The sequence below is a fragment of the Pontibacter sp. GD7 genome (genome assembly GCF_058216375.1).
Map to the genome: position 1 here is coordinate 1 of NZ_JBYZMP010000016.1, position 57,671 is coordinate 57,671.

Annotated in this window: 49 protein-coding genes and 2 tRNA genes (1 of these 51 running past the window's edge); 27 read left to right on the top strand and 24 right to left on the bottom strand. The window is 47.6% G+C overall.

Features of this window, described 5'->3' with window-relative positions:
- Nucleotides 1-249 precede the first annotated feature (249 nt).
- The 3 genes from AC4BAP_RS17960 to AC4BAP_RS17970 form a co-directional block, all read right to left on the bottom strand.
- The gene (locus AC4BAP_RS17960; RefSeq protein ID WP_490584062.1) at nt 250-1,071 is read right to left on the bottom strand and encodes an aminotransferase class IV; all 822 of its coding nucleotides are present in this window, start codon (nt 1,069-1,071) and stop codon (nt 250-252) included.
- 288 nt (nt 1,072-1,359) lie between these two features.
- The gene (dprA, locus tag AC4BAP_RS17965; RefSeq protein ID WP_490584063.1) at nt 1,360-2,481 is read right to left on the bottom strand and encodes a DNA-processing protein DprA; all 1,122 of its coding nucleotides are present in this window, start codon (nt 2,479-2,481) and stop codon (nt 1,360-1,362) included.
- 23 nt (nt 2,482-2,504) lie between these two features.
- Nucleotides 2,505-2,852: a MerR family transcriptional regulator gene (locus tag AC4BAP_RS17970; protein ID WP_490584064.1), complete on the bottom strand. Its 348-nt coding sequence runs from the start codon at nt 2,850-2,852 to the stop codon at nt 2,505-2,507.
- A 201-nt stretch (nt 2,853-3,053) separates the two neighbouring features.
- Here AC4BAP_RS17970 and alaS point away from each other — a divergent pair, with 201 nt between their 5' ends.
- The 3 genes from alaS (at nt 3,054) to AC4BAP_RS17985 (ending at nt 8,352) form a co-directional block, all read left to right on the top strand.
- A complete protein-coding gene (alaS, locus tag AC4BAP_RS17975) occupies nt 3,054-5,687 on the top strand; it encodes an alanine--tRNA ligase (RefSeq protein ID WP_490584065.1) in 2,634 nt (877 codons plus the stop codon).
- Between the two features lie 84 nt (nt 5,688-5,771).
- On the top strand, nt 5,772-7,229 hold the full coding sequence (gene gatB, locus AC4BAP_RS17980; RefSeq protein WP_490584066.1) for an Asp-tRNA(Asn)/Glu-tRNA(Gln) amidotransferase subunit GatB: 1,458 nt from the start codon (nt 5,772-5,774) through the stop codon (nt 7,227-7,229).
- A 10-nt stretch (nt 7,230-7,239) separates the two neighbouring features.
- Nucleotides 7,240-8,352, top strand: a complete 1,113-nt coding sequence (locus tag AC4BAP_RS17985) for a redoxin domain-containing protein (RefSeq protein WP_490584067.1) — start codon at nt 7,240-7,242, stop codon at nt 8,350-8,352.
- A gap of 182 nt (nt 8,353-8,534) precedes the next feature.
- On the opposite strand, the gene AC4BAP_RS17990 is transcribed toward AC4BAP_RS17985, so the two are convergent.
- From AC4BAP_RS17990 to AC4BAP_RS18000, 3 genes are all read right to left on the bottom strand, one after another.
- A complete protein-coding gene (locus AC4BAP_RS17990) occupies nt 8,535-9,179 on the bottom strand; it encodes a hypothetical protein (RefSeq protein ID WP_490584068.1) in 645 nt (214 codons plus the stop codon).
- A 9-nt stretch (nt 9,180-9,188) separates the two neighbouring features.
- Nucleotides 9,189-9,722, bottom strand: a complete 534-nt coding sequence (locus tag AC4BAP_RS17995; RefSeq protein ID WP_490584069.1) for an acyl-CoA thioesterase — start codon at nt 9,720-9,722, stop codon at nt 9,189-9,191.
- 100 nt (nt 9,723-9,822) lie between these two features.
- On the bottom strand, nt 9,823-10,485 hold the full coding sequence (locus AC4BAP_RS18000) for a protein-L-isoaspartate(D-aspartate) O-methyltransferase (protein WP_490584070.1): 663 nt from the start codon (nt 10,483-10,485) through the stop codon (nt 9,823-9,825).
- A 180-nt stretch (nt 10,486-10,665) separates the two neighbouring features.
- On the opposite strand from AC4BAP_RS18000, the gene AC4BAP_RS18005 reads away from it, so the two are divergent.
- The gene (locus tag AC4BAP_RS18005; protein ID WP_490584071.1) at nt 10,666-11,253 is read left to right on the top strand and encodes a riboflavin synthase; all 588 of its coding nucleotides are present in this window, start codon (nt 10,666-10,668) and stop codon (nt 11,251-11,253) included.
- Between the two features lie 585 nt (nt 11,254-11,838).
- Here the strand turns inward: AC4BAP_RS18005 and AC4BAP_RS18010 are convergent.
- The 4 genes from AC4BAP_RS18010 to hemF are packed head-to-tail and all read right to left on the bottom strand — an operon-like array spanning nt 11,839 to nt 16,680.
- A complete protein-coding gene (locus tag AC4BAP_RS18010) occupies nt 11,839-12,771 on the bottom strand; it encodes a DUF4249 family protein (protein ID WP_490584072.1) in 933 nt (310 codons plus the stop codon).
- 1 nt (nt 12,772) lies between these two features.
- Nucleotides 12,773-15,151: a TonB-dependent receptor gene (locus AC4BAP_RS18015; RefSeq protein ID WP_490584073.1), complete on the bottom strand. Its 2,379-nt coding sequence runs from the start codon at nt 15,149-15,151 to the stop codon at nt 12,773-12,775.
- Nucleotides 15,152-15,201: 50 nt separating this feature from the next.
- Nucleotides 15,202-15,774, bottom strand: a complete 573-nt coding sequence (locus tag AC4BAP_RS18020; RefSeq protein WP_490584074.1) for a phosphatase PAP2 family protein — start codon at nt 15,772-15,774, stop codon at nt 15,202-15,204.
- Between the two features lie 6 nt (nt 15,775-15,780).
- A complete protein-coding gene (hemF, locus tag AC4BAP_RS18025; RefSeq protein ID WP_490584075.1) occupies nt 15,781-16,680 on the bottom strand; it encodes an oxygen-dependent coproporphyrinogen oxidase in 900 nt (299 codons plus the stop codon).
- Nucleotides 16,681-16,935: 255 nt separating this feature from the next.
- Here hemF and AC4BAP_RS18030 point away from each other — a divergent pair, with 255 nt between their 5' ends.
- Nucleotides 16,936-19,014, top strand: coding sequence for an alpha-ketoacid dehydrogenase subunit alpha/beta (locus AC4BAP_RS18030; protein WP_490584076.1), 2,079 nt, complete (start codon nt 16,936-16,938; stop codon nt 19,012-19,014).
- A 240-nt stretch (nt 19,015-19,254) separates the two neighbouring features.
- Here the strand turns inward: AC4BAP_RS18030 and tamL are convergent, their stop codons facing one another.
- Complete coding sequence (gene tamL, locus AC4BAP_RS18035; protein ID WP_490584077.1) at nt 19,255-21,657, bottom strand: translocation and assembly module lipoprotein TamL; 2,403 nt, start codon at nt 21,655-21,657, stop codon at nt 19,255-19,257.
- A 29-nt stretch (nt 21,658-21,686) separates the two neighbouring features.
- Here tamL and AC4BAP_RS18040 point away from each other — a divergent pair, with 29 nt between their 5' ends.
- Nucleotides 21,687-22,457 (top strand): TrmH family RNA methyltransferase, encoded by a 771-nt coding sequence (locus AC4BAP_RS18040; protein ID WP_490584078.1) that lies wholly within the window; start codon nt 21,687-21,689, stop codon nt 22,455-22,457.
- 430 nt (nt 22,458-22,887) lie between these two features.
- Here the strand turns inward: AC4BAP_RS18040 and AC4BAP_RS18045 are convergent, their stop codons facing one another.
- From AC4BAP_RS18045 to AC4BAP_RS18060, 4 genes are all read right to left on the bottom strand, one after another.
- Complete coding sequence (locus AC4BAP_RS18045; RefSeq protein WP_490584079.1) at nt 22,888-24,018, bottom strand: outer membrane beta-barrel protein; 1,131 nt, start codon at nt 24,016-24,018, stop codon at nt 22,888-22,890.
- Between the two features lie 12 nt (nt 24,019-24,030).
- On the bottom strand, nt 24,031-24,897 hold the full coding sequence (locus tag AC4BAP_RS18050) for a hypothetical protein (RefSeq protein WP_490584080.1): 867 nt from the start codon (nt 24,895-24,897) through the stop codon (nt 24,031-24,033).
- 15 nt (nt 24,898-24,912) lie between these two features.
- Nucleotides 24,913-25,446: an RNA polymerase sigma factor gene (locus AC4BAP_RS18055; protein ID WP_490584081.1), complete on the bottom strand. Its 534-nt coding sequence runs from the start codon at nt 25,444-25,446 to the stop codon at nt 24,913-24,915.
- Between the two features lie 251 nt (nt 25,447-25,697).
- A complete protein-coding gene (locus AC4BAP_RS18060) occupies nt 25,698-26,414 on the bottom strand; it encodes an arylesterase (protein WP_490584130.1) in 717 nt (238 codons plus the stop codon).
- A gap of 140 nt (nt 26,415-26,554) precedes the next feature.
- On the opposite strand from AC4BAP_RS18060, the gene AC4BAP_RS18065 reads away from it, so the two are divergent.
- From AC4BAP_RS18065 to AC4BAP_RS18075, 3 genes are all read left to right on the top strand, one after another.
- Entirely contained in the window at nt 26,555-27,253 is a 699-nt protein-coding gene (locus tag AC4BAP_RS18065; protein ID WP_490584082.1) for an ABC transporter ATP-binding protein, read from the top strand.
- A 95-nt stretch (nt 27,254-27,348) separates the two neighbouring features.
- On the top strand, nt 27,349-29,913 hold the full coding sequence (locus AC4BAP_RS18070) for an ABC transporter permease (RefSeq protein ID WP_490584083.1): 2,565 nt from the start codon (nt 27,349-27,351) through the stop codon (nt 29,911-29,913).
- Nucleotides 29,914-30,053: 140 nt separating this feature from the next.
- Nucleotides 30,054-30,881, top strand: a complete 828-nt coding sequence (locus tag AC4BAP_RS18075) for an SDR family NAD(P)-dependent oxidoreductase (RefSeq protein WP_490584084.1) — start codon at nt 30,054-30,056, stop codon at nt 30,879-30,881.
- A 157-nt stretch (nt 30,882-31,038) separates the two neighbouring features.
- On the opposite strand, the gene AC4BAP_RS18080 is transcribed toward AC4BAP_RS18075, so the two are convergent.
- From AC4BAP_RS18080 to AC4BAP_RS18090, 3 genes are all read right to left on the bottom strand, one after another.
- Nucleotides 31,039-31,401 carry a CoA-binding protein gene (locus tag AC4BAP_RS18080; RefSeq protein ID WP_490584085.1) on the bottom strand — a complete coding sequence of 121 codons (363 nt, stop codon included), beginning with the start codon at nt 31,399-31,401 and terminating at the stop codon, nt 31,039-31,041.
- A gap of 106 nt (nt 31,402-31,507) precedes the next feature.
- The gene (locus AC4BAP_RS18085; protein WP_490584086.1) at nt 31,508-33,088 is read right to left on the bottom strand and encodes an NAD(P)/FAD-dependent oxidoreductase; all 1,581 of its coding nucleotides are present in this window, start codon (nt 33,086-33,088) and stop codon (nt 31,508-31,510) included.
- A 196-nt stretch (nt 33,089-33,284) separates the two neighbouring features.
- Nucleotides 33,285-34,250 (bottom strand): tryptophan 2,3-dioxygenase family protein, encoded by a 966-nt coding sequence (locus tag AC4BAP_RS18090; RefSeq protein WP_490584087.1) that lies wholly within the window; start codon nt 34,248-34,250, stop codon nt 33,285-33,287.
- 282 nt (nt 34,251-34,532) lie between these two features.
- On the opposite strand from AC4BAP_RS18090, the gene sdaAB reads away from it, so the two are divergent.
- Genes sdaAB through AC4BAP_RS18110 form a run of 4 tightly spaced genes read left to right on the top strand, consistent with a single transcriptional unit; the run spans nt 34,533 to nt 39,079 of the window.
- A complete protein-coding gene (sdaAB, locus tag AC4BAP_RS18095) occupies nt 34,533-35,210 on the top strand; it encodes an L-serine ammonia-lyase, iron-sulfur-dependent subunit beta (protein WP_490584088.1) in 678 nt (225 codons plus the stop codon).
- 15 nt (nt 35,211-35,225) lie between these two features.
- A complete protein-coding gene (locus tag AC4BAP_RS18100) occupies nt 35,226-36,683 on the top strand; it encodes a TolC family protein (protein WP_490584089.1) in 1,458 nt (485 codons plus the stop codon).
- Nucleotides 36,684-36,689: 6 nt separating this feature from the next.
- On the top strand, nt 36,690-38,075 hold the full coding sequence (locus tag AC4BAP_RS18105; RefSeq protein WP_490584090.1) for an efflux RND transporter periplasmic adaptor subunit: 1,386 nt from the start codon (nt 36,690-36,692) through the stop codon (nt 38,073-38,075).
- A gap of 14 nt (nt 38,076-38,089) precedes the next feature.
- Nucleotides 38,090-39,079: an NAD(P)H-dependent glycerol-3-phosphate dehydrogenase gene (locus AC4BAP_RS18110; protein ID WP_490584091.1), complete on the top strand. Its 990-nt coding sequence runs from the start codon at nt 38,090-38,092 to the stop codon at nt 39,077-39,079.
- Between the two features lie 40 nt (nt 39,080-39,119).
- On the opposite strand, the gene AC4BAP_RS18115 is transcribed toward AC4BAP_RS18110, so the two are convergent.
- Entirely contained in the window at nt 39,120-39,626 is a 507-nt protein-coding gene (locus AC4BAP_RS18115) for a hypothetical protein (protein WP_490584092.1), read from the bottom strand.
- 147 nt (nt 39,627-39,773) lie between these two features.
- Between AC4BAP_RS18115 and AC4BAP_RS18120 the strand changes: the two genes are divergently transcribed.
- From AC4BAP_RS18120 to AC4BAP_RS18140, 5 genes are all read left to right on the top strand, one after another.
- On the top strand, nt 39,774-40,778 hold the full coding sequence (locus AC4BAP_RS18120; protein ID WP_490584093.1) for an acyltransferase family protein: 1,005 nt from the start codon (nt 39,774-39,776) through the stop codon (nt 40,776-40,778).
- A 220-nt stretch (nt 40,779-40,998) separates the two neighbouring features.
- The gene (locus AC4BAP_RS18125) at nt 40,999-41,325 is read left to right on the top strand and encodes a hypothetical protein (RefSeq protein WP_490584094.1); all 327 of its coding nucleotides are present in this window, start codon (nt 40,999-41,001) and stop codon (nt 41,323-41,325) included.
- 98 nt (nt 41,326-41,423) lie between these two features.
- A complete protein-coding gene (locus tag AC4BAP_RS18130) occupies nt 41,424-41,936 on the top strand; it encodes a hypothetical protein (RefSeq protein WP_490584095.1) in 513 nt (170 codons plus the stop codon).
- Between the two features lie 99 nt (nt 41,937-42,035).
- The gene (locus AC4BAP_RS18135; protein WP_490584096.1) at nt 42,036-42,431 is read left to right on the top strand and encodes a (deoxy)nucleoside triphosphate pyrophosphohydrolase; all 396 of its coding nucleotides are present in this window, start codon (nt 42,036-42,038) and stop codon (nt 42,429-42,431) included.
- Between the two features lie 47 nt (nt 42,432-42,478).
- On the top strand, nt 42,479-43,867 hold the full coding sequence (locus AC4BAP_RS18140) for a methyltransferase RsmF C-terminal domain-like protein (protein ID WP_490584097.1): 1,389 nt from the start codon (nt 42,479-42,481) through the stop codon (nt 43,865-43,867).
- A gap of 604 nt (nt 43,868-44,471) precedes the next feature.
- On the opposite strand, the gene AC4BAP_RS18145 is transcribed toward AC4BAP_RS18140, so the two are convergent.
- From AC4BAP_RS18145 to pdxH, 4 genes are all read right to left on the bottom strand, one after another.
- The gene (locus tag AC4BAP_RS18145; protein ID WP_490584098.1) at nt 44,472-45,656 is read right to left on the bottom strand and encodes a class I SAM-dependent rRNA methyltransferase; all 1,185 of its coding nucleotides are present in this window, start codon (nt 45,654-45,656) and stop codon (nt 44,472-44,474) included.
- A gap of 643 nt (nt 45,657-46,299) precedes the next feature.
- Complete coding sequence (locus tag AC4BAP_RS18150; protein ID WP_490584099.1) at nt 46,300-46,884, bottom strand: Maf family nucleotide pyrophosphatase; 585 nt, start codon at nt 46,882-46,884, stop codon at nt 46,300-46,302.
- Nucleotides 46,850-48,148: a DUF1015 domain-containing protein gene (locus AC4BAP_RS18155; protein WP_490584100.1), complete on the bottom strand. Its 1,299-nt coding sequence runs from the start codon at nt 48,146-48,148 to the stop codon at nt 46,850-46,852. The genes AC4BAP_RS18150 and AC4BAP_RS18155 overlap by 35 nt, the downstream gene beginning before the upstream one ends.
- 45 nt (nt 48,149-48,193) lie before the next feature.
- A complete protein-coding gene (pdxH, locus tag AC4BAP_RS18160; protein ID WP_490584101.1) occupies nt 48,194-48,844 on the bottom strand; it encodes a pyridoxamine 5'-phosphate oxidase in 651 nt (216 codons plus the stop codon).
- A gap of 237 nt (nt 48,845-49,081) precedes the next feature.
- On the opposite strand from pdxH, the gene AC4BAP_RS18165 reads away from it, so the two are divergent.
- The 5 genes from AC4BAP_RS18165 to AC4BAP_RS18185 all read left to right on the top strand — a co-directional run bounded on the left by AC4BAP_RS18165 (nt 49,082) and on the right by AC4BAP_RS18185 (nt 53,437).
- Entirely contained in the window at nt 49,082-49,651 is a 570-nt protein-coding gene (locus AC4BAP_RS18165; RefSeq protein WP_490584102.1) for a YqgE/AlgH family protein, read from the top strand.
- A 33-nt stretch (nt 49,652-49,684) separates the two neighbouring features.
- Nucleotides 49,685-51,811, top strand: a complete 2,127-nt coding sequence (locus AC4BAP_RS18170) for a DUF349 domain-containing protein (protein ID WP_490584103.1) — start codon at nt 49,685-49,687, stop codon at nt 51,809-51,811.
- Between the two features lie 127 nt (nt 51,812-51,938).
- A tRNA-Thr gene (locus AC4BAP_RS18175) sits at nt 51,939-52,011 on the top strand.
- Nucleotides 52,012-52,069: 58 nt separating this feature from the next.
- Nucleotides 52,070-52,142: transfer RNA gene (locus tag AC4BAP_RS18180), tRNA-Thr, on the top strand.
- 128 nt (nt 52,143-52,270) lie between these two features.
- A complete protein-coding gene (locus AC4BAP_RS18185) occupies nt 52,271-53,437 on the top strand; it encodes a hypothetical protein (protein WP_490584104.1) in 1,167 nt (388 codons plus the stop codon).
- On the opposite strand, the gene AC4BAP_RS18190 is transcribed toward AC4BAP_RS18185, so the two are convergent.
- Nucleotides 53,434-54,471 (bottom strand): ion channel, encoded by a 1,038-nt coding sequence (locus tag AC4BAP_RS18190; protein WP_490584105.1) that lies wholly within the window; start codon nt 54,469-54,471, stop codon nt 53,434-53,436. The genes AC4BAP_RS18185 and AC4BAP_RS18190 overlap by 4 nt on opposite strands.
- Before the next feature lie 135 nt (nt 54,472-54,606).
- Between AC4BAP_RS18190 and AC4BAP_RS18195 the strand changes: the two genes are divergently transcribed.
- The 4 genes from AC4BAP_RS18195 to gyrA form a co-directional block, all read left to right on the top strand.
- A complete protein-coding gene (locus tag AC4BAP_RS18195) occupies nt 54,607-55,623 on the top strand; it encodes a metal-dependent hydrolase (RefSeq protein WP_490584106.1) in 1,017 nt (338 codons plus the stop codon).
- 44 nt (nt 55,624-55,667) lie between these two features.
- Nucleotides 55,668-56,435, top strand: coding sequence for an SDR family oxidoreductase (locus AC4BAP_RS18200; RefSeq protein ID WP_490584107.1), 768 nt, complete (start codon nt 55,668-55,670; stop codon nt 56,433-56,435).
- A 123-nt stretch (nt 56,436-56,558) separates the two neighbouring features.
- Complete coding sequence (locus tag AC4BAP_RS18205) at nt 56,559-56,798, top strand: hypothetical protein (RefSeq protein WP_490584108.1); 240 nt, start codon at nt 56,559-56,561, stop codon at nt 56,796-56,798.
- Between the two features lie 82 nt (nt 56,799-56,880).
- Nucleotides 56,881-57,671, top strand: partial view of a DNA gyrase subunit A gene (gyrA, locus tag AC4BAP_RS18210; protein WP_490584109.1) — the 5' portion only. Its footprint extends 1,747 nt past the window's final position; the window shows 791 of its 2,538 coding nt (coding positions 1-791); its start codon is at nt 56,881-56,883; its stop codon lies beyond the right edge, outside the window.

The following is a 57,671-nucleotide window of genomic DNA, read 5'->3' on the forward strand; positions in this document are numbered from 1 at the left end:
ACAGGAAAGCGGTGCAGGAACACTCCCACGCCGCTTTACCGCATCCGATTGGCACTGGCCAACCTCTTCGACGAACTTAGCTATTACTCTAGGTTAAAAAGTTCGGGATGATTCATGTTTGAAGGGGGTAGGGGGATGATAATCGTTTGTCAAATCCCCTCCTCTGCATTAGCCTAAACGGAGAGTTTTGAGCTAGCGAGAAAGTTCCTGAATGAAGAAAATCTGGCTATTTTGTACCCAGCCTTCTTTTTATACTTCAGAAAATAAATCTCTGTGAAGCTGATGTAAGAAAGCCTCGTCCTGCTGAAGTGGCTCTCCATTTATGCTTTCTATACTTTTGATACCGGTTACATTGGCAGCAAACACTATATGTGCATCATGAAGCCTTTGCGGAGAAAAGTAAGCCTCATGCACCTTCATATGGTTTTTTCTGCACCACCGGAGTAAGTTTCTTCGGGCAATGCCGTTTACGCAACCCGTATCGAGGGCTGGAGTAAAAAGCTTATTGTCCATCATCCAAAAGAGATTGGAAGATATTAGCTCTGAAACTATACCTTGTGCATTCAACAATAGCATATCGTCGAAACCAGTTTGCTTTTTCTCCAGGCCGGCCAAAGTATAAATCTGGGCATTTGGTCCTTTAAAATGGGAGAAAGGCGAACAGATGGTGCGTATATTTTGGCAAATACCTATACTTATACTATCGGGGTGCAGGGGAGTAGCAGGCTGTACAGTTGCAAGCCAATCTATCAGGTTTGTCTCTGGAGTATACAACCCAGCACCAGCACGCCATACTTTAAACTTAAGTCGGCCATGTTCTAAGGCACTATTTTCATCGGCCAATTGTAAAAGCCGCTGCTCAAATGCCGGTTCGCAAAAGTATGCTGGTAACTCCAATTGCAGCGCATGGGCTGCTTCCTGCATGCGGTCTAAATGGTCCGGCCAAAACCGTAACCTGCCGTTTACAACCATCACCGTCTCAAAGAAACCATCACCATACTGAAAAGCACGGTTAGTTATAGGCAAACACAGTTCCTGCTCAGGTATAAACTGGCCGTTGTAAAGCAACATCTTCTTTAGTTAAGAGTTATGAGTTTAAAGTTAAGAGTACTTATTGTTAATTGTTAATTGGAAATTGTTATTTCTTATTTGTAGTCTGATTAGGGCTTAATAAAATCAGCACAGCTTGCCCTTGCTGCATATTATCACCAGCAAGTACTATAGCCAACACCGATTAATCATTGGTGAAAAACACCAACAATGGCGGGGAGTACTTATTGATAATTGATAATTGCTGATTGTTAACCCACAGAAATATAGAAGAGAAAACAACCACTCATAACTTTTAACTCATAACTCTTAACTAATTAGAGCGAATTTCTTCCCTGGTTTGGCTTTAACCATTCCTTTAAACTCGAGGCCTAAGAGTACGGAGGCCAGCATACTTACCGGGATCTGGGATTTCCAGCTGAGGTTATCCATGTGCTCTTCGCCGTTTTGTTGCAGCACTTGTAGCACTTTAATTTCGTCCTCGTTAAACTCGGCTGGGTCAAATGTCTTGGATCTCGATTTTTTTGTGGCAGCTTCATCTTCCAGGTCCCAGTTAAGCAACTCAACCAAATCCTGCACCGAAGTATAAGCCACTGCTTTGAGTGATTTGATGAGGTAATTGGTGCCTTCTGAAACCGGGGAAGTGATGTTGCCCGGCACGGCCATTACTTCTTTGTCATAGCCATGGGCCAGGTCTGCGGTAATGAGGGTGCCGCTTTTTAGGGCAGCCTCTACTACAATGGTGCAATCCGACATACCGGCAATGATACGGTTACGGGCCGGAAAACGTGGGGCATCGGGTTTTGTGCCAAAGGTATTTTCGGTAAGCAAGCCACCTTGCTCCAGCATACGCTCTGCATACTTGCGGTGTACGGCAGGATATACGATATCTGGTCCGCTGGCCATTACGCCAACCGTTGGCAAACCAGCCTGCAGGGCTGCCCTGTGTGCAACAACATCTACGCCATATGCCAGTCCGCTCACGATAAGGGCATTATATGGCTTCAGGTTTTCGATGATCTTCTCGGTTACAGATGTGCCATAACTGGTTATCTGTCTGGTGCCTACAATGCTGATGATGCGACGCTGGTTCAGGTTGCCGTTACCTTTGAAGAATAAAAGGGTAGGGGCATCGGCGATTTGCTTGAGCCTGTCGGGGTACTTTGGCGAAGTATAAAATAGAAGCTGCACATCCTGTTCTTCAGCCTGCCTTACAATCTCCTCTGCCTGATATAGCGCATGTTTTGCGCCCTCCTGTATGTTTTTCAGAAGTACATTGCCTATGCCCGGCACTTTGCTGAGCTTGGCGGCATTGGCCTCAAACACCGCTTTCGGCGAGCCACAATAGCTCACCAACTGCCGTGTTAGCTGGGCGCCAACACCGGGCAGCTTTGTCAGGGCTACTTCGTATAAATTTTGCTCCTCTACCATACGGTAAAGTGCTTACGTAGCTTTTAGGCTTTGGTATTCAGCTGATCCTTAATGCCCACCAAAAAAGCCTTCACCTTCTCCAGCGACTCAATGATCTCGATCTTATCCTTGGTCTGCACGGACTTATTTTTCAGTACCTCCTTGGCGCCTTGTATGGTATAACCACGCTCTTTTACCAGGTGGTAGATGGTGCGCAGCGTTTCGATATCCTGCTTGGTGTACTGGCGGTTGCCTTTCTTGTTCTTCTTGGGGTTAAGTTGCTCAAACTCAGTTTCCCAGAAACGTATTAGCGAGGCAGCCACATCAAACATTTCGGCAACTTCGCCGATGGTGTAGTACTGCTTTTCTATTTCTCTTTCTTTATATGGCATGGTTGTGCTTCGGTTAAAGTATAGCAGCTGTGTATTTTTCGGACAGATGCTACGGTTTAAGGCTAAAATATGCTACTTTTGCCTCTAATAAGCTTTTTGAGCCTCACCAAACAGGGGTGATTCTCTAAGGCAAAATTTCTATATTTTTTGTTATTAAACAACAAGTATAGCCATAAGTATCTAAAGGCTTAATAATCATACATGAACTCAGCTGAGATTAGACAAAAGTTCCTGGATTTCTTCGCTTCGAAGCAGCACCAGATCGTGCCTTCGGCCCCAATCGTGGTAAAAGACGACCCAACCCTGATGTTTATCAACTCGGGTATGGCGCCGTTTAAAGATTACTTTCTGGGCAATAAACCTGCACCAAATAAACGAATCGCTGATACCCAAAAATGCCTACGCGTAAGCGGCAAGCACAACGACCTGGAGGAAGTAGGTTACGACACATACCACCACACCATGTTCGAGATGCTGGGCAACTGGTCGTTTGGCGATTACTTTAAAAAGGAGGCGCTGGAGTGGTCTTGGGAACTGCTGACGGAAGTATACAAGCTGCCCAAAGACAGACTATACGTTTCAGTTTTCCAGGGCGATGATTCTGAAAACCTGCCAATGGACCAGGATGCCTTTAACATTTGGAAATCTATGATCGCTGAGGATCGTATCCTGATGGGCTCCAAGAAAGACAACTTCTGGGAGATGGGTGATACCGGCCCGTGCGGTCCTTGCTCGGAGATACACGTTGACTTACGTACGGATGAGGAACGCGCTCAAGTAGACGGTAAGACTTTAGTGAACAACGACCACCCACAGGTCGTTGAGATCTGGAATAACGTGTTTATGGAGTTTAACCGCCTGGCTGATGGCTCTCTGGTAAAACTGCCTGCACAGCACGTGGATACCGGTATGGGCTTCGAGCGTTTGTGTATGGCTATCCAGGGCAAGCGTTCTAACTATGACACCGATGTTTTCCAGCCGCTTATCCAGTATGTTGCCAAAGAGGCTGGCGTAACCTATGGCGAAAACGAGAAAACAGACATTGCGATTCGTGTAATATCTGACCACATTCGTGCCATTGCCTTCACCATTGCCGATGGACAGCTGCCGTCCAACAACAAAGCTGGTTATGTGATCCGTCGCATTCTGCGTCGTGCGGTGCGTTATGGCTTTACTTTCCTTGATTTTAAAAAGCCTTTCCTTTACAAACTGGCCGAAGTTCTGGCTGATCAAACGGCACATATCTTCCCGGAGCTAAAGCAGCAGCTAAGCTTTGTACAGCGTGTGATCGAGGAGGAAGAGAATGCTTTCCTAAGAACGCTTGAGAACGGTCTGAAGCGTCTGGATGTCTTAGAGGAAAGCTTTAAGCAGAACAACAACACCATCGATGGCAAAACCGCCTTCGAACTCTACGATACCTTCGGTTTCCCGCTGGACCTTACCGCCCTGATTGCCCGTGAAAAAGGCTTTACAGTTGATGAGGCTGGCTTTGGTGTAGAGATGGAGCAGCAGAAGAACCGCTCTCGCAATGCCTCTGCCACAGAACAAAGTGACTGGGTTATACTTCAGCCAGACGTGGTAAACGAGTTCATCGGTTACGACTGCGATACTTCAGCTTCGCACATCGTGCGTTACCGTCAAGTAAAGGCTAAGAATAAGAACGAGTACCACATTGTGCTGGACAAAACACCTTTCTATGCCGAGAGTGGCGGACAGGTAGGTGATACCGGTTACCTTATCTCTGAGTCAGAGCAAATTGAGGTACTGGACACAAAGAAAGAGAACGACCTTATACTTCATATCACTTCTAAGCTACCTCAAAATGTAGAGGCTAATTTTAGAGCTGAGATTGATTCTGAGCGTCGTAACTTAATTCGTAAAAACCACTCTGCTACACACTTACTGCATGCAGCCTTAAGGTCTGCTTTAGGTGACCACGTGCAACAGCGCGGCTCACTGGTTAACGAGAAACTATTGCGTTTCGACTTCTCACACTTTGCGAAAGTAGAGGAGGCAGAGCTTCGCCAGATTGAGCACATGGTAAACGAGCGTGTTCGCCAGTCTATTCCACTGGATGAAAGCCGTAACGTGCCTATTGAGGAAGCGAAGAAGATGGGTGCCATGGCCCTGTTCGGTGAGAAGTATGGCGACTTTGTGCGTGTAATTTCTTTCGGAGAAGACCACTCAGTAGAACTTTGCGGTGGTACACACGTGCTGAACACAGGTAATATCGGTTACTTTAAGATCGTGTCTGAAAGTTCTGTGGCAGCGGGTGTTCGTCGTATAGAGGCTATTACCGGTGCAGCAGCGGAAGATTACATGCAGCAGCAGGTAAACGAGCTGAACGCTGTACGCGAGGTAATGAACACGCAGAGCAATGTTTCGGGTGCCGTACAGAAGCTGCAGGATGATTATAAAGCTCTTCAGAAGCAGCTGGAGCAGTATGAACTAAAGCAATTGGGTAGCCTGAAAGATACGCTGGCGCAAAATGCACAGCAGCTGAACGGCATCAACTTAGTAGCGGAGAAGATAGAGGTTAGCTCATCGGATTATTTGAAGAAACTTGCTTTCGACATGCGTCAGGTGGTAGATAATCTGGTGTTGGTGCTTGCTGCTGAGATAGACGGTAAGCCACAGATCGCGGTAATGCTTTCGGATAACCTGGTTGCTGAAAAGAATATGAATGCCAGCCAGATGGTACGCGAACTTGCCAAGGAAATACAAGGTGGTGGCGGTGGTCAGCCGTTCTATGCAACTGCTGGTGGTAAGAATACAGCTGGCCTTGCAGCAGTACCTGGTAAGGCGGTAGAATTAGTTAAATCAATGACGAATTAATAATGATTAATCAATAATGAATGGTGACTAATGGGAAATGCACATTAATTACTCATTAGTCACTATTCATTAATCATTAATACAATGGATAAAGCAATAAGAGATAAATACCAGGCGATTATCGGTCTGGAAGTGCACGCGCAGCTTTTAACGGAGAGCAAAGCATACTCTTCAGACTCTACTGAGTATGGCATGATGCCGAACACGAACCTAAGTGCCATTACCCTTGGCCACCCAGGTACGCTGCCACGCGTTAACAAAAAAGTTGTGGAGATGGCTGTGAAGATGGGCATTGCTACTAAAAGTGAGATAACCCGATACAACATCTACGCTCGCAAAAACTACTTCTACCCAGACCTTCCGAAAGGCTACCAGATCACACAAGACAAAACGCCTATCTGTACTGCCGGTCATATCATGATTAAAGATGCAGAGGGTAACGATAAGCGCATTGGCATCACCCGCATCCACATGGAGGAAGATGCCGGTAAATCGATGCACTTGCCTGGTGAGATTGAAACATTGGTAGACTTTAACCGTGCCGGTGTACCGCTTATCGAGATCGTATCTGAACCAGACATTCGTGACTCTGTAGAGGCATATAACTACCTGATGGAAGTGAAGCGCCTGGTGAAGTACCTTGACATCTGCGACGGTAACATGGAAGAAGGCTCGCTTCGTTGCGATGCCAACATCTCGGTGATGCTAAAGGATTCTCCGCTTTGGGGTACCAAGGTAGAGGTGAAAAACATGAACTCGTTCCGTAACGTGCAGCGTGCCATTGAGCACGAGATTGAGCGCCAGATTATGGTGCTGGAGAACGGCGGAAAGGTAGACGGAGAAACGCGTAACTTTGATGCCAACACAGGCACTACCACGGCTATGCGTTCCAAGGAAACCATGAACGATTACCGTTACTTCCCGGAGCCGGATCTGCAACCGCTTGTAATTGAGCACGAGTGGTTGGAGACTGTGAAGGCTTCTATGCCGAGCCTGCCACAAGAGCTTTACAACCGTTTTGTAAATGAGCTGGGCTTGCCAGAGTATGATGCCGCTGTATTGACCGATGCCAAAGAGATTGCTTTATACTTTGAGGAGCTCTGCAAAGAGACTACTAACTACAAAGCAGCCTCTAACTGGATGATGGGTCCTGTGAAGTCATACTTAAATGAGTTGCAGTTGCATATCAACGACTTCCCGCTTGCACCGGAGCAGATTGCGCAACTTATCACGCTGGTAGATGAAAATAAGGTAAGCCACTCGATTGCCGCCAAACAGATTTTCCCGTACATGCTGGAGCACCCAGATGCTACTGCACTAAAGGTAGCCGAAGAGCAAAACTTATTGCAGGAGTCGAATACCGACGAGCTTGCCCAGATCGTTAATGAAGTACTGGCTGCAAACCCAGCCAAAGTAGAGGAGTATAAGGCAGGTAAGAAGTCTCTGGTGGGTATGTTTATGGGTGAGATCATGAAGAAGACGAAAGGGAAAGCGGACCCTAAGCTGGCCAACCAATTGTTACAAGCAGGACTAAACGCATAAACTCAAATCTATGAAATTGAAAAAGTTCGTATTTGCCGCATCTGCCGCTGTGCTTCTGGCAGCTTGCCAGGGCAAAGAGTCTACCTCCAACGAGGCTGGTGGCTATGTAATCCAGGGTAAGTTTGAAAATGCTGCAGCCGGCCCGGTATACCTCTATGAGCTGGGTGAACAGCAATTTATACCACGCGATACAGCCCAGATCGACAAAGACGGTACTTTCAAATTTGAAGGAAGTGTGGAAGAGCCAACCTTTTACCGTATTGCCCTAGATCAGCAAAACGGTGTAATGGTGGTGCTGGATAGCGGTAAAATTAAGTTAAACGCCGACGCCAAAGACCTGAATGGTACGGTGCAGATAGAAGGCTCTGAAGAATCAGTGCTTTTCCAGAAGCTGAACAAGCTGGTGAATGAGAACCGCATGAAGCAGATGGAAATGGAGCAGCGCTTTAACCAGGCTATGCAAAACGGCAACGAGGAAGAAGCTGAGAAAATACGTCAGGAGTACCAGGCAATGCAAAAGGAAACAAAGAATTTCCTGGCGCAGCACCCGGCTTCCATCGTGTCTGCCTTCGGTACGGCAAGCCTTATTGACCCTGTAAACGATTTTGCTTTTGCCGACAGTATGGCTAACCTGTACACGCAAAACATCCCGAACTCTCAGTACACCAAGAGGCTGAATGATCGTCTGAAGCCACTTCGTTCTACGGCTATTGGCCAGACGGCGCCGGACATCTCGCTACCTACACCTGATGGTGGCACCAAGTCGCTTTCGTCGCTTAGAGGCAAGTATGTTTTGATTGACTTCTGGGCAAGCTGGTGCGGACCATGCCGCGTAGAGAACCCGAACGTGGTAAAAATGTACAACAAGTATAAAGGCAAAGGCTTCGAGATATTTGGCGTGTCGCTTGACCAGAACAGAGACAAATGGCTGGCTGCCATTGAAAAAGACAAGCTAACCTGGCCGCATGTTTCTGACCTGAAAGGGTGGGAGAGCAGCGCCGCGCATCTTTACAACGTTACAGCCATCCCACAAACAGTTTTGGTAGACCCGCAAGGTAAGATAATTGCTAAAGGACTAAGAGGAGATGCACTGGAAGAGAAATTAGCCAGCCTTCTGAAATAATGCTGATAAACCAAGTATAAAAAGAGAGCGGCCCTTCTGATGTGAAAGGCCGCTCTCTTTTTTAATTCTATTCAGTAGATAAAGTTGTTTATCGATCCGGTATGTTAAAGAAAGACGCAAAGTATTGCGTCTCTGCAAAACAGTTTAACTACTCACCGCTAAATCATTAAAATCAACCTTAATCACCGGTTAAAGACCTTTTGCAGTGCCCCCCACAGTAGCTTTTTATGCTCTACATCATGCTCCAGCATAGCCAAAGCCTGCGAGAATAGTACCGGCACATTACCAACTAATACCGGGTTGTATAGCGTGAACTTTTCGTGTGGTAGATCGGTGTCGAGACGGCTGGCAAAGCTGATGATGTAGTTCACTTCCAGTTCCTGCTGCATGTCCTCGAACCTGGCAATGGCTCCAGAAACGTTATTCAGATAGGCAACATCAGTTGGCTTTAACCCTATAGCCCCCAAAATCTTGTTCAGAAACTCCAGCTGCGGCAACTTTGTAAACTCCTCTTCTGGCAGGGTAACAAGTATAACTACCCCTTTCTGGTTTTCACCAAGCGTTTTATACTTTGCAGGCTTGTCTGTTTGCGCAGTAGCTGGAAGCTTGGGCAGGCTAGGGGTAGGCTTCGGTTTCTGCTGGGCTGTTGGCACCGGTGCTTCTGTTTGCACAGCAGGAATTTCACTTGCAGGTGTTTCAGCCTGCTTCGTAGTTTCCTGTTCTGGCTCAGGATGCACAGGCATATCCCCGTCAACCAGGTAAATGGTTTCGGGAATAAAGTTCTTCAAAAACTCACCGCTAAGCTGGTCTGCCTGTAATCCTGCCATACTTTAAAACTACCCTTGTGCCTCTTCTTTGATGTCGAATATAGAACGAAGCTCATTTGCCTCGCTTGGTTGCATACGTCCGGCAAGTACCAAACGCAACTGACGGCGACGCAATGCACCATCATAAAGCCTGATCTCTTCTTCTGTTTCAGGTATCGCTTCCGGAACATCAATCGGGTTGCCCAGCTGGTCAACGGCCACAAAGGTGAAGAAGGCCTGGTTTGATTTTACTTTTTTACCGCTTGGGATATCCTCTGCATACACTACAATGTGTACTTCCATAGAGGAGTTGAAGGCGCGTGTCACTTTTGCCTCAAGTGTAACCACGTTACCTAATTTTATACTTTCAGAGAAAGAAACGTTATCTACAGATGCCGTAACCACAATGCGGTTAGAGTGCTTCTGCGCAGCGATCGCTGATACAATGTCCATCCAGTGCATCATGCGGCCACCCATCAGGTTATGCAATGTATTGGTATCGTTTGGCAATACCAGTTCCGTCATGATAACGTAAGAATCCTGTACTTTTTTCTGTTTACGCATTTTACTTATGCCTTAATTGTTGGCACAAAGATACGCTTCTGCAGGCAAAGCATAAAATATACTTTGTTAAGTATAGGTGATGAAAAGGAAACTACGTTACTTAAAAACGCTCCGACTCCCAACCGGATTTACCCAGCAAAGGCACAAATTTGAAGCTGGAGAATTCCTCTTTTGTAAATTCGTTTTCCTCTACGCGTGTTATGCGCAGCATTTTCTGGCTGCTTTCGCTGCCAACCGGTATCACTAAACAACCACCTATGGTCAGCTGCTGCACTAGCGCTTTGGGCACGCCGGGCGCACCTGCTGTTACAATTATCTTATCATAAGGCGCGTGCTGTGGCAAGCCTAAAGAGCCATCGCCGTGGAAAGCATGCGGCTGTAAGCCATACTTTTTAAAGAAGAGTTGCGCTTTTTCATACAAGGCGCGGTTATACTCGATGGTATACACATGCGGGGTAATTTGCAAAAGCACCGTGCATTGGTAACCAGAGCCGGTTCCGATCTCCAATACCTTATCGCCGGGTCTTAGCTGCAGAAGTTCTGTCTGGAAAGCCACTGTATAAGGCTGGGAAATGGTCTGTCCTTCACCAATCGGGAAGGCTTTGTCCTGATAGGCCTGCTCCAGAAAAGCCTTTTCAAAGAAAAAGTGGCGCGGAACAGCCTCAATAGCAGCTAAAACACGTTCATCGCGTATGCCTTTTTCGCGCAACTGGTTTATTAAAGCACGGCGCATGCCACGGTGTCTGTAAGAGTCTGTCTGCATTGGGTTAATATTAGTAGCCTTGGTTGATAATTCCACTCTCAACTTATACTTACTCAAAGGCAATTAATAAGTTATTTGCGAAAATAAGCAACCAAAGTATAAAACGTACATCAAAATAGCTTAAAATCCTGCTCAAAGTATAGAAAGCTTGTAAATTTGAACTTCACAAACACGCAAACCATGTTTACAGGAATAATAGAGGCATTAGGCCAGGTAACCGATATACGCCAGGAAGACACGAATAAACACTTTACGCTTACCTGCCCTTTCACAAATGAGTTGAAGATTGACCAGAGTCTTGCCCACAACGGTGTTTGCCTTACTGTGGTAAGTATAAATGAAGATGTTTATACGGTAACTGCCATCGATGAGACCCTGAAAAAGACCAACCTGAACAACCTGAAGGCTGGTGATAAAGTGAACCTGGAACGCTGCATGCAGGCCAATGGTCGTTTCGACGGACACGTGGTGCAGGGCCACGTAGACCAGACGGGTATTTGCGAATCGGTGGTGGATGAGAATGGCAGCTGGATCTTCACTTTCAGCTACGATGCCAGTCTGGGTAATGTAACCGTAGAGAAAGGCTCAATTTGTGTGAATGGTATTAGCCTGACGGTCTTCAACTCAAAAGAAAATTCCTTTTCGGTTGCCATTATACCTTATACACACGAGCATACCAACTTGCATACTGTTAAACCCGGTGATGTCGTGAATCTCGAGTTTGATATCATTGGGAAGTATGTTGCCAGGTTGTTGGGGAAAAATTAATTTTGAATGAGTGGGTGAGTGCATGAGTGAATTTTTTGCAGTTCCTATTAAAACCACCTCTGCGAATTTACCTCACCCCAACCATTTCTTAAGAACAGGGGAGGGAGTTTTCAGTAAACGATTGACACACCCCTACCCCTCTCAAGAGGGGAATCTCGGCCGTTACAGAAGGGAAGTATAAGTTTCATGGCTTACAGCGTTCCACGGACAGGTCGCGACCTGTCCCTACAAATCTGATTTCAACTATTTCTCCAGCTGCAAAAGTTGCTTACGAAGAAGTGTCCATCCCAGCCTTTGGGTGGGGGAAGGGGCCCTCGATAAAGAGCGCCTTGTAGCTGTTGCGGTGCCGAACGGAGTGAGGTAGCCGGAGCAGAGCTAAAGAGGGCCCCTTCCCCCGGCAGCTTCAGGTACACCGCGTGATGCCCGAAGGCGAGGCCACGCGGCCTTGAGCGCACCAAAGTAAACTATAAAACTGTAGACTATTAAGACTGAGGATAATTAGCAGCTAGATAAGAAGACAGAATAACAATTGCGCTAACTGTCAACCCCTCAGCTTTGGCTAAAACCTGCTTCTGACCCTTTCACTCACTCAATCACAATACCATGATACGTAACCCCATAGCCCCCCCAAATGCCCAGGCCGCCCTTAATATTTGACCGTGTCGTATTTGGCGAACCAATAGGGCTGCCGTTGCTGTTTTGCTCGCTTTCCAGGGTGCTCCAAAAACGGAAATGAGCCAGGTCAATGGCAGCCCATCTTACAATCACGGTATCGCCTTTCCCAAAGTACCCATAAAGGTCGCGGTTGATTTCTTTTTGGCCGCGTGGCTCGCCTCTGTCTAACGGAAAAGAGATAGAGCTTCCGTTTATAAGCTCATCGTTAAACACAGAACCGAGTAAACCCGGGTAAAATGGTTCGCTGTTTCGCTTTGTAAAATAACGCACACTATTTCCCAGGGTGTCCGGATCGGTATACTTATACATGAGCACCCGAAGGCTGTCCTCCTGAGGGTCCGGGTGAGGCGCTGTCCAGAGGGAATCAATAGGATTGATATTCGGTATTGTGGTAACAGCCGTTAAAACTTTACCCTCATGGCTGATCCTGAGCCTGTAGCTTTTTCCTAACTCGCCTTTTAATTCAGTGGTGGTGTAAATGTAAAATGGAAATCCGCTGCTACCGTTTAATAGTTTTTCAGAAATGCCAAACTGTATTGCAAGTTGCTCTTTAAGCTCCTTTGAAAAAGCCGCTGAAGGCAGTTCCTGCAAGGTATATGTTTTATCGCCAGTACTTACGGTTACTTGCGCATTATGCACAAAGGCATTCTCTAAAGTGGCTGCAGATACATCGGCAAAAACAGGCACGGAACGGGTTAATACCACAATCGGATGGGTGCCCTGCTCAATATGGCCTTCCACTACCAACTGCGGCTCACCTTCCGGTATGTCCAGTGTCAAGTTCTCTTCGCAGCCGCTAAGCCCCAGCAGTATGAGCAAAAGTATAACAGGTAGATGCTTCATGTTATTTCCAGCTGAAATTCCAGGTTACCGATGGCAATGGAAACGGAATGATCGATACTTTTTTGGCCTGCAGCTTGATCTCTTCGCTGTAGGCTAATCCTTCGTTGTCTATGAAGTATAAAAACGGGTTACGGCGACCATACACGTTGTAAATCGAAAAAGTAAAGCTGTTCCGGATATTCTTGATCTTGCCTGCCTCCAGGGTAGCAGCCAGGTCCAGGCGGTGTGTTGGCTCCATCCGGAAACTGTTTCTGTCGCCGTACTGGTACACCACGTTTCCTTCAATAAAATACCTGCGCGATGGCAGTGTGGTAGCCTGACCTGTGCCGTACACAAAAGAGCCGCCAAAGGTCCATTTATCATTGAGTTTATAGTTGGCCACTACCGAAAGATCATGGCGCCTGTCGAATCGGGCAGGGAAGGTTTCGCCATCATTCAGATCCGGGAAAGTGCGTGTTGTCCGTGATAAAGTATACCCTATCCATCCCTGCAGATTCCCGAAATTCTTTCTCAGAAATAACTCCACGCCATATGACTGCCCCGATCCGCTAACAAACTCGTATTCCAGATCGCGGTTACTGGGGCCAGGAACAAAACCCTCCCGGTACTCCAGTTGGTTCTCCATGTCTTTGTAATATACTTCAACAGAGCCCTCAAACTGGTTGTCCAGCATACTTCTGAAATAACCCAAAGCATACTGCGTTGCCAACTGCGGTCTTACAATGGCAGAACTAGGCACCCACACATCCAGCGGCAATGTAGTATAGGCATTCGAAACCAGGTGCAGGTATTGTGCGGAACGAGTAAAAGCGGCTTTTAAAGAAGACTTGCTGTTGATGGAGTAACGCAAGCCCACCCGTGGCTCCAGGTTATGGAACGACTTTACCGTTTCATTGTCGCGGAAATTGGTGGAATCGGTAACCTGTTCGTTCTGGTTAAACCGGTACAGGCTAAAGGGACCGACCTGAGTAAAATAACTGCTTCTCAAACCAAGGTTCAGTAAAAGTTTATCCGTCAGGTTCCAGTCATCGGAGATATACAGCGCAGTTTCGTGGGCATACTTTGGCCTGATGCGGTTTGTGAAGAAAGCATCACCATCTACGCCTTCTGCTTCGCCGGTACGCGGCCTTAAAGTATGATAAGTATACTGCAAACCATACTGCAGGTGATGTCTTACGTTGGGCGTATAATCAAAATCCAGGTTGAAACTGTAATCCCGGACGCCTGTTTCGAGCACAGTAGTATAACCACCGTATTCCCAGGTAAATTCAAAATTATAGTTACTGAGCAATGCCGTGGCGTCCATAAATAATTTATCGCTGAAGAGATGGTTCCAACGGGCTGTGGCACTGGCATTTCCCCAATAAAAGTCTGAAGTGAAGCGTCCGTCTGATAAGTTTAGCGTGCCTTTGTCGCGGCCATAGTAGCCACTCAGGTAGAGCCTGTCTTTATCTGATAAAGTATAAGTTAGTTTACCGTTCAGGTCATAGAAAAAGTATGGCACGCCGCCCTGCTCTGTGTTTTTCAGGAATGGGTCTGTGAGTACATCTATATATGTCCTGCGTCCTGAAAGTATAAACGAGGCTTTTTCTTTGGCAATCGGGCCTTGCACGGTAAGGCGGGAGGCGATCAATCCGATTCCGCCGTCGGCGCTAAAATCTGTCATGCTGCCGTCTTTCATCTCCACATCCAGCACCGACGACAACCTGCCGCCATACTTTGCCGGCATGCTGCCTTTAATTAAAGTGGTGTTTTCGATTGCGTCGCTGTTGAATACAGAGAAGAAATTGAGCAGGTGACCGGGATTGTAGATCGTGGCCTTATCCAGCATGACCAGGTTTTGGTCGGGACCACCACCACGCACGTAAAACCCCGTGTTCCCTTCGCCACCAGACTGCACGCCAGGCATGAGTTGTATGGTCTTCAGAATATCGATCTCACCAAACAATACCGGAAGTGTTTTAATGGTCTCCAGTGGAATATCCAACTGGCCCATGGCAGTGCCTTGCGTGATAGGTGGCTGACGGTTGGTTACAATCTCCACCTCTTGTACGCCTATACTTTTGGGCTTCAATTCTATATCCAGCTGCCTGTTGCGGTTAAGCGATACGGTTCTTTCCAGGTCGTCATAACCTAAATAACGAATAACAAGAGTATATGAGCCAGGAGGAGCCGTAAGGGTATACATGCCACTAACATCCGTGACAGTGCCGTTTTCGTGCCTTTCTTTCAGAAACAGCGTGGCACCGGCAAGGGCATCGCCAGACTGCGCATCTGAAATATGGCCGGAAAGCGTAAAGGCTTGCTGCGCAACAATTGTGTTACCAGTTGCAAAAAAAAGACAGCAAAAAAGTATAAAAGTATAGCGTAATGTGCGCAAAATACGTGCTTTGATTTACCACAATGGAAACAGGGCTGTGTGGTAAAAGTTTAACGCACAAAAGATGGGTATTTGTTCAGAAGTATAGTATAACCAAGTGAGCAAACATAAGCCAGAAAAGAGCCTAAAAGGGCCCCGCCAATCACATCGCCGGGGTAATGCACACCCAGGTAAATGCGGCTGTACGACACAACCACTGCCCATACAATAAGCACCACCTTAAAAACTGCGTATCTGTCGGAAAGTATAAGATTAAAGAAAACTGCCAGTGCAAAGCTGTTGGCAGCATGCGACGACATAAAGCCAAACTGCCCACCGCAACCTTCCACGATGTTTACAAATTCCGAAAGCGAGGCGTCGTGGCAGGGGCGCAGCCTGGCAAAGTATGGCTTAAAAATGCCAGAGGCAATAAAATCTGATAAGCCAATGGCGATCAGCACCATGACCAACATCAGAATGCTCTGCCTCCGGTAGCGCCACACCAGGTATACTATCAACCCCAGGTAAAAAGGTATCCAAACCAGCTTCTCCGAAACAAACACCATTATGTTGTTCCAGAACGGGCTTTGCATGTCGTTCAGGTATAGAAATAGCTCTTTATCCAGTTGCTCGAGTGTCTCCATCCAGGTTTACTGCACGTGCAGCCAGTCAATGTCTTTTTTAAGGTAAGCCTGCGTTTTTTCTTCGGCGCTGCCAGGCTCAGGTATAAAATTATAATGCCAGGAGGCATGCGTAGGCAAGCTCATCAAAATAGACTCTATTCTGCCTTTGGTCAACAAACCGAACTTAGTGCCACGGTCATACACCAGGTTAAACTCCACATAGCGGCCACGGCGTATAAGTTGCCACTGCTTTTCACGCTCACCGTAAGGCAAGCCGCGGTTCTGGTTGATGATAGAAGTATAGTATGGGATAAAAGCATAGGCCACGTCCTGTACAAAGGCAAAGCGGTCTTCAAGACTGATCTCATCGGTAGCCATCAGCCTGTCGAAGAAAATGCCGCCAACGCCACGTGTCTCTTCACGGTGCTCGTTGTAGAAGTAATCGTCGGCCCACTTTTTAAACTCCGGATAGTAACTCGGGTGATGTTTGTCGCACACAGCTTTCATTTGTTCATGAAACGAACGCGCCTGCGCCAGGTCAAGGTAAATAGGGGTGAGGTCGATGCCACCACCAAACCATGCCTGTCCGTTGCCGGCCTCAAAATAGCGCACGTTCATGTGTGTGATGGGCACCATAGGGCTGTGCGGGTGCATTACCACTGAAACGCCAGTAGCAAAATAAGCAGGGTCGGGCATCTGCAGCATTTTCAGAAACTGAGGCGAAAGTTCGCCCTGCACAGCAGAAAAGTTAACGCCTCCTTTTTCCAGCACATTGCCATTCTCGATCACACGGGAAATACCACCGCCGCCGCCTTCGTGCTGCCACTCATCGGCATTAAACGTGGCTCCACCGTCGCACTCTTCGAGGGCCTGGCAAAGGTCTTTCTGAAACTGGCGCATAAACGCCTCTACTTTATCTCGAAACATACTAGAAGGACTTAAGATGTAAGACACAAGACAAAGGACATCCAAAAAAATTTATCAGTATTTATTATTCTGAATAGATGGTCGAATTAAAATCTGAACATGAACACAAAAAAAGTCTTGTGTCTTGTGTCCGATATCTTGTGTCTTTAAAACGCAGTTGCAAAATTACCGATAATTGCCATAGTACCGAAGCTATGCGCAGGATTTTAGAAAAAGGACTGAAATTCGTATTTTCGGGCAAAAGATTCGCATCATATGTCAAAAGATACCCTGGAAGCAACTAAGCTGGATATTGATCTGCTTAAAAAAGCTTACCGACTCATGATTACTGCCAAGACCATGGCAGACACCTATGAAGAAAATAAAGCCATCTGCAGCAAGTATGTACACAGTACCTCGCGCGGACACGAAGCCATACAGTTAGCTGCCGCTTTTCAGTTGCAGCCGTATGATTACGCCTCGCTGTACTACCGCGACGATTCTATTTTGCTGGGTATGGGCTTACAGCCTTATGAACTAATGCTGCAGCTGATGGCGAAAGCCGATGACCCGTTCTCGGGAGGTCGAACATACTATGGCCACCCATCATTAAAACGCGAAGGTTTCCCGACCATTCCGCACCAAAGCTCTGCCACTGGCATGCAGGCCATACCGGCTACTGGCATGGCGCATGGCATTGCTTACCTGGAAGGGCAGGGGCTGCTCAATGCCGATGAGAAGCCGGTAGTACTGTGCTCGCTTGGTGATGGTTCGGTTACAGAAGGCGAGGTGGCTGAAGCGTTCCAGATGGCTGTGCTCAAGAATTTACCTATTGTGTACCTGGTACAGGATAACGACTGGGGCATTTCGGCCACGGGCAAGGAAATGCGCGCCATGGATGCCTACGAGTATGCGGCTGGTTTTAAAGGGATGGAGCGCCTGCGCGTGAACGGTTCTGATTTCGAAGAGTCGTATGAGGGGATGAAGGTTGCCTTTGAATATGCCCGTAAAGTACGCCGACCTATACTAGTGCATGCTAAAGTGCCTTTGTTGGGGCATCATACTTCTGGTGTGCGCCGTGAGTGGTACCGTGGCGACAACCTGAACCAACACGCCGTAGATGATCCGATTCCAAAATTGCGCCATGCACTGCTTAATGCTGATCTTACTCAGGAAGATATTGACCAACTGGAGCAGGAGGCTGTGGCTTGCGTAGCCGCTGATTATCACAAAGCATTAGAGGCGCCAAACCCGGAGCCGGCTACGTTTGACCAGCACGAGTTTGCACCAACGCCGGTAACCGAGGAAAAAGGCGAAAGAGCACCAGCCGGCGCAGATAAAGCAATCATGGTGGATGCCGCTCTCCATGCTGTGGATGATATTCTTCGTACTTACCCTGAAGCCTTATTTTACGGCCAGGACGTAGGCGGCGAATTGGGTGGTGTGTTCCGTGAGGCGGCCTTGCTTGCTAAAAAGTATGGCGATGCCCGCGTATTCAACACCCCGATACAGGAAGCATACATTGTAGGCTCTACGGCGGGTATGTCGGCGGTTGGTGCCAAAGCTATTGTTGAGATCCAGTTTGCCGATTATATCTGGCCAGGTATAAATCAATTGGTGGAAGAGCTTTCCAAAAGCTGCTACCTGAGCAACGGCAAGTTCCCGATACAGTCAGTTATCCGTGTACCAATAGGTGCATATGGCGGTGGCGGTCCTTACCACTCTGGAAGTATAGAGTCCACGCTTCTGAACATCAGAGGTATAAAAGTGGTATTCCCGAGCAATGCTGCGGATATGAAAGGCCTGATGAAGGCTGCTTTCCTGGATCCGAACCCGGTGGTGATGCTAGAGCATAAAGGTATATACTGGTCTAAGGTTCCGGGCACCGAGGATGCCAAAACAGTTGAGCCGGATGAAAACTACATACTGCCGCTTGGCAAAGCCAACATTGTGCAGCACGCCGACGAGAAAGAAATGCGTATGGGCAACAGCTTAACTGTCATTACCTATGGCATGGGTGTTTACTGGGCTAAAACGGCAGCAAAGCAGTTCCCGGGCAGCATCGAGATCGTAGACCTGCGCACGCTTAACCCACTAGACTACGATACTGTAAAAGCATCTGTAGAGCGTCATGGCAAGGCTTTGGTTCTAACAGAAGAGCCACTCATGAACTCCTTCGCAGAGTCGCTGGCAGGCCGCCTATCCAAAGACTGCTTCCAGAAGCTGGATGCCCCAATCTATACTTTAGGAGCCGCAAATCTACCGGCGATTCCGCTTAATGTGGAGCTGGAGAAGATGATGCTCCCTAACCCGGAAAAGGTTGCAGCAAAGCTTGAGGAGTTGCTGAATTATTAGGTCTTAACCGCAGATTAATGGGGATTTTATGGATTAAGTAAGATTTCTCTCAATAACGTAAAAATGAGAAAGCCAGCAAATTATGCTGGCTTTCTCATTTTTGTTTAATGCTTCTTAATAAAGCTCTTCAATGTCTTTATCCCGAGATTGTACTTATGAGATTCGACAAAGCTTGTACGAAATCCTTCCAGTCCATAAAATCCCCATTAATTTGTGGTCTAATCACCATTAATCACCGGTCTAGAAAGGATAACCGATACCGATGTTCAGGGATGTCTGGTTGTTGCGGGTGAAGATCTGGGAGAACTTGAAGTTATCCAGTACAAATCGTTGGCCGCCAACTTCGGCGGGGTCTATTACTTTGGTGGCGATGTCGAAGCGAAGTACTACCACCGACAGGTCGAAGCGAATGCCGAAGCCTGTGCCAACAGCCAGTTCCTTGTAGAAACGCCCAAACTCAAAATTAGCACCCGGCTTAGAGGGGTCTTTCTTTAACTCCCAAACGTTACCGGCATCCACAAATACGGCCCCGTTGATAAAACTGAAAAGATTGAAGCGATACTCCGCACTGCCTTCCAGTAATACCTCGCCGGGCTGTTCCGCATTAAAATTGCGCGTAACAATGGTGTCGCCTTCCACAACTGTTTGTGACGTTGTAACATAAGAGCCCAAGCCAAGCCTACGCGACTGCCAAGCCCTTACACTGGTGGCACCGCCTGCAAAAAAGTGCTTGTCGTATGGCAATACATTGGAATCTAAAATTGGCTTTGCCACACCCGTATTGATGCGATAGGCAAAAAGACGCTTGCCACCAAGCGGAATATAACGGCGGTAATCCGGGTTGATGCGGGCGTACTGGAATGTGCGCAGGTCCCCGAGGTTCAGGTCAAGACCAAGCTCCTGCGTCAGACCTCCTAACTCCACACTCGTCCTGAAGTACCTAGCGTTTCTGGTCTGAGCAAAATCGTTGGTATTGTAAATAAAGTTGAATGACATGAATGAGAGCAAGGCACTCTCAAAACTCTCTGCCAAAGACCTGCTGTTACTGAAACGCTCCAGGAACCTGATAAAAGTAGAATCGACGCGGCTAACCTGTATGATGTTGAAGTTTACCGGCGAGAAAGTATACTGCATCACAGGAGGCATAGACGGGTTGCGGTAACGCTGCCAGATGTAATCCAGGCCCAACTGGTAATTAAGGCGCTTGTACTCGGTTCTGTCTTCTGAAGACAAGCCTGTGAAAAGCCTGGTTCTCGGATTAAGGTCGGAGAGGAGGCTTTTGTTTGTAAAAGGCACAAGTATAACCGGAAACGTTAACGACACATTGCCGCCATATTCCTTGATCATAACAGTTTCGCCATCCGACTCCGGGTCAAGCGAGATCTGTCCTTCCAGGCCGCCATAAACCCCGATGTCCAGGTTCTCGGCTCCACCAAAAATATTGCGCACCCGTAACCGCACGCTGGTAAAAGGCCCCGGCTTTCGCTCTGTAAAGTTTATACCTACCTCGGTTGTCTCCTGAAATTTTTTGGCAGGCACGGCATTAATAAAGGCGTTGAGTTGGTACACAGAATCGGTAGGGGATATTACCTTATTGTACAGCACATTGTTAAACTGGAACACATCCAGGTTAGAAAGCTTACGTTGTGTGGTGGTAGTTTGTAACTGGCTGTAAGGCAGACCAGGTGCTATATCAATTTTCTGGTTCAGGATCTCCGGGGAATAACGGTGCCGGTAAGCCAGGTAATTAATGCCGTTATACTTTATCGTATCGCGCGGTATGCCAAAGCGGTCCACGTCCGATTTAAAGTATACGTTTTTAATTCGATAAACCTTGTGCTGCTGTCCGTTTTCCGGGTTCTGAATAATAGTGTTTACCTGGGCAAAATTGCCTGCCGTCGTGGTGTCTATCTCGAAGTTGATATAGGCTCGGGCAAAATCATAATAGCCCCGGTTACGCAGCAGGTTATAAAGTCTGTCACGCTCACTGGTGAGTACATCCTCGTCGTAAATGTCGCCCAGTTTCAACAAAGACCTGTCGGTGTTCCTGAGCACAATTCGCTTTATGGCAGTATCCGGAATGGTATAGGTAAATTCCGAGTACCGGTAAGGTGTATTTTCGTTGATGTTTAGGGTGATATAAACAAGTTTGTCACGCTTCACCTCTTTGGTGTAGCTTACCTCGCTGTTAAAATACCCGTTGGAGTTCAGGAAGATCTCTATCTGATCAACGGTGCGCTGCATCTGTACAGAATCATAAATGGCAGGGGGCTCACCGATCTGCATCAGGAAATTACCTTCTTTCAGCTTTGTCTCCAGGCGTTCGATCTTGTTCTCATACTTGTTCCGGATCTTTACAATTTCGGTTGTATCGGTGCCGGCTTCCTTAATTTTAAGGGCGCGTTTTGCCTCCAGTTCTTTAATATTTTCCTGTATCTCCGGCGGATCGTAAAATTTTTTGCCAAAATTATAAAGGGCCAGGTAAGGGGCCGAGCCAAGCACCAGGCGGTTCGGTTCCTGCCTGTAAAGGCTCTGAATTGCAGTGGGATCCACGTTGTCCAGGCCCTTAGGTTTTATACTTACCAGCAGCTGTTCCTTCTCGCCGAGGTAGCGTGTAGGCACACAGCTTGCAAAAAGAAGCATTGTAAATACAAGGGCGTATATGTATACTCGTGATATCAAACGTCTATCCGGCTATGTTCTCGAAAGCAGTTGTAAAATACGTTAAATCCCTGCAAGTAAAAAAATACCGCAGCCAACACCAAGCCTTTGTAGTGGAGGGCGCAAAAAGTGCGCTGGAGTTACTGCAGTCCGACTTCGACATACAGTACCTGTTTGTAACGGAGTCTTTCCAGAAAGAAAATGCCTCTTTGCTATCCAAAAGTATAAAGTATGAGGTAGTTACAGAAAAAGAACTGGTGGCGGCAGGCACTTTCTCCAGTAATAACGCGGCCCTTGCAGTGGCAAGTATGCGCAATGTGCCACCCTTAACCCTGCAGCCACATGATTTTGTTGTTGCCCTCGACGATATACGTGACCCTGGCAACCTGGGTACTATTATCCGGATCGCGGATTGGTATGGCATAGAAAACGTAGTATGCTCCGAAACATGCGCCGATTTTTACAACCCCAAGGTTATCTCTTCCACCATGGGATCCTTTACCAGGATCAAGGTGCATTACCTGAACCTTGAAGACTGGCTGGCGCAGCACCACGACAAGTATAAAATTTACGGGGCTTCACTTGCAGGCGAAAATCTGCACCGCATGCAGTTAAAGCCGGAGGGCATTTTAATACTAGGCAACGAGGCCAACGGCATACGCCCCGAGGTTGCCAGACAGGTAAACCAACTGATAAAGATACCAGCCTTCGGTAAAGCAGAGTCGCTAAATGTGGCCACGGCCACGGCCATTATCATCGATAACTTTAAGCGTAACGCATAAAAGTAGAAAGACAAAAGATTATTTGACAAAGGACCGCTTGATAAAGAAGCTGTTTAGAGTTTTGATCAAAAGTACAAAACCACCATTGGTGGAGTTTTTCACCAGCAATTAAAAGTCACTGGCTATTATACTTGCTGGTGATAACACGCAGCAAGGGCAGGCAGTGTGGATTTTAGTAAACTCTAAACAGGCTCAAAGAAAGTTACCTGTAGATAACAAGTATAAAATTCTGGTTGTACTTGAGGAACCCCAGCATGGTATAACAAAAAGAGGAGCCACTGAAGCTCCTCTTTTTTCTCACCTTATTCACAAACATTTTATACTGCTAAAAGAAATCACCTTTATACTTCAGGTACATTTTTTTCAGGTCTGAAGCACTGCTAAGGTATACCTCTTTTGATCTTTTATCAGCCGGTCTTTTGTCCAAATGCTAGTTCAGCAATCTTAGACCAAAGCTGATCACATTAGCCTGCGGACCACGGTTGTCTTTGAACACATCGTTCATATTATACTTCACGAACAGGTTCAGGTTTCCGTATCCGATGATTCCCTCCAGACCATACTGAAAATCGCTCAGGTTGAAGTTATCACGGGTTTTGTCTTTCTCTGTTTTACCGTCTTCCTCATACTTTAGTTTTGTGTGGCTGCCTAAACGGTATCCGGCAAAACCACCTGCGCCGATCACAAAACCGTCTTTCCCGTTCTCACGCTTAAATTTCAGCATCGGCATGATCGGCACATTCACAGAGGAGTAGGTTAGTTTAGATTTCTCGAAGTTGCGCTCAGCATCCTCTGTAAAAACAGTCACTTTATTAATGTCCCTAACCACAATGTCATCATCAAACATAAAGTTGTTGAAGGCGAACTCGAAACCTGATACGATGTAGAACGGACTCTTACGACCACCGATCTGGTTGTTCAGGTGCAGGTTAAGGCTTACATACCTTGAGCCAAGCGTTTTCAGGTCGGGAACCTGCGTGTCGTCTGTGTCAACTAGGCTGTTGTAGCCCAGGTCGATGTCGAAGTTGAACTTGGTAGGCTTGTAATGCATTTCTTTGTGCACCTTGCGGGTACTGTCGCGCTGGGCCTTGTCAGGTATGTTCACGTTCACTTTCGTGTCATCGCCGTCTTCTTCCACTTCCACGTCAATCTTAAAGGATTTGTTGATGCGGATCTCGTGGCGTTCTTTTTTTACCTCGCCGGTTTTCTTGTCCTGCTCCTGCACGGTTACTGTTATGTGCTCCGATTTTCCATCAGCAGACTTTGCGGTGTTGAACGTAACGGTCATGTCTTTCTTGCCGCCAGTGGTGTTTTCCATTTTATCTACCTGGTCAACATACTTGTTCAGTTCGCGCATCAGAGAGTCCAGGCTGTAGTTCTGGAAGGCTTTCAGCTGCTCTATGTTCTGGAGTTGAAGTATAAGCTTAGCTCCGTTGGCCATCTTCACTACAATGGTGTCCTGCTCTGAAGTGAGGCGTTGTTTTACGGTAAGGCCGCCTTTGGCAGACACACCGGTGACTGTGGCCATGATGATGGCCATGATTAGTAGTACTCGTTTCATGGTTTTTGTAGGTTAGAGATTAATTACTTTAGATAATTTCTGTTTCCCGATCTGAGTTTCCAGCGCCACTCTGTCGGCTTTGATACCAAGGGCTGCCAGTTCTACCTGCTCGCCGTTGGCCAGATTGCGAGCCTGCTTAAAAATGTTCTTAGCAAGCCTGGCTTTCTTCTCAAAACCACTCTCATCCGCCGCTTCCTCAGTTGCTGTGGCAGGGGTTGCAGCGCGTTTTATAATGATCTCAACAGGCTTGGCATTCAGATCTGCGCTGGCTGCCATGGCAGCAGAGGCAATGGGTTTGGCTATTGAGGCCTCCGTTTCAATTGCCGCTGGTTTTTCAGCTGTCGGGGTGTTACTGGCGATGGCCTGCTGCACATCTGCCTTCGGTTTTACTTCTGCTGCCACTACGCGGGCTGTTTTTGTTTGCTGTACAGCTTTTGTTGTTGCCTTTGCAATAGTGGCAGGTTTATCAACCGTTTCTGTAATCTTAGATGCAGGGGTTGCATCGTCGGTTGCCTGGGGTTCAGAAATTTTTTCAGTTTTTGTTTCGGCCTGTGCTATGGTCTCTGTTGCTGGCACGGTAGAGATCGGTGTTTCCTGCAGTACAGGTTTTTCCTGCTGCACCAGCGCATCGCTTACCTCCGGCGTAGACTTGATGTTATAGAAAACAACGCCCACTGTAAGCAACAGCGAAAGCGTGGCCGCCACAGACGAGTAGATCCACATAAAACTGCGTTTCTCTTCCTCTTTCTCAGGTTTTATATGGTGAGGCAGCTCAGCTTCCATTCTGTCCTGAAGCCTGTTCCAGAGGTAGGCGGGAGGAGTGGGAGAGGTGTTGCCCAAACGCTCCTTAAATATTTTGTCTATTTCTTCTGGTCTCATGGTATCCTCCTTTTTTTAAACGGCTATGGCGTTTTGTCCTTCCAGTCTGCGCTGCAGCATGGCCCTTGCCTTGCTCAACTGGGACTTGGAAGTACCCTCGTTTATACCTAGCATGTCAGCTATTTCTTTGTGTGAGTATCCTTCTATGGCGTACAGGTTAAAAACAGCCCTGTAACCGGCAGGCAGTGTGTGCAGCAGCTCCATCAGTTCGCCTTCCGCCAGGTCGTGGTCAGCGCCTGTTGTTCCGGCCACCTGCACATGGCTGTCTTCGATGGCAAGGTGCAGGGGCTCTTTTTTGCGTAAAAATGCAAGGGCCTCGTTTACCATAATGCGGCGCACCCAGCCTTCAAAACTGCCTTTTGCCTCAAAGCGATCAACGTTCTGGTAGATTTTCATAAACCCGTTCAACAAAGCCTCTTCCGCATCCATGTCGTTTTTAAGGTAACGCAGGCACACGCCGTACATCTTGGCAGCATACTGCTCATACAACACTTTCTGTGCTTTACTGTCAGCCTTACGGCATCCCGCTATTAACTCCGCTTCAGACACGTTGTGTAATGGTTTATCAAATAATACAGTTTGTTATACTTTGATTTGAGGGTTTTTTACCGCCCTTTAACCAATAGATGTAAGATACCATACCAGGGGTTGCCTGGGCTGGTATAAATTTCGCGATATTTTTCCCTATAGCCAATCTGTTAGTCACAAAGTATTGGTATTCAGCTATAAATAATATATAAATCGTTTCCGCATCCTGACATAAAAAAAGCCACAAGGCTTAATTCCTGCGGCTTTTCTTTCTAAATCTTTTCTGGTTTTCTGAGGATCTCCTCCATCACGGACCATACGTTGCGTGCCAGAATTTTCTGGCCTTCTTCAGTGGGGTGTATGCCGTCGCCCTGGTTTAGCTCAGGATTCCCGGCCACGCCTTCCAGTAAAAACGGGATCAGGGCAACGTTTTCTTCCTTAGCCAGGTCGGCGTATACTTTCTGAAAGGCTGCCGTGTATCTTTGGCCCATACTTGGCGGCATCTGCATTCCGGCAAGTATAATTTCTGCCTCCGGATTCTTTTCACGCACTTTTTGTATGATCGCCTGCAGGTTTTTATAGGTCTCATCGGGGTCAATGCCGCGCAGGCCATCGTTGGCACCTAATTCCAGCACAAATACATCAACAGGTTGTTTAAGAAGCCAATTGATACGGCTTTTGCCACCGGCAGAAGTCTCACCGCTTACACCGGCATTTATTACTTTGTAAGGCAGGTTTAATGAGTCTATCTTTTGCTGGATCAGCGCCGGGAATGCCTGGTCAGGTTCCAGGCCATACCCGGCGGTCAGGCTGTTGCCGAAAAACAGGATGGTCCTGGTTCTTTCGGCCTTTTCCACCCCGGTTGGGGCCTCCACAGTACCGTTTGCTTTTTCTTCAGTATCGAGCGTAGTGGATCTGTCGGCTTCGCTGCAACCATACACGCTGATACAGGCGGCGGAAATAAGTATGAAAAAATAGCGTTTTAGCATCATTTATAAGCTTTGTTTCTTAAATTTATACTTGGCTGTACTGTAAACATTAACACAGCCTGCTGGTTTAGCAATTTTAAGCAACTAGTACTATCATACGCATTGCCGTAAACGTACACACTACCTAAACAACAACCAACGTGTCTGTTATACTTGAAATTAACGATCTTGAGAAAACCTATTACAGTGGACATCATCCGCTCACTGTGCTGCAAGGTATAAATTTTTCGCTACAGGCCGGCGATACCTGTGCCATTGTTGGCCCCTCCGGCAGCGGCAAAACAACATTGCTGGGACTCTGCGCCGGCCTCGACAGGGCCTCTTCCGGTTCTGTTATACTTAACGGTATAAAATTAGATGACCTTTCAGAAGATGAACGCGCTCATGTCCGCAATCAGTATGTGGGCTTTATATTCCAGAACTTTCAACTGATACCTACCTTAACTGCGCTTGAGAACGTGATGGTGCCCCTGGAGCTGCGCGGAGAGCGCAATGTGCACCGGCAGGCCATGGACCTGCTTTCCCGCGTAGGGCTTGCTGAACGCCACGACCATTACCCGACCCAGTTATCTGGCGGCGAGCAGCAGCGCGTGTCGCTGGCAAGGGCTTTCTCTAACAAACCTGCCATACTTTTCGCCGATGAGCCAACCGGTAACCTGGACGAGGAAACAGGCCAGCGCGTTGAAAAGCTACTTTTCGACCTGAACCGTGAAGCATGCACCACGCTGGTACTGGTAACGCACGACCTGGAGCTTGCCGAAAAAACTGACCGCATCATCCGGATCAAGGGCGGGACAGTAGTATCAGACCAAACAACGGCATTAATGAGGAATGAATAATTAAGAATGATCAATGAATAATTATTAGTCCTTCATACCTAATTAAACATTCTTCATTCCTCAATATTCATTATTAATCACTTATTGGCAAACCTATGCAACCTGATACTAAACGACCGCTGAACTTACCCTGGCTGTTTAAAATGGCTTGGCGCGACAGCCGCCGTAACCGAGGTAAACTGGCCCTGTTCATCTCCTCGATCGTGCTTGGCATTGCAGCCCTGGTAGCCATAAACTCTTTCTCAGACAACCTGCGCACTGACATCGATAAGCAGGCCAAATCGCTGATTGGGGCTGACCTGGTGGTGGCGGCCAGCAAGGAGATCGAGCCCGATATGCAAAAGCTGCTGGATTCGCTTGCTATTGGCGGCGATCGTTCTGATGAGGTGCGTTTTGTGTCGATGGTATACTTTCAGGCCTCGCAGGGTACCCGGCTGGTGCAGGTGAGGGCTTTGGAGAAAGGTGGTTTTCCGTATTACGGAGCTATCGAAACAGAACCCCAGAGCGCTAGCAGAGAATTCAGGGAGGGTGGCAGAAAAGCGTTGGTAGACCATACTTTGTTATTGCAGTACAACACCAAACCCGGCGACTCGATCAAAGTAGGTAACCTGACGTTTGAAATAGCCGGCGCCTTGCACAAGATACCGGGGCAGTCGGCCATGACGGCAACCATTGCACCGGCTGTATACATCCCGCGCCGCTACCTCGATGAAACCGGGCTTTTGCAGCGTGGCAGTCGCATCAGCTATTACCATTATTACAAGTTGCCAGAAATCACTGACCCCGATAAACTTACCAAAAAACTGGAGCCACGCTTTGAGGAGGCTGGCTTTGGCTTTGATACCGTTAACAGCCGAAAGGAAGGTACCGGCAAGGCTTACGAAGACCTGGCAAGTTTCCTGGCATTGGTTGGCTTTGTGGCCCTGTTGCTGGGCTGCGTGGGTGTGGCCAGTGCTGTGCACGTTTATATCCGGGAAAAACTGGCCACCATTGGTGTGCTGCGCTGCCTGGGTGTAAGCGGTAAGCAGGCATTCCTTATTTACCTCTTCCAGGTTATGGCCATGGGACTGATCGGTTCTGTGGTGGGAGCCATACTTGGCAGCCTGATACAGTTATACTTGCCGGAGCTTTTTAAAGCGTTCCTTCCGGTAGAGGTTACAGTGGCTGTGTCGTGGGTGGCTATTCTGGAGGGGATTGCAATTGGCCTGGTGGTTTCTGTCTTGTTTGCCCTATTGCCATTGCTCTCCATACGCAATGTGTCTCCGCTGATTACGCTTCGAGCCGGCATCGAGCACCTGACAGATCAAAAAGACAAAGTGCGCTGGGCAGTGTACCTGCTTATACTTTCCTTTATTTTTGTTTTTGCCTATTTCCAGCTTAACTCCTGGTTGCGTGCGCTTTCGTTTACAGGCGGCGTAATTGTGGCCTTTCTTATACTTGCCTTACTGGCCAGGGCCATGATGTGGTTTGTTAAGCGCTTCTTCCCGGTTAACTGGGGCTACGTGTGGCGCCAGAGCCTTGCCAACCTGTACCGCCCTAACAACCAGACCTTGCTGCTTACTGTATCCATCGGACTTGGCACGGCCCTCATCTCAACCCTGTTCCTGATGCAACGCCTGTTACTAAGCGAAGTGGCCATTGCAGGCAGCGAAAACCAGCCGAACCTGGTGCTGTTCGACATACAGAATGCACAGAAAGAGGAAATTGCCAGGGTAACCCGTGAGGCTGGCTTGCCTGTGCTGCAGTACGTGCCTGTGGTAACCATGCGCCTGGAGGAAATGAACGGGCTTACCGCCGCCGATGTGCGAAAAGACACTACCCTGGAAATTCCGGACTGGGCCTATACCCGAGAGTACCGTGTAACCTACCGCGACACGCTCATCAGTTCCGAAAAGGGTGTGGCAGGAGAATGGCAGGGTACAATCTCAAATCCTGACGCCCCTATACCTATCTCTTTGGAAAACCGTTACGCTGAACGGCTTAAAGTAAAAGTTGGCGACACCATGATCTTTAACGTGCAGGGTGCCTTGCTGCCAACTGTGGTCAGCCACCTTCGCGAAGTGGAGTGGAACCGGGTGCAAAGTAACTTCCTGGTGGTGTTTCCGAAAGGGGTGCTGGAGGAGGCACCGCAGTTTCATGTGCTCATGACTCGCACCGACTCTACCGCACAGTCGGCCAGCTTTCAGCGCAACCTGGTGCAGCGTTTCCCCAATGTATCCGCCATCGACCTCGACCTCATACTCCAGACGCTGGACGATATCCTGAGCAAGATCTCTTTTGTGATCCGGTTCATGGCGCTTTTCAGCATCAGCACAGGTTTGCTGGTGTTAATCGGCTCGGTTAACATCAGCAAATACCAGCGTGTGCAGGAAAGTGTACTGCTACGTACGCTGGGGGCAAGCCGTAAGCAGATCCTGAGTATAAATGCCTTTGAGTATCTTTTACTGGGCGCTTTAGCTGCAGGCACCGGGGTTATACTTTCGGTAGGTGCCAGTTGGGCGTTGGCAGTCTTCAGTTTCGAGATCGAGTTCTTCCCGGATCTTACGCCACTACTTCCGGTTTTTGTAGGCATCACAGCACTTACAGTTTTTATAGGTATGCTCAACAGCAGGGGCATCCTGAATAAACCACCACTGGAGGTACTTCGCAGTGAAGCGTAAGGCCTGCCCTAAAGTATAAACTGAAGCCTCATTGCCACTTGCAGTGAGGCTTCAGGCGTTTTAATTGGTACACCAAGTATAACATAATGTGGGCCTAAGAGGTACATACTAGCATCTTTCAATACTATGTATCGAGACCTATGAATACGAAACACGAAGAAAATAAAGGCAAAACTGTTTTGATAACCGGGGCCTCCAATGGCTTCGGGATGGAGTTTGCGAAGATATTTGCAAGAGATGGCTATAACCTGGTGCTCGTGGCCAGAAGCACTGAACGCCTCCGAAGACTGGGCTACCAGTTGCAGGATAAACATCAACTGGAGAAAGTTTCCGTGATCACAGCAGATCTTTCGGAGCCGGGGGTGGCAAAGGAAGTATACCAGCAAGTGAAGGAAAGCGGCATACACGTGGATATACTTGTAAACAATGCGGGTGCAGGCATACACGGCCCCTTCGATGAGACCGACCTTGAGCGTGAGCAGTCCATTATTCAGCTTAACATAAACACGCCGGTTGAGCTTACCAAGCATTTTTTAAAAGAGATGATGCAGAAGGGAGAAGGAAAGATCCTGAACGTGGCCTCTATTGTGTCGTTTATGCCTTCGCCGCTGATGGCTATTTACGGGGCAACCAAGGCATTTATACTTTCCTTTTCAGAGGCTTTGGCTAATGAGTTGAAAGGAACCGGTATTACGGTAACTGCCCTTTGCCCTGGTGCCAGTGATACCATGTTTTTCAGAAGGGCAGGGGCTGCGCACACCCGTGCGGCCAACGGAGAATTGTTAGACCCTGCAGAAGTGGCACAGGATGGCTACAAAGCGTTGATGAACGGGGAAGTGAAGGTGGTGTCGGGGCTGAAGACAAAGCTGCAGGCAACCAGCTCAAACCTTATACCGGACACTGCCCTGGCTGCCGGTATGCGCTACCAAATGGAGGAGTCCGACGCCTGGAAAGAGAGCAAACTATAGCAGGCAAAGGCATAGCCATAGGGCACAAAAAAAAGAAGGAATCTTTTACAGATTCCTTCTTCCTAAGCATAGACAACTAATGCCATCTGCTTAATTTTTATACTTTATACGGTCGGCTTTAACGCAGGTTATACTTCCCGAAAAAAATATTTTTAAATTAATAACTATCGGTGGCCAGCATCACTAAAGTGCAGTGGTGCATAGTCTCGATGTTGGCATCGGCGGCCATTCTCTCAAACTCCAGGTTTTCTGTGCCAGGGTTAAAAATGATGCGCTTCGGTTTTAATGAAAGTATGTAGTCGTACCAATAAGGCTGATTTCTGGGGCCAACATATAATGTAACGGTGTCTACATCCTCGATCGGCTGGTTGAGGTCCGTAACGATGGGTTTTCCGCCAACTTCAGACTTACGAATGCCAACCGGAACCACCTCATGCCCATGCTGCTGTAAACGGTGCACCGCTTTATAGGCATAGCGCGTGGGGTTATCCGTGGCACCAACAACAACTGTCTTTTTCATGCTGCTTATCATATTAAGGTGTTTACAAATACAAAACGCCGTCAGGCTGTTGCTTATACTTTACGGGCAAAGCTGCCATGGGTGGTCAAATGTTCTCAAAAACGGCTCAGGCGATACGAACACCGGCCTTAAGGGCAGCCATCTCGGCACAACGTTCGCCATCCATGGCCGCAGACACGATACCACCGGCATAACCGGCACCCTCGCCGCACGGGAACAGCCTTTGTACCTGCACATGCTCCAGCGTTTCTCGGTCGCGGGGGATACGCACCGGCGAGGAAGTTCGGCTTTCAACGCCCACGATCTGCGCCTCGTTGGTAAGGTAGCCACGCATCTTGCTTCCGAATGCCTTAAAACCTTCGCGCAATCGGTACGCCATGTCTTCTGAAAAAAGCTTGTTCATGTCCATAGAAACAAGGCCAGGCTGGTAAGACGTTTCCAGCAACTGCTTGCTTAATTTACGATCAACAAAATCTTTCAGCAACTGCGCAGGGGCAGCCTGTGTGCCGCCTGCCATATCGCAGGCTTTCTGCTCAAGTGCCTGCTGCATCCGGAGACCTGCCAACGGGCCATACTTCTCCAGTTCCATATCTTCCAGCTCAATGGCTACTACAATACCCGAGTTAGAAAAGCGGGAATCGCGGCGGCTCGGCGACATGCCGTTAACCACTACCTCGCCGGGGGCAGTTGCCGATGGCACTATGAACCCGCCCGGGCACATGCAGAACGAGAAGATACCACGCTGTTTACCATTATAATGTGTTTGGTGCACCAGTGCGTATGAAGATGCCGGCAAGTATGGCCCGCGGTCTTCGCATTTATACTGTATGCTATCGATTAGTTTCTGCTGATGCTCTACGCGCACTCCCATGGCAAAAGGCTTAGCCTCTATGGTAACACCTTTTTCATGTAGCAGCTCAAAAATATCGCGGGCACTGTGGCCTGTGGCAAGTATAACCGATTCGCCTAAGTAAGTATGACCATCAGAAGTTACCACACCGCGCATTTCATCAACGTCAAGTATAAAATCGGAAACACGCTTATCGAACAGTACTTCGCCGCCAGCGGCACGCACCGTTTCCCGGATGGCCTCAATGATCTTGGGTAATTTATTGGTACCTATGTGCGGGTGTGCATCGAACAGTATATCGGGAGTAGCACCGTGCTGTACCAGTATCTGAAGTATGCGCTGCAGGTCGCCACGCTTTTTAGAGCGGGTGTACAGCTTGCCGTCAGAATAAGTACCTGCGCCACCCTCTCCGAAGCAATAATTGGAGTCTGGGTTTACTGTATGCTCTTTGTTAATAGCTGCCAGATCGCGACGACGGCTTCTTACATCTTTTCCGCGCTCCAGCACAACCGGCTTTAGCCCTAACTCAATACAACGCAAAGCAGCAAACAGCCCAGCCGGACCAGCGCCAACTATAACAACCTGCCTGGCATTGCTCACATCCGGATAAGTATAAACAGGGGAGATGATATCAGCGGGAGGGGTATCCAGGTAGATGTCGGCACGAACGCGTACCAGCACCTGGCGGCCACGGGCATCAATTGAGCGTTTTACCCGGTGCACAAATTTTATTTCCTCTGGATTAACCCGGGCACTTTTCAGAATCTCGTGCTCTAACTGTTGCGCATCAAAGGCAACTTCCGGTGCGAACACCAGGTCTAATTCTTTTTTTCTCATAAAATATGGGTAAGGTAGCTAGCCTTAAACCTGTTTAATTGTTGGATTGCTGAATTGTTAGATTGTTAATTCAGCAATGATTGATATTAACACAACAAAGATAATGCAAATTCATTCTGCTTAAAAAAAGACGCACACAGTTCGGAAAGAAACTGTGTGCATCAAAATAACAATTAACAATTTAACAATTCAGCAATTACTGCTCTCCATTCAACACTTTCTCTACCCAGCCTTTGCCCCATTCTTCAATTTCCTGTTCACTCCATAATTCGGGGTAGAAAATGCGTTTCTGGAACTTAGGAGGGAGGTATTTCATCCAGTTGGTACCGCCGGTTGCAGCAATGACTTCCGGGTCACGCTGCAGGTAACGCACCGCTGATTTGTAGTGCATCAGTGGCCAGTTCACATTCACGTTGCTGTCGAGGGCACGCAGGGCTTTTACTAGTTTAGGTTCCTGTTGCTGGCCCTCAGGCAGTCTCTTGTATACACTCCACAAATTAGTATGCTGGTATTGCTTGGCGAACTTAATCAGCTGATCTGTATACTTTTCCTCGAACTGAACTAAAGTAAGGGTTTTAGCGCCGGAGGCAACCTCGGTGGCACCTTCCTTCCAGTAAATACAGCCGATCATTTCTTCCTGTGTGCTCTGCAAACCCAACACAGCTCTCTTGTCTTTGGCCACCAGGTTGCGCAGGTCGGTAGAGGCGATCTCTATCATGCGGTACTGCGCCGACTGGAAACCGCTGGCTGGCATCAGGGCCATCCGGAACTGCAGGAACTGTTTCGGGTCCATGCCGTCCACCATCACATCAAAAGAGTTGATCAGGTTGTCGAAGTAGCGGTTGATGCGCTTCACGCGTTTGGTGAGCTGATCGCCGGTAATATCTTTTTCCTCAGCTATTTGTCTGTATTCTTCCAGGCACAGTTTAAAGTATAACTCTGTTATCTGGTGGTAAATGATAAATATCTTCTCATCCGGAATATTGGTGCGTGGGTTTTGCAGGCTCAGCAGTGTATCGAGGTGGATGTAGTCCCAGTAGTTAAGGAAATTAGTGTAAAAAAGCCCCTCCAGGTAAGCAGCCAGGTCCTGCCCAAGCGGCACATACTTTTCCTCCAGCCTTTTTAACTGCTCCAGTACTTCGGGTTTAAATGAATGCTCCATCTAAAACGTTTTACGGATGATCAAATATTTATATGGCGCAAAGTAAAGAAATAAAACGGTGCCAATAATGACAAAAGTCAACATTTGCCGGCACAGTCCTTTGCGCAATGGCACACCTACCTCGTCCTGACAAAAGCATAATTGCTAGATCGAATGAGCCGGTTTGTAGAAAAATCGGGTTCTTTTGTAGAAATAAACCTATTTTAGCCTAAGATTACTGTAAAACCGGGAGTTAATTCATAAATTTGGTTTTTACGATATTTAATCGAGCTTTTATCTATTATGGCTGAAAAAAGCAGCGTTTTTGATATGATTGGCCCCGTGATGATCGGGCCATCCAGTTCTCATACAGCGGGTGTGGTGCGCATTGCACGTGCCGCCATACGCATACTTGGTGCCGCCCCGGAAGAGGCCATCATCACGTTTTACAACTCTTTTGCCCGCACTTACGAGGGACATGGCAGCGATCGTGCCATTGTGGCGGGCCTGCTCGATTTTAAAACCGACGACAAACGCATAAAGGATGCTTTCGACCATGCCAAAGAAAGAGGCCTGAAGTATACTTTCAAGTCTGTTGGCAATGCCTCTACCATGCACCCGAACACCATAAAGCTTAACCTGAAAGCCGGCGACCGCCAGGTAGAGGTTATAGGCCAGAGCAGGGGAGGCGGCGTTATCAAGATTGTGGAAGTGGACGGCTTTACAGCTAATTTCTCGGCCACGCTGCACACCCTGATCATTGATGCCGACGATGTGCGCGGAAGTATAGCCTTTATCGCCTCCGTGCTGGCCCACGACGACTGCAACATTGCTACCATGAACGTTTCGCGCAAGGGTAAGAACGAAATGGCGCGTCAGTTTATCGAAATGGACTCTGGCATTAAACCGATCACACTGGAATACCTGAAGCAGTTAAGCTGGGTAAAACACGTGGTTTACATCCCGAACATAGACCTTTAAAAACAGATAGTGACTATGAAAAAATCAAAGCTTTTGTTGCTTGCCCTTGGCCTGGCCTGTACTGCAGGATTACAGGATAGTATGGCGCAACAGGCACCTGCCAATGGCACCTGGTCTTTGCAGGAAGCCATTAACTATGCCATACAAAACAACCTGCGCGTTAAGCAGGCCAAAGTAAACAGCGACATAGCAGACGTTAACCTGAAGCAGTCTAAGTTTGACCTGTTGCCAAGTATAAACGGCAACGCTTCGCATACTTACAACTATGGTTCGTCCGTGGACCCTCTTACGAGTGAGTTCCGTACGCAGCAGATCCGGTCAAATAACTTTTCGGTGAGCAGCTCAGTGCCGTTATTCCAAGGGTTTCAGCAGCAGAACCAGGTAAAGCAGAACAGGTTGCTGGCACAGGCCGGCGCCAACGATGTGCAGGCAATGCAGAACGATATTATCCTGCAGGTCATCACCTCGTACCTAAATGTGCTATTCTCGAATGAGTTGCTTAAAACCGCCGAACTGCAACGAGCCAACACAGAGCAGCAGTTAAAGCGCACCCGCATACTATTCGATGCAGGTAGCGTGGCACAGACAAACGTGCTGGAGCTCGAGGCAAAGTTTGCGTCGGATGAGTTGAACGTGATCAATGCACAGAACCAGATCGACATTTCCAAACTGAACCTGATCCAGCTGCTCGACCTGGAAAAACCAGAAAAGTTTGACATTGTGATACCGGAGATTCCGGAGCCTACGATCAACCCGGTTGCCATATCGCCTGATCAGGTGTATGATGTTGCCGTGCAAACCCTGCCGGATATCCAGAGCGCAGACCTGCGTGCCCGTAGCGCAGAGGTAGGCGTTGCCATTGCCAGAGGCGCTTATTACCCGCGCTTTAATTTCGGGGCAGGTATCTTTACAGGTTACTCCAGTGCACGTTTATCACCGGTGGCTACCCAGATCGATGGTGCTTTTCAGCGCCAGATTCTTGGTTTCCAGAACCCGGATGGAACAAACCCACTGGTAGTATACTTCCCGGAGAGTACACGTGGCGAGTATACCTTCAGCGATCAGTTGGACGACAACCTGGGTAAGCAGCTGCAGTTCTCGCTGCAGGTGCCCATTTTTAACGGACTTGCTACTCGCAGCGCCGTACAGCGTGCCAAACTAAACCAGCAAAACGCGCAATTAAACGCAGAGCTTGAGCGCAACGCTTTACGCCAGACCATTGAGCAGGCAGCAGCCGATGCACAGGCAGCTTATAAAAAGTATGTTGCCGCCAAACGCCAGGTAGAGTCGCTGGAGCAGGGTTACCGTAACGCAGAGTTGCGCCTCAACAGCGGGGTTATCAATACAGTTGATTTTAACGTGATAGCCAATAACTACCGCAGAGCACAATCAGACCTGATCCAGGCAAAGTATGATTACTTCTTTAAACTAAAAGTACTTGACTTTTATCAAGGCAAAGACATCTCATTCTAAAAGAACATGGCAAAGAAAAAATCGAAACTGATACCGATACTGGTTGTGGTGCTGGTAGTGCTGCTGGTTGGCATTATTGTGGCAAAAAAAGCCGGCTGGATCGGTAAAGAAGAAGGCATTGAAGTGGTAGTGGCGGAAGCCAAAAAGACAGAAATCGTTGAAAAGGTAAGCGCCTCCGGCAAAATTCAGCCAGAAACGGAAGTAAAGATCAGCCCCGACGTTTCAGGTGAGATCATTGAGCTGAATGTGGAAGAAGGCGACTCTGTGGTGAAAGGCCAGCTTTTGGTGCGCATTCGCCCTGACAACTATCAGTCGTTTGTGGATGCGCAGCAGGCAAGTGTAAATGCAGCCAGAGCTAACCTTGCCCAGACAAAAGCAAGACTGGGCCAGGCACAGGCTAACCTAACGCAGGCCAAGCAGACTTACGATCGCAATAAAATGCTTTACGACCAGAAAGTGATCTCGCAGGCCGACTGGCAGCAGGCAGTAGCCAATTACGAGACAGCCAGGCAGGAAGTGGAGTCGTTGCGCCAGAGTGTAAGAGCATCGGAATATAACATCCAGAATGCCCTTGCCGCCTTAAAAGATGCCCGCGAAAACCTGAACAAGACAACGATCTATGCTCCTGTTAGCGGCATCGTGTCGAAACTTAACGTAGAGCGCGGCGAACGCGTGGTAGGTACTTCACAAATGGCCGGTACCGAGATCATGCGCATCGCCAACCTGAACAACATGGAAGTGCGCGTCAACGTGAACGAGAACGACATTATACGTGTAGCGCTTGGCGACTCTGTGGAGGTAGAAGTAGACTCTTATGCCAGCAAAGATGAAAAGTTCAAAGGCGTGGTTACCTCCATTGCCAACACGGCCAAAGATGCCGCCTCACTGGAGGCAGTTACGGAGTTTGAGGTGCGTATCCGTTTGCTTAACGAGTCTTATAGCCACCTTTCTAAAAACAATGCACGTCCTTTCCGTCCGGGCATGACCGCCTCGGTTGATATCATTACAGAGCGAAAACCTAATGTTTTATCCGTACCTTTGTCTGCTGTTACGACCCGCTCTAACGAGAAAAAACCGGCTGATAAAGACAGTAAAGAGGACGAAGAAACTCAGAATCAAGCTAATGAGCAAGCGCAGAAGGCACCTGTAAAAGTGGAAGAAGTAGTTTTTGTATATGACAAGGCTACCAACTCTGTAAACACTGCAAATGTGAAAACAGGCATCAGCGATTTTGAGAATATGGAAATCATCAGCGGAATCAAGCCGGGGCAGAAAGTGGTAACAGGTCCTTTCAGGGCAGTGTCTACTACACTGAAAGATGGCGCCAAGGTAGCCGTGAAGGATGCCAAATCGCTGGATAAGGCAGCCATTGCTGCTGAGAGCAAGGATTAAATTAATACCAAACATTGGAAAAAGTAGCCGTTTTGGGAGGAGGAAGCTGGGCATCGGCCCTTGTCAAGATCCTCTCGGAGAACAAATCGCAGGTACACTGGTGGATGCGCAACAAAAACGATGTGCAGCACCTGATCAATTTTAAACATAATCCCCGTTACCTGAGCGGGGTATCTTACGACCTGAACTACGTTAAACCCTCATCGGATATTGCATCTGTGGTGTCCGTGGCGGATTGGGTGATACTGGCAGTGCCGGCAGCCTTTGTGCAGGAAGCTCTTACTGGTCTTGCAACCGATGCCTTCCATGGAAAAGTGGTGGTATCAGCCGTAAAAGGCATGATCCCAAAAGAGAACATCCTGATCTCGGATTACATGGAGCGGGTTTACCAGGTGCCAAATTCGCACCAGTTGGTAATTGCCGGTCCATGCCATGCCGAAGAGGTTGCCCTCGAAAAGCAGTCATACCTTACAATCGGGTCGCATGACGTAAGCACAGCAGAGCGTTTCTGCGAAATGCTGCGCAACCGCTATGTAAAAGCCAACCCACTCGATGACCTGGACGGGATAGAGTATTGTGCCGTGATGAAGAACATTATTGCCCTGGCCTGTGGCATTGCCCGTGGCCTGAACTATGGCGATAATTTCCAGGCGGTACTGGTTTCCAATGCCATGTTCGAGATCGAGCGTTTCCTGGATGCCAAAATGCCGCTGCACCGTGCCTTGAGCGGCTCTGCCTACCTTGGCGACTTACTTGTAACTGCTTACTCGCAGTTTAGCCGTAACCGTACTTTTGGTAACATGATTGGCCGTGGGTATACTGTTAAATCGGCGCAGGTAGAGATGAACATGGTAGCAGAAGGCTATTACGCAGTACAAAGTATATTTGAACTCAACAAAAAGCTTGGCGTGGATATGCCCATCACGAGTGCCGTGTATAACATACTTTACGAGCGCATTTCGCCGGCAGTGGAGTTTGAGATCTTGAAGGAGAAATTCAAATAAGAAAAAGAGAGGTGTTCAGGAAACGGACACCTCTTTTCGTTTATAACCTTACCTGTTTCAGCACATCATCTCCCATAGACCTGTAAGCCGTCATGATGGCCATGGCTGAAGCCAGCAATACAAAGTATACCGCGCTGAAAGCGGCTAACTGGTAGAAGTAGAAAGAGGAAAAGTCCTTGAAGTATAAAAGCGCAATCGTAAGGCCCGACATCAGTGCCCCGACAATGCCAAGTATAAATGCCCTGAGTGTGGTTTGCCTCGGAAGCTGATCGATCAATGTCTGGCTTTTCAGGTGCCAGTGCAAAGGGAATATCTGCTGTGAACGGGTTGCCTTGCGGGTGGCTTTCGTAACCATAAACGTGATGATAAAGCTAAAGATCATGCTGGCCGAGGTAAGGTAACTGGACACACTGTTTCTGCCGAAAAGCGGTATCAGCTCGTAGTTGTACCAGATAGTATGGGCCAGGGCCAGGCCAAGCACAGCAGTAGCCACAGCTGATGTTACTGCAACAATTAAAATGAACCTGTAATTAAGGCTGAGCGGCATACTTTAACTGGTTTAGTACTATATTTTTATACTTCTTTTGGCTCTAAAAGATATTCTATACTTTTGGAGCTACTGTTCAGAACAGTAAGCTTACCTTATAACAATGCAAATTTAAAATGACAGCATGTACTTGCTACCAGCCCACCGATGCCACAACAACAGAAAAATAAAAGGCATTTTCAGCAGATAGACGTCCTGAAAGGCTTGGCGATCATCGCCGTTATCATCCTGCATTCATTGTCAAAGGCTGAGCTGAAACAATACTTTGCCTATTACCACATCTGGCAGGCGGTACCAGTGTTTATGATACTGATGGGTCTGAACCTGGGACTTTCGCTCAAGCCAGCGCCTTTCACCAGCCTTTACTCAAAAGTATACTTCAGCAAAAAAGCCACTCGCCTGTTAATTCCTTTTCTGGTTGTTTTTCTCATATCCATACCGTTGGGTATACTTTGGCAGCAACTATTCGCCCGGGATGTACTGGAGTTTAGCGAATATACATTGATCGGCGTTCTGCCTGTTTCCGGCCGGGGCAATTATTTTATTACCCTGCTTTTGCAATCCATAGTTGTGCTGCCCGTACTTGGCTATTTTTTTAGAAAAAGGCCGGTGCTAACAACAATAGGCTTGGTGGCGCTGGAAGTAGCCTTTCTGCTGTTAAGCAAGCAGTATAGTTGGTTTGTTGAAAAAGGGTATCTGTACAGTGCTGCTTTACCGCGCTATTTTTCGGCACTTGCTTACGGTTTGTGGCTGGCTAAAGCGTTTACTCAACCTTTTAATTGGAGGGTTGTTGTTCCATTTTTAGTGCTTGGTTTAATCGGGGCCCTATATTTATACCTTGCCGCTACCATGCAGCTAGACATTGACCCTGTATATGACAGCTGGGAAATGCAAAATGTGATTTCATTTGGTTATGCAGCACTGCTAATTTTAGTAGGCTTTTACACTTTGCCATTCGCCTCTAAAAACCCGGTGTTAACCATACTTGCCGTACTTGGGCAGGCATCGTACCATATTTTTTTGGTGCAGGTGTTATACTTTGGCCTTGCCATCGAAAACAAATACCTGTTGCTTAACTTGCCTGTTTGCCTGGCAATCGGGTATTTGTTTTATCGCCTTGAAACCTGGGTTACAAGTAAGTACTTAGGTTAGCCGATCTTAAATGTCAGTGTAGTTATTGTGGTTATCATACCACGCCGGACTGCTTTAAAATTTACCGGAATGTTTTATATTTAGCTGAAAGTACAGGGAATAAAATCGAACCTTTACCTGATGCCGAAAGACATTAGAAGCAGGTTCTCTGCACTACAGGCAATAGGCCAATAGCCGGAATAGTTTCTTGTATATGATAGTTGGCACAAATAGGTAATTAATGATGAAGAGGATTTTCTATTTCTTACTTACTCTTTCAATATGCTTAACATTGTTGATCGGATATTCTATTTATGAAAGTAAGTACAGCAGCTCGGCAGTACTGGGTTCAGAAAATGTGAAGAAGCTTCATGATGTACAATTAGGAATGGACTCTCTTACAGTTCTTCAGATTATGGGAAAGCCAAGTGATAGATATGTCTTAAAAGAAGAAATCTTTTACAACTATGAAGTGCCACCAGGTTCTTCATTTCAGGCTCAAATCATACTTAATAAAAGTGGGAAAGTAAGCTACATATCAGTTGTTCCTCATGTTGAAGAAGATTAATGACTAACAACTAATTGTGCTAACATAATCCATGCTCAACCTGTTCTGTCATTTTAGGTTAAGCATGTACGCGGTCCGTTATGTGGAATTAAATACGAATGAAAATGTTAAAACATGCTTTGGTGCTTACAACTTTAGTATTGGCCTCCTGTGGTCAATTTGAAAGCACAAATAATTCTGTTGCAAGCACTACCCAGCAAGAGGCAGTTTCAATAAATGAAAATAGAATTCATAATGCATTGAATTTTATAAATGGATACGTTGAAAATTCAAGTGAAATGAACCAATCAATTGGTATACTTGAATGGGTTAATTCGAATAGTTTAACTACAGATAGTTTCAAAACTGAATTAAAAAAAATAATTAACGAAGCATATATACAAGATCCAGAATTAGGGCTTGGCACTGACCCCATATTTGATGCTCAAGATAATCCAAGTGAAGGTTTTGAACTTGACTCTTTTAATGAAAATATAAACTATTTAACAGTTAAAGGAAAAAATTGGCCAGAATTTAAACTGACTATGAAAATTGTAGAAGTTAATGGTAACTGGCTAGTAGATGGTTGCGGAATGGTAAACATACCAAACGACAAAAGAGCCGAAAGATGAAAATTGCCCATAACCATAACTAAACTTTAGCAACGCCACTGTTTAGACCATTCCGTCACTTTGCTTCTAAAAGTGCGCAACAATCAAAACACCACAATCTTGCACATCAACGTAATTTGCGGACTAATTGAAAGCGATGGCCTGGTATTGATTACCCAGCGTAGTGAACGTATGTCGCAGCCGCTTTTATGGGAGTTTCCGGGTGGCAAGCAGGAGCAAGGCGAATCGGAAACAGAATGCCTGGAGCGTGAAGTGCAGGAAGAACTATGCATTAAAATTAAGCACCATAAAAGACTTACACCTGTGCGTTTTACTTACCCGGACAAGACCATAGAACTTGTGCCATATATCTGTTCCATTACAGAAGGTAGTATAAAACTCCGTGAGCATGCGAAGTATGAATGGGTAAAGCCTCAGCAACTTGCCCACTATAACTGGTGCCCCGCCGATATACCGATCGTACAGGAATACCTGCAGCAACTAAACCAGCACTAAAGCTGCCATACTTTTACCAGCGGATTAATTGCCGTACCTTTGTCTTCATGGAACTCCCGATCAGCTTTAAAGAACGCATGCAGCGCCTGCTTGCCAATGAGTACACAAACTTTGAGGAAGCGCTTAGCAAACCGGCACCTGTCAGTATCAGGGTAAACAGCAGTAAACTTGCAACGCAACCAAGCCTGCCCAAAGTACCCTGGGCAGAAAACGCTTACTATTTACCGGCAAGGCCACTTTTTACATTAGATCCCTTATTGCATGCCGGCTGCTATTACGTACAGGAAGCCAGTTCCATGTTCCTGGAGCAAGCCCTAAAACAAGCTTTAGATCTTTCGCAACCCATTCATGCATTGGACCTTTGTGGCGCACCCGGTGGTAAATCTACGCACATTGCCAGCCTGATATCGGAGGACAGCCTTCTGGTAGCCAATGAAGTTATTAAAAGCCGGGCCAACATTCTGGCTGAGAACATTGCCAAATGGGGGAGTGGTAATGTAATGGTAACCAGCAGCGACCCAAGCAATTTCTCAAGGTTGCCTGCTTTTTTTGATCTGATGGTGGTGGATGCGCCTTGCAGCGGTGAGGGCATGTTCCGGAAAGACCCGCAGGCGATAAATGAGTGGTCGGAGGAGAATGTGAAGCTGTGCGCACAACGCCAGCAACGCATACTGATGGATGTATGGGATGCCCTGAAGCCGGGAGGAGTTTTAGTATATAGCACCTGTACCTGGAACGAACAGGAGAATGAAGAAAATATTGCCTGGCTTGCAGAACAGGAAGATGCTGAAAGTATAAAGTTGCAGCTTGACCCTGACTGGGGTGTGGTAGCTACCCAACTAAACGGCGTGGAAGGATATCGCTTTTACCCGCACCGTATCTCAGGCGAGGGCTTTTTTATGGCTGTATTGCGCAAAACCGATGGGAGCGAGAGTCCTAAAAAGTCAGCGAAAAAGAAGAAGTACAAACTGCAACCGGCAGGTAAAAAAGAAAAGGCGCTGGTACAGGACTGGCTGCTGGATCCGGTAAAGTATGAGTGGTTGCAATATGGCGAAGTACTTTCTGCGTTGCCGGCTAACTTGTTTGAGGCTGCTGATGAAGTATACCAGCACCTGCATGTTATCTATGCCGGGATAGAAGTGGCCGAGGTTAAAGGCAAAAAGCTAAAGCCCATGCACGCACTGGCGCTGTCGCAGCACCTAAACCAGGAGGCATTTGTAAGTATAGACCTTGACCTGGATCAAGCCCTGCGCTACCTCCGAAAAGAAGACATCAGCCTGAATAGCAGTGGCAATGATTGGGTATTGCTGAAGTATAAAAACATGCCCCTGGGTTTCGCCAAACAAATAGGTAATCGGGTTAATAACTACTATCCCAAGGAATGGCGCATCCGGATGGAGTTGCCTTCTGAGTTGCCGGCTGGAAGTATAGTTTAAAGTTTCATAATCAAGTCACGCACTTTTTTACCTTTCTAACTAGCTACTGTTCTTCCTTAGAATAACTAGCAGTATTATTTCACCTTTGGCTTTGGTGCGCTCAAGGCCGCGTGGCCTCGCCTTCGGGCATCGCGCTGTCTATTGAAGCTGCTCCTCGCTCCGCTGCGGGCTGCCCTAGCGGGCACCGCAACAATAGAAGGCGCTCAACCCAAAGGCTGGGATTGACACTTCTTAGTTGGCAACTGTCGCAACTGGCAAGCAAGTATAAATAGTAGAGCAGAAAAACTCCCCGCCTTGGATAAGGAGGGGATAAAGGGGTGGTTTGATCCGGTACTGCGAGATTCCCCTCTTGCAGACTAGCCAAAACGAGAGTTTTGAGCTAGCGAGCGTAGCTCTCAGGGGTGTGTAATCATCTTTAGAAGATACCCGGCACTAATTAGGCCTACATTCACGAACTTAATTTGGGAGAGTGATGGTATCTAGTAATACGAACCTCCAAAGTATTAATCAAAAGAAAACCCGACACTAAGAGCTAGCATCGGGCTTTCCCGAATGATCAAGAAATCAATCTCAACCTATAAAATCATACTTAATCACCGGTCCATTACTCCACAAACAGCACAAGGCCTTTTAGGTATTCGCCTTCCGGGTGGAAAACAGAAATAGGGTGGTCGGCTGGCTGCGACAGGTGGTGCATGATCTTGATATTACGACCAGCCTCTATGGCTGCTGCCATAACCGTATTGTTGAACAGGTATTTGTCTACTACCTGCGAGCACGAGAACGTGAAAAGTATACCGCCTGGCTTTATCTTCTTCATAGCCTCGGCATTCAATCTTTTGTATCCCATTAACGCATTGTGGCGCACATTTTTACTCTTGGCAAAAGCAGGAGGGTCCAGCACGATCACATCGTAGCGGTCTTCCTTGCCTTTCAGGAAATCAAAGGTATCAACGGCATAGGCTTCGTGGCGTTCAGGGGCCTGGCTTAACTCACCATTCTTAATGGTAAGCTCGATGGCTTTCTTAGACACATCCACAGAATGTACCTCTTTGGCACCGGCATTAAGCGCATAAACCGAGAAGCCACCTGTATAGCAAAATGTGTTCAGCACCGATTTGTCTTTCACGTAGCGACCGAGTAATTCACGGTTCTCACGCTGGTCTATAAAGAAGCCTGTTTTCTGGCCGCTTTCCCAATCAATAAAGAACTGGTTTTCGTTTTCCGTTACCACCACGCCACCTTTCGACTCGCCAAACAGGTAGCCGTTTACTGGATTAACCGCAGCTTTGGCCGGAAGCGACTCAGCACTTTTATCATACACTGCTACCAGGGTTTCTCCGTAAATTTCCTGCAACGCCTTAGACACATGCTCACGGATATTGTACATGCCAATGCTATGGGTTTGGACCACGGCTGTGTCTTTGTAAAAGTCCACGATCAGGCCGGGCACTCCGTCGCCTTCGGCATAAACCAACCGATATACGTCGGTGTGTGAGTTATCCACAAGGCCCAGCTTTTTGCGGTAATCGTAAGCTTGCTGTACCTTGCTTTCCCAGAAAGTATAATCCGGCTCTACCTGCTCAAAAGAGAAAATACGCACCGCGATGGATCCCGGCGCATAGTGGCCCATACCCAGAAACTCACGCTGGCTGGAGTATACTTCCACCACATCGCCCTCTTCGGGATTGCCGTCCATCTTACGGATGGCACCAGAGAAAACCCATGGATGAAAGCGCTTTAAAGAATGCTCCTTGCCCGGAGCCAGGTATAATTTTGTAAAAGACATTTTGATTGCTGATTGCTAATTGTTGATTGTTTATACCTCAGCAGTATATCGGAAGCATAAACAGCGTGCAAAGGTAGTTAATTCAAAGTCTAGTGTGAAGCTGTTTAGATGTTTTGCATAAAATAGCGTGAAACCGCCTTTGTTGGTGTCATTCCCCTACAATCAACAGCCATTATATTTATACTTGCTGGGGAGAATACGCAGGAAGAGTGGGTTGAGTGAGTTGTAATAACCCTAAACAAACTCTGTATTAACTAACTCAAGTTGCGATAAATGATAAACCTAGGAGGTGTAAACACACCCCTGAGAGCTACGCTCGCTAGCTCAAAACTCACGTTTTGGCTAGTCTGCAAGAGGGGAATCACATGCACGAGCAAAATTCCCCTCCTCGGAGCAGGGCCGTTTCATTCTATATTTTGCTGGCGCGGATCTGTGATCCGTGACTTGTTATACCGTTGGATTTGCAATCCAACTGGGCCAGCCTGTCCCGGGCGCAGTCACGGGAAGGCCCAGCCATAACCCGACACGAGCGAGGACGCTCGCGCCATAATCATGTAATTTACTATAATGAAACGGCCCTGCCCCTCGGAGGGATTAGGGGTGGGTTAATCGCGACTTGAGTTAAATAAACAATCAGCAATTATCAATCAACAATCAACACATTAAGCTCTGTCAGCTTCTGGTAAAGCTTCTGCACCGGCAGGCCTACCACGTTAAAGTATGAACCTTCGATACGCTCAATCCCGATCATGCCGATCCACTCCTGAATCCCATAGGCACCAGCTTTATCAAAAGGTTTGTAATGGTTAATATAAAAGTCTATCTCCGCTTGGGTAAGTTCTTTAAAGTATACTTTAGTGATGTCGTGGAAGACGGTCTTGCTCTCCTTCGTCATCAGACACACGCCTGTAATTACCTCATGCCAGGTGCCTGATAAAGCGCGTAGCATTTCAGCTGCTTCGTGATGGGTCTGTGGCTTGTTCAACACTCGGTCACCGAGGCAAACGATCGTGTCAGCCGTGATCAGTACTTCGTTCTGCAGATCATCCTTGTAAGCGTCGGCTTTGTGCGAGGCCAGGTATTCGGCAACTTCGGCTTTTTTTAAATGAGACGGAAATTCTTCGTGCACCTCCTTTACCCGGACCGAATAGTCCAGACCCAGGCCGGTCAGGAGTTCTTTTCTTCTCGGTGAGTTAGAGGCAAGCAGCAGGGGCCGTGATAAATTCATCTTCTTTGATTGAACTGAAAAGGAAACCACAAATTACTTTCGGGTAAAAGAACGTAGACTTCTGCGGCATAATGGCACCACTGTAGCACACGCGCTTTACCTGCTCCATTGATATTTCGTTGGTGATCAGGGCCAGTCGTGCCTCGCCTGTCTCAACCTTCCGGATGCAGGCCGTAAAGTTCCGCTCATAGCTAAGCCCCGGCAGGTTGCGCTGTGCCTCGCGGTAAACACCCAACACTTTCTCAAATACAAAATAGTGCATCACGGTCAGGTCAAGGTCTTTTACCTCATCCGGAAATTTCCAGGTAATTTGCTCGTGTACTTCCGGCTTCAGGCGCAGTTTATAGGCATTACCGCTCAAGTATAAACCAAAGGCCCATTTCTTACCCAGTATTACCTCGTTCAGTTCGTAAGGGTCTTCTTTGGGTGTGACCACAAAGTATGGCTCCAGCTTTTCCAGAAACTCCTCATCCGTCATATCAATATCCTTCAACACCCGGTGTGTTGGCAAAATGCGCAGGTCGTCATGCTCGGAGTTAGTGAGGTACATCATGTGGTAATTGTAAGCCTCAAAACCAGTGTGCTCCGGGTTCAGCGCCGTCATTTTCTTACGGTATTCCAAAGAGCCTTCGTAGCGGTGGTGTCCGTCGGCTAGCAAAATCTGGCGGTTTTGCAGCGTTTTCAGGAACAGCTCGATAATGGCATGGTCGTGGATCACGGCCAGCACATCGCGCACGCCTTGGTAGTCCTCAGTTTCGTAGATCGGTGATTTTATACTTTCATCCATAAAGGGTTCCAGTATAAACTCCGGGTCAGTGTACAAGCCATGTGTTGGACTTGTGTTCAGTTCGGTACGCTCCAGCAGGTCTATGCGGTCGTTTACGGCATCTGGTATGGTGTTTTCGTGGCGCAGCAGTACACCCTCGTTCCAGTCGTAGGCCTTTATGTTGCAGATAAAGCCTTTGCGGCAATACTCCTTATCGCTGCCCGGCAAACGGAAGTACTGGTAATACACATAGATACCCGGCAGCGGGTCCTGCACCAGCACATTGGTGTCTTTCCAGTCCTGCAACAGAACGGCGGCCTCTTCGGCAGGGGCGCTGCCACGCGGCACAGATAAATGTATGCTGTTGATATTGTTGCGGTATAGTACCTCGCGCTGTTTCGCTGAAACCACATCAAACAAGGGCGATGTTAGTTCGTCTATCTTATGGTCAAGTAATTCGTTGTAGCGCCAGGCTTTTAAGGGTAATATTTCAGCCATTTGTTTAGTATGGTAAAGGCTATCGTTAATATCAGTTTCTAAAAATCAGGGTGCCAGGCGATTGGTATGCCAAGAGCCGTTTTCTAATTCAAATAAAATCCGGTCGTGAAGACGGTTGGGTCTGCCTTGCCAGAACTCGATACGGGTTGGCTCCAGAATATAGCCACCCCAGTGCTCCGGGCGCGGCACAAGCTCCTGGTCTGCAAAGGCTGCCGTATACTTTGCGTCTGCCTCCTTTAACACTTCACGACCACTTATTACCTGGCTCTGAGGCGATGCCCAGGCACCGATCTGGCTACCTTTTGGCCGGCTATGAAAATAAGCATCCGAAACATCAGGGGCTACTTTCTGTACCTTGCCCTCAATGCGCACCTGGCGCTCCAGCCCGGACCAGAAAAAAGTTAGGCAGGCGTAAGGGTTCTGCTCCAGCTCATGCCCTTTGCGGCTGTTGTAATTTGTAAAAAACACAAAGCCCTGGTCATTCACCTCTTTCAGCAGCAATACACGCGCAGACGGTTTTCCATGCTCGTCCACAGTGGAAAGCACAAAGGCTGTGGCTTCCTCCACGGCGGCCGTTATTGCCTCCTCCAGCCATATCTTAAACTGATCGATCGGGTTAGAGGCTACAGAGTCCTCCGTGAGCTCCTGTTTGCAATAGTTTGTGCGGATATCGGCAATATTATGAGATAGGGCCATCGTTTTGCATTGTATTTTCCCAAAATTATAAAAATAATTTAGGCTATATAAATAATTAGCCGTTTACCTTTCGTGCTTCACGTCAATTTATCAAACAGCAAACACAGGTATAATTCTGGCAGCAGCAATACAATATTGCACTATTTGCGTAACTAAATATTAAACAACTCGCTTCAAAAGCTTTAAGTATACCCCAACTATGAAATAGCCCTTGAAGTATAAGGAAGAAAATATACAATGGAAGATACTAGTTTGATAAAACCTCAGAACGGCAGCCTCCTGATCTCAGAACCATTTCTGGGAGATCCGAACTTTGAGCGGAGTGTGGTGCTGTTGTGCAGCCATAACGAAGAAGAAGGGACATTCGGACTGGTTCTTAACCGCAAATCCAACCTGAAGTTATCGGATGTACTTGATCTTTACAACGACTCTTTTGATGCGGAATTGGGTATTGGCGGGCCCGTGCAGTATAACACCCTGCATTACATACACAAGCTGTCGGAACTGCCCCAGGCAGTGAAACTTGGCGAGAACCTGTATTGGGGCGGCGACTTCGAGATTCTGCGCACCATGATCGGTTCTGGTATTGTGTCAACATCGGATATAAAGTTTTTTTTAGGCTATTCCGGCTGGACACCAGGTCAGCTTCAGGAAGAAATAGATAAAAATGTTTGGATAGTTAATAACAATGCTGCAAATAAATTATTTAATTTGGAGGCAGATAAGCTGTGGCGAAGCGTTCTGAGGCAGATGGGAGGCAAGTATAAAGTGCTTTCCAACTACCCCGTAGACCCACGCTTAAATTAATTCGCTCTAACGTTATACTTATAGAAAGTAGCCATGACAACAGAAAATAGAAATGCTGACGCAACAGGTGCTGAGAAAAACAACACAAACCAAAGCGCTGAAAACCAGGCCAACGATAACCAGAACAAACCAATGGATATCGTAGAGCAGCGCTTGGCAGAGATCAATGCCCAAAAACAGGCGCAGCAGGATGACGAGCCGGAAGTGCCAAAGGAAGAACAGCCTGAAATAAAGCCTGACCTGAAAACAGCAGAGGAGTCTGACACATCTGAAAGTATAACGGAGACATTTGCAGAAGCCAATACAGACATTGTAGAAGAAGAAACAACAGAGCAGGCCACCGCTGAGCCAACTGCGGAAACTGAACCGGAGCAGAATACCAGTGCCGAACCTGCCAAAGCTGAACAGCAACCTGAAGCTGAAGAAGAGGAAGATGGTGAGGAAGACCATACCGACTACAGCCAATGGTCTATGGAGGATTTGCGCAAGGAACTGACTGCCATACTTAAGAGCAGCGACCCTAGCAAGCGCCACAAAACCATTAACGAGATGCAGAAGCAATACGACCTGAAATTTCAGGCCGAACGTGCCGAAGCGCTTGATAAGTTTAAAGAGGAGGGGGGAACCGAAGAAGATTTTGATTACCACACTTCTCCGGAGCACCAGAACCTGGACGCTTTGTTGGCAAACTACCGCGACTCGCGCCACAAGCAGCGCCAGAATGCAGAAGAGCAGCGTCAGCGTAACCTAGAGCGTAAGCAGGAACTGTTAAACCAGCTGCGAGCCTTAGTAGAGTCTGCCGAGACCAAAAGCAGCAACGACGAGGTTAAGAAGATACAGAACGAGTGGAAAAGTTTAGGACCTGTACCTGCCGGCAACGCACAGGAACTCTGGGACTCGTACCATGCACTACTGGATATTTTTTACAACAACCGCAGCATCTTTTATGAACTGAAGGAGCTTGACAGAAAACGTAACCTTGATGCCAAGCTGCACCTGATCGAAAGAGCAGAAGCACTGGCCTCTGAGCAATCCATCAACAAAGCCTTACAGGAACTGCGCCACCTGCACGAAGAGTGGAAGAACATTGGCCCGGTACCAAACGACCAGCGTGATCCGATCTGGGAAAGATTTATACAGGCCTCTGAGAAAGTGCATGAAAAGCGCCGTGCTTACCAGGAGAACCGCAAAGGCATTGAAATGGCTAACCTGGAAAAGAAACGTGCCATACTTGAGCGTTTGAAGGATTTTCCGGAATTTAATACAGACAGGATAAATGAGTGGCGCGACAAGACCGATGAGATTCAGAAGATAAAAGAAGAGTGGGATGCCGCCGGTCTTGTACCGAAAGAGTATGCCGAAGAAGTAAACAAAAACTTCTGGAGTAGCTACAAAGCATTTTTCCAGCACAAAAACCAATTCTTCAAGGGCCTGGATGAGCAGAAAATGCAAAACCTGCGCCTTAAAACAGAGCTCTGCGAAGAAGCTGAGACCCTGAAAGACAGCACCGACTGGAACAGCACCAAGGAAAAACTGATTCAGCTGCAGAAAAAATGGAAAACCATCGGCCGTGTGCCAGACAAGCATTCCGACAAGATATGGCAACGCTTCAGGGCTGCGTGCAACGAGTTCTTTGATCGCAAGCAGGCTAACGAAGACCAGAAAACGGCAGAGCAGGAAAAACTATCGGCTGAGAAAATGGAGCTGTGCGACAAGATTGCCAGCAAGCTGTCGCAGCCAACCGCTACCGGCTCTTTGGATGAGTTTGAGCAGTATAAGCAACAATGGGCAGAACTGGACAAGACTACCAAACGCACCAGTCCGAAGGCGGAGGACAAGTATATTGCCCTGATGGAGAAATACCTGGAGCGTGTACCGGAACTAAGCCTGGAAGAGCGCAGCGACATGCTGGTGAAGTTACAGGTGGAGCGCATGAAGCACAGCCCGGATGCAGGCCAGAAGCTGCACCAGCGCGAGAACACCATACGCCGTGAGATCTCTCAGCTGCAAAACGATATTCAGACACTGCGCACAAACATCGAGTTCTTTGCCCGTTCAAAGAACGCTGACAAGCTGCGTGAGGAGTATGAGGGCCGCATTGCGGATGCCCAAAAACGCATTGGCATGCTGCAGCACCAACTGAATGCATTCAGGTCGTAAAATTTTCAGGCTGAATTTCAATTTATTAGGAAAAGCGTTGCAAAATTTTCTGGCGAGTAGTTGCATCATTTAAATCTTCGCCATACTTTTGCAACGCTTTAACACACTAAAGCACATCAAAAAGTAAGCCTCCATAGCTCAGCTGGTAGAGCAACTGACTTGTAATCAGTAGGTCGTTGGTTCGATTCCGACTGGGGGCTCACTCCGAAAAGCACTAGTTTGTACTTCTGCTGCTTTTTCAGAAAACATAAAGTACAAGCCTCCATAGCTCAGCTGGTAGAGCAACTGACTTGTAATCAGTAGGTCGTTGGTTCGATTCCGACTGGGGGCTCTTAAAGAGCAAAGCCTTCAGATTTCTGAGGGCTTTTTTCATTTATACCCTTTCTGCCGCCACCTTGCGCAGATTATGTTTTATCAGGCTAAATGCTGTAACTTAGCATCCCGATACACCACAATGCTATGCAACTGATAGAGGTAAACACCCCCGAATTAGCTCAGGAATTTCTGATGGTGCAGGTAAAGCTGTACAAAAAAGACCCGAATTATATCCGCCCGTTAAACAAGGATGTGGAAGCTGTTTTTGACCCGAAAAAGAACAAGCTGCTCCGCGATAGTGAGGCAATCCGCTGGATACTGAAAGACGACAAGGGAAATACAATAGGGCGTGTGGCCGCTTTTATCAATAAGAAAACCGCCAGATCATTTGATCAGCCTACGGGTGGTATGGGTTTTTTTGATTGCATTAACGATCAGGAGGCTGCCAACATACTTTTTGATGCCTGCAAAAACTGGTTGCAGGAGCGTGGCATGGAAGCCATGGATGGTCCGATAAACTTTGGGGACCGCGACAGGTGGTGGGGCCTGCTGGTGGATGGTTTTACTGAGCCCAACTATTGCATGCATTACAATTACCCATACTACTGCCAGCTGTTCGAGAACTATGGCTTTGGCTTATACTTTAACCAGTACACTTACTACCGCAAAGTAGATGATCCGCTTCCGGAGAGCTGCAATCTAAAGGCGCAGCGCATACTTGCTGACCCTGGCTATACTTTCCGCCACATGGATAAGAAAGACCTTGCAAAGTATACCGAAGATTTCAGGACAGTGTACAACAAAGGCTGGGCCAAGCATGAAGGTGTAAAACCTATGAGCGAGGCACAGGCAGCCGGCATCATGAAAACACTCAAGCCAATTATTGATGAGCGCATCATGTGGTTTGCTTACTTTAACGATGAGCCTGTTGGTTTCTTTATTGCCATACCTGAGCTTAACAGACTGTTTAAGTATGTGAACGGAGAGATGAATCTATGGGGCAAGCTGAAGTTTGTATATCATAAATGGCGCGGCGCCTGCACTACCATGTACGGTATTGTGTTTGGCATAACCCCGGAGCACCAGAGCAAGGGCGTAGAAGCTGCCATGGTTGTGGAGGCAGGCAAAGTAGTACAGGATAACCCAAGTATGCCTTATGTGGATCTGCAGATGAACTGGATCGGCGACTTTAACCCGAAGATGATACACCTGGTTGAGCAGCTAGGCAGCCGCGTTTATAAGACCCACGCCACGTTCCGCTACCTCTTCGACAGAACAAAGGAGTTTAAACGCATGCCGATCATCCGCTAACTGAGCGGGGGCAGGTCCATCTTTGCTTTAAAAGGCGAATCTGCCTCTTCGTACCAGTCCCAGCAATCGTGCTCTATCATAGACCTAAGCAGTTTTCGCCTGTGGTCAAGTTGTTCGAGCTGGCCCTGTTCAGGCACATTTAGCGGAACCCCTTGTGCTCGCAAACGTCCTGTTTCCAGGGGTGGCGCTTTGGTCTCCTGCTCATTTTCAGCAACAATGTTCAGCGTTTGTAGAAACACAGTGATGGACTTGCGCAAGGGAAAAAGATACTGCTTGCCCGGTTTAGCATCATCCGGCAAGTATAAAAGCATGATCGACAGGGCCTCATCCAGTACGGCAAGCGTGGGTACCAGGGCAGTTGCCTTGTCGCCGTGATGAAAGTAATGCAATACCGGGTAAGATAGATGCATTTGCCCCTGCAGTGAGATGGCCTCAGTCAGTGCGTCAAACTTATCCTCCAGGCGCTTACAGTCCTTTCCGTTCCAGTAGTTCAGAATAATACCTTCGGCTGTTTCGCCTAGTGCCCTGATGCGTATGCACAGTGCCCTGCGCTCTGTTACCGCCGAAATAACAGGCACCATGTACGATATAGCTATCGTGATAAGGGTTAGCCCGGTAAATGAGATAACCGCAGCGTATATACGCCAGCCGTCGCTGCCGCCTTTAAAGTCACCGTTTCCCATCGTGGATAGCATGTAACCTGTGTAGTAAACCCGCTGCAGGTCGTTGGCTTCTACGTTTGTGGTAGAGTCCACCACGGCTTTCTTATCAGCTAACATAACCATGTAGTGCCCTGCCCACAGCAACAATAGCCAGCAAAGCAGCGTGGCACACACTATGATCGGCCCGGTGCCGCGCAGGATCAAACGCCTCCCGGTAATTTTGTACAGCGTCCTGAGCGTGTGCCATACTACAGTAGTCACAAATCCGGTGATAAAGCCGGCCCCTCTTGGTGCAAAGGTTGTGTAAATGAGGTCGTAGGCTGTAAACAGGGCAACGGCAATACCTGCAAAAAAGAATAAATATGAATCCATAGGCACATTTGGGTCTGTAAAAAATGTTGCAAAACATCAGAACTTTATACTTTTGTGTACCTTAACTTGTTACTAAGGATGCTGCCAAGCGATTAGCAGCATACACCTGACAGTAGAAAAGAGCAGGTAACATACATGGATTCATTAACGCAAATTGTACTGGGCGCCTCGGTTGGGGAGGTTGTCGCCGGAAAAAAACTCGGTAACAAGGCTTTGTTGTGGGGTGCCATCGCAGGCACCATACCAGACCTGGATGTGCTGGCCAACCCCTGGCTGGACATGGTGCAACAGCTTAGTTTTCATAGGTCTGTAACGCACTCCTTTCTGTTTGCGCTAGTGATATCGCCTATACTTGGGTGGCTGCTGCACAAGTTGTATAAAAAGCAAAATGCAGGTTTCTGGCAATGGACCATGCTTTTTTCCCTGGGTTTTACCACGCACGCCCTCCTGGATGCCTGTACTACCTGGGGCACGCAACTGTTCTGGCCATTCAGTAATTATGGCGTCGCCTTCTACAACATCTTTGTGATAGATCCGCTGTACACCCTGCCTTTTCTTGGATTTACGCTTGCAGCAGCGTTTTACAAGCGCCATAAGCCCACACGCAGGTGGCTAAACTATACCGGACTTGTGCTCAGCACATCGTACCTGGCCCTCACATTTATGTTTAAAGCGCAAGCCAACCGGGTATTTGAGGAAAACCTGCAGTCAGAAAGTATAAACTACCAGGCATACATCAGCAAACCCACTCCTTTAAACACCATTTTCTGGTCTGTTACAGCCAAGTCAAGTGATGGTTTTTACAATGGCTTTTACTCGCTCCTGGATAAGGACAATAAGGTTGCGTACGAGTTTGAGCCACAGCAGAAACACCTGCTGGAGCCATACTTGGGCAACTCTAAAGTGGAGCGTTTGCTTGAGATAACAAAAGGGTATTACACCGTTGAGCAAGCCCCTGATAAGGGTATTTACATTAACGACCTCCGGTTTGGTAAATTTGATGGCTGGCGCGAGAATGGCGGCGGCTACGTGTTTGTGTATCATCTCTGGAAAAATGATACAGGCGAGATACAATTTGAAGAGATAAACAACAGACCTGATATCGGCAAAAAATACCTGAACTCGTATTGGGAAAGAATTAAAGGGAAGTAGCCGGCAAGTATAGCGCAAGCCGATACAACCACAAAGTATAATTTATGGATAAGAACAGATGGCTGCTGACAGGCAAAAAGGCAGTAGTAACGGGTGGCTCTAAGGGAATCGGAGAAGCCATAGTGGCAGAATTTATTTCGCTGGGGGCAGAAGTGCTTGCCGTGGCACGCAAACCCGAAGACCTTGAAAAACTGCACGAACAACACCCGTCGGGATTGTATACGCTTGTGGCGGATGTAAGCACGGAACAAGGCCGGGCAGAAGTACAGCAGACCGTGCAAAAACTCTGGGCTGAACTGGATATACTAGTAAACAACGTGGGTACCAACATTCGCAAGCCAACCGCTGACTATACTGCAGAGGAGTATGATTTTGTGATGAACACCAACCTGCGCTCCGCCTTTGAACTGAACCGCATGCTATACCCTGAACTGAAGAAAAGCAGCCAGGCAAATATCATCCATGTAACCTCAGTGGCCGGACTTACGCACGTGCGCACAGGCAGCATTTATGGCATGACAAAAGCTGCCCTAACGCAACTTACCAAAAACCTGGCTGCAGAGTGGGCTGTGGATGGCATAAGGGTAAATGCGGTGGCGCCCTGGTACATTAGCACACCACTGGCTCAAACAGTGCTCAAAAATAAGGATTACGCCGATGCCGTTATCAGCAGGACACCTATGCAGCAGATCGGAAAACCGGAGGATGTGGCCGGTGCCGTAGCCTTTTTGTGCATGCCTGCAGCTGCTTACATTACAGGTCAGACACTGGCAGTTGACGGAGGTTTCACCATAAATGGTTTTCAGCCTTAATTTATACTTCGCAAGGCGAAAGAGTAGGGCTAAAAGGTGTTTTTTTAAGCAAAAATGCTTACTTTTGTATGATATGGATATAAAGCGTTCGTTATCTATAAAACGCTTTCAAACCCTTACAACATGGCAACATCCAAACTGCTTCTTTTTATTGGCATTGCTTTCTTACTCTCATTTTTAACTTCCTGTAAAACATGCCCGATTTACTCGTGCCACGTGCGCATGGTGCATGGCCACGGCGAGGAAGAGTTCAGAGGTCAGCCACTTTGGAAAAAGCAGAACCCCAAAATAGGAGAGAAGCTGCCTAAGGCTTCAAAGGAAGAAGCACCCAAAAAATCAAACAAAAGCAAAAATAAGAATTAAGCTATATAGGGCTTAATGCCTTTTTTGCTTAACTTGCCTAATCTAAAAAACACAACCAATTAATTTATTTTAGACTTTCAACATGACTGAAGGCGAACGAATAATACCGATCAACATTGAAGACGAAATGCGCGGTGCGTACATCGACTATTCAATGTCTGTTATCATTTCCAGAGCCTTACCCGATGTTCGGGACGGACTAAAGCCGGTACACCGCCGTGTGCTTTATGGTATGTCCGAGCTGGGGGTATCGTACAATAAACCTTATAAAAAATCGGCCAGGATTGTAGGAGAGGTGCTTGGTAAGTACCACCCGCACGGCGATGCCTCTGTATACGACACGATGGTGCGTATGGCACAGGAGTGGTCTCTGCGTTACCCGCTGGTTGATGGCCAGGGTAACTACGGCTCTATCGACGGCGACTCGCCTGCAGCCATGCGTTATACCGAGGCGCGTTTAAAGCGTATTGCCGACGAGCTGCTTAACGACCTGGACAAGAATACCGTTGACTTTGTGCCTAACTTCGACGACTCGTTGAAGGAGCCAAGTGTGATGCCTGCAAAGCTGCCAAACCTGCTGGTTAACGGTACATCTGGTATTGCGGTAGGTATGGCTACCAACATGGCCCCGCACAACCTTACAGAGGTTGTAAACGGCATTGTGGCCTACATCGATAACCGTGAGATCACTATCTCGGAGTTGATGCAGTACATTACGGCGCCAGACTTCCCGACAGGTGGTATCATCTATGGTTATGATGGCGTTAAGTCTGCTTTTGAGACTGGCCGTGGCCGTGTGCTGATGCGTGGCCGTGCCGAGTTCGAGACCTCCCCAAGCGGTAAAGAGCAGATCATCGTTACCGAGATTCCTTA

Excerpts from the sequence above, each read along its gene's own strand:
- AC4BAP_RS17960 (WP_490584062.1), bottom strand. The coding sequence starts at position 1,071 with ATGTTGCTTTACAACGGCCAGTTTATACCTGAGCAGGAACTGTGTTTG.
- dprA (WP_490584063.1), bottom strand. The coding sequence starts at position 2,481 with ATGGTAGAGGAGCAAAATTTATACGAAGTAGCCCTGACAAAGCTGCCC.
- AC4BAP_RS17970 (WP_490584064.1), bottom strand. The coding sequence starts at position 2,852 with ATGCCATATAAAGAAAGAGAAATAGAAAAGCAGTACTACACCATCGGC.
- alaS (WP_490584065.1), top strand. The coding sequence starts at position 3,054 with ATGAACTCAGCTGAGATTAGACAAAAGTTCCTGGATTTCTTCGCTTCG.
- gatB (WP_490584066.1), top strand. The coding sequence starts at position 5,772 with ATGGATAAAGCAATAAGAGATAAATACCAGGCGATTATCGGTCTGGAA.
- AC4BAP_RS17985 (WP_490584067.1), top strand. The coding sequence starts at position 7,240 with ATGAAATTGAAAAAGTTCGTATTTGCCGCATCTGCCGCTGTGCTTCTG.
- AC4BAP_RS17990 (WP_490584068.1), bottom strand. The coding sequence starts at position 9,179 with ATGGCAGGATTACAGGCAGACCAGCTTAGCGGTGAGTTTTTGAAGAAC.
- AC4BAP_RS17995 (WP_490584069.1), bottom strand. The coding sequence starts at position 9,722 with ATGCGTAAACAGAAAAAAGTACAGGATTCTTACGTTATCATGACGGAA.
- AC4BAP_RS18000 (WP_490584070.1), bottom strand. The coding sequence starts at position 10,485 with ATGCAGACAGACTCTTACAGACACCGTGGCATGCGCCGTGCTTTAATA.
- AC4BAP_RS18005 (WP_490584071.1), top strand. The coding sequence starts at position 10,666 with ATGTTTACAGGAATAATAGAGGCATTAGGCCAGGTAACCGATATACGC.
- AC4BAP_RS18010 (WP_490584072.1), bottom strand. The coding sequence starts at position 12,771 with ATGAAGCATCTACCTGTTATACTTTTGCTCATACTGCTGGGGCTTAGC.
- AC4BAP_RS18020 (WP_490584074.1), bottom strand. The coding sequence starts at position 15,774 with ATGGAGACACTCGAGCAACTGGATAAAGAGCTATTTCTATACCTGAAC.
- hemF (WP_490584075.1), bottom strand. The coding sequence starts at position 16,680 with ATGTTTCGAGATAAAGTAGAGGCGTTTATGCGCCAGTTTCAGAAAGAC.
- AC4BAP_RS18030 (WP_490584076.1), top strand. The coding sequence starts at position 16,936 with ATGTCAAAAGATACCCTGGAAGCAACTAAGCTGGATATTGATCTGCTT.
- tamL (WP_490584077.1), bottom strand. The coding sequence starts at position 21,657 with ATGCTTCTTTTTGCAAGCTGTGTGCCTACACGCTACCTCGGCGAGAAG.
- AC4BAP_RS18045 (WP_490584079.1), bottom strand. The coding sequence starts at position 24,018 with ATGAAACGAGTACTACTAATCATGGCCATCATCATGGCCACAGTCACC.
- AC4BAP_RS18050 (WP_490584080.1), bottom strand. The coding sequence starts at position 24,897 with ATGAGACCAGAAGAAATAGACAAAATATTTAAGGAGCGTTTGGGCAAC.
- AC4BAP_RS18060 (WP_490584130.1), bottom strand. The coding sequence starts at position 26,414 with ATGCTAAAACGCTATTTTTTCATACTTATTTCCGCCGCCTGTATCAGC.
- AC4BAP_RS18070 (WP_490584083.1), top strand. The coding sequence starts at position 27,349 with ATGCAACCTGATACTAAACGACCGCTGAACTTACCCTGGCTGTTTAAA.
- AC4BAP_RS18075 (WP_490584084.1), top strand. The coding sequence starts at position 30,054 with ATGAATACGAAACACGAAGAAAATAAAGGCAAAACTGTTTTGATAACC.
- AC4BAP_RS18080 (WP_490584085.1), bottom strand. The coding sequence starts at position 31,401 with ATGAAAAAGACAGTTGTTGTTGGTGCCACGGATAACCCCACGCGCTAT.
- AC4BAP_RS18085 (WP_490584086.1), bottom strand. The coding sequence starts at position 33,088 with ATGAGAAAAAAAGAATTAGACCTGGTGTTCGCACCGGAAGTTGCCTTT.
- AC4BAP_RS18090 (WP_490584087.1), bottom strand. The coding sequence starts at position 34,250 with ATGGAGCATTCATTTAAACCCGAAGTACTGGAGCAGTTAAAAAGGCTG.
- sdaAB (WP_490584088.1), top strand. The coding sequence starts at position 34,533 with ATGGCTGAAAAAAGCAGCGTTTTTGATATGATTGGCCCCGTGATGATC.
- AC4BAP_RS18100 (WP_490584089.1), top strand. The coding sequence starts at position 35,226 with ATGAAAAAATCAAAGCTTTTGTTGCTTGCCCTTGGCCTGGCCTGTACT.
- AC4BAP_RS18105 (WP_490584090.1), top strand. The coding sequence starts at position 36,690 with ATGGCAAAGAAAAAATCGAAACTGATACCGATACTGGTTGTGGTGCTG.
- AC4BAP_RS18115 (WP_490584092.1), bottom strand. The coding sequence starts at position 39,626 with ATGCCGCTCAGCCTTAATTACAGGTTCATTTTAATTGTTGCAGTAACA.
- AC4BAP_RS18120 (WP_490584093.1), top strand. The coding sequence starts at position 39,774 with ATGCCACAACAACAGAAAAATAAAAGGCATTTTCAGCAGATAGACGTC.
- AC4BAP_RS18125 (WP_490584094.1), top strand. The coding sequence starts at position 40,999 with ATGATGAAGAGGATTTTCTATTTCTTACTTACTCTTTCAATATGCTTA.
- AC4BAP_RS18130 (WP_490584095.1), top strand. The coding sequence starts at position 41,424 with ATGAAAATGTTAAAACATGCTTTGGTGCTTACAACTTTAGTATTGGCC.
- AC4BAP_RS18140 (WP_490584097.1), top strand. The coding sequence starts at position 42,479 with ATGGAACTCCCGATCAGCTTTAAAGAACGCATGCAGCGCCTGCTTGCC.
- AC4BAP_RS18145 (WP_490584098.1), bottom strand. The coding sequence starts at position 45,656 with ATGTCTTTTACAAAATTATACCTGGCTCCGGGCAAGGAGCATTCTTTA.
- AC4BAP_RS18150 (WP_490584099.1), bottom strand. The coding sequence starts at position 46,884 with ATGAATTTATCACGGCCCCTGCTGCTTGCCTCTAACTCACCGAGAAGA.
- AC4BAP_RS18155 (WP_490584100.1), bottom strand. The coding sequence starts at position 48,148 with ATGGCTGAAATATTACCCTTAAAAGCCTGGCGCTACAACGAATTACTT.
- pdxH (WP_490584101.1), bottom strand. The coding sequence starts at position 48,844 with ATGGCCCTATCTCATAATATTGCCGATATCCGCACAAACTATTGCAAA.
- AC4BAP_RS18165 (WP_490584102.1), top strand. The coding sequence starts at position 49,082 with ATGGAAGATACTAGTTTGATAAAACCTCAGAACGGCAGCCTCCTGATC.
- AC4BAP_RS18170 (WP_490584103.1), top strand. The coding sequence starts at position 49,685 with ATGACAACAGAAAATAGAAATGCTGACGCAACAGGTGCTGAGAAAAAC.
- AC4BAP_RS18185 (WP_490584104.1), top strand. The coding sequence starts at position 52,271 with ATGCAACTGATAGAGGTAAACACCCCCGAATTAGCTCAGGAATTTCTG.
- AC4BAP_RS18190 (WP_490584105.1), bottom strand. The coding sequence starts at position 54,471 with ATGGATTCATATTTATTCTTTTTTGCAGGTATTGCCGTTGCCCTGTTT.
- AC4BAP_RS18195 (WP_490584106.1), top strand. The coding sequence starts at position 54,607 with ATGGATTCATTAACGCAAATTGTACTGGGCGCCTCGGTTGGGGAGGTT.
- AC4BAP_RS18200 (WP_490584107.1), top strand. The coding sequence starts at position 55,668 with ATGGATAAGAACAGATGGCTGCTGACAGGCAAAAAGGCAGTAGTAACG.
- AC4BAP_RS18205 (WP_490584108.1), top strand. The coding sequence starts at position 56,559 with ATGGCAACATCCAAACTGCTTCTTTTTATTGGCATTGCTTTCTTACTC.